The organism is Rhizobium sp. LC145 (assembly GCF_001005825.1).
Classification (GTDB): Bacteria; Pseudomonadota; Alphaproteobacteria; order Rhizobiales; family Rhizobiaceae; genus Neorhizobium.
The window spans coordinates 112775-158683 of record NZ_LBHV01000011.1; the positions used below are offsets into that span (position 1 = coordinate 112775).

The following is a 45909-nucleotide window of genomic DNA, read 5'->3' on the forward strand; positions in this document are numbered from 1 at the left end:
CGTGACCAAGGTGATCACCGGCGCCCTCAACGAAGGCCTTGCCGGCGACTGGCTGAGCCTTTCGGCCGAACTCCACGGCCTCATTGAACAGTTTCCGCGCGTTGCGAAGCTAGACGCCTTGTTGCCAATCCTCACCCGAATGGAGGAACTGCGCGAGAGAACGTTCAAGCTTTTGAACGCACAGCTAAAAACGGAAAAAATGAGCGGCAATGAGTCTCAAATTGAGCGCCACAAACAGGATTCAGAATCCTATTTCCCTTCTGAATCTGAACCCGGCCATATCAGCAACCGAACTACATCCGTCAAGGAACTTACCGCGTCACCTTATGAAGAACCGGAAGTGATCAACCGCCACTCTCCCCATGACCACCCGTCCTCGTCGGAGAGCGCCCCAGCCTTCAAATTCTCCCTCGAGACCGTCCATCGGGCCTGCCCGGAAATACAGGCCTATGGTCCGGGCGGAGAAATCCGCAACTGGCGGGATCTGATCACGGCAGCAGCGGTCGTTCGCTCGACGCTGGCGGTGAGCACCTCGGCTTACGAGGAAGCGAGTTCCGTCATGGGACCGCAGGCAACCGCAATGGTGATGGCCTGCATTCTCGAAAGAGGAGAACGCATTGGTTCGGCCGGGGGATATCTGAGACACCTCACACGCCGCGCAGCCAAGGGAGAATTCGCAGTGGGGCCGATGCTGATGGCATTGCTGCGCACGCAGACTTCACAGAAGAGGTCATCATCAGCATCACCCGGTATCAACCGGCAATCGCTGCCGAAAATGGGTACCATCCGGTAACGAAACAGAACGTCTCACTAGGTTTCGAATGCTTCGTACTCACCAATGACATCAATGGAATATGATTTTCGCACGGCTGCTCAATTTCCGCGTCCCCAAGGCACGCGTTCTATGATGCATCTCAATTGGGGAAGGATAGGCTTTTCAAAACCAAAGGCGGCTGCGGCCGTTTGCGGCTTGCCTCTTCTGTACATGCCTTCGCGCAATGCAGATGCTCTCCTTTCCGGTATAGGCATATCGCCGGCCGATTTAGTCCGGCAAAGCAATCCGTTCTATCTTGCTTTTTCCCTGCTCTTCAAAAAGGCCAAAGTTCGAGACCTTCGGCGTGAGGTCTGATTTCCCGCTACGTGGACACGTCCTGCGCAACCAGGCGAAGCATCATGATTGCCAAGTCCTGTCTTCGCCCTACCTCGATGAGATCAGTTGACGAGCTCCAGTTTGGCGGCTTCGAGCCTGGGGTCAGGAGGCGATTTTGCAAAATGAGCTCGGCGGCCCTCGCCGCCTCTATTCCATTTCGCCGTCGGGACCCTCGCGCATGCCTGCCTTTGCGTCGGTGCTCGCGGTCGTGGCCATCCTCTATTTTGCGAAGGAGGTGCTCCTTCCGCTGGCGATCGCGGTCCTCTTGACGTTCGCCCTGGCACCCATCTCATCCCGTCTTCGCAAACTCGGACTTCCGCGGATCCTGGCGGTAATCACCACCGTCGTGCTTGCCTTCCTTGGCCTCACCCTATTCGCTCTTGTGGTGGCCGGACAGGTCGCCGAGGTGGCACAAAACCTACCCGCCTATCAGGGCAACATCATCGGAAAGATACGTTCTCTCCAGGAGAGCGGAACTGACAACGGCATCGTGCGACGTCTGACCTCGGTCATCGAAAGCGTCGGGCGCGAAATCAACAATGCCGGGCAGAACCAGGCTACTCCAGGTTCAGCTTCCCCCTCGAGAGAACCGATGCTCGTCGAGATATTCGCGCCCAGCCGGCCGATCGAAACGCTCACAAGTCTTATCAGCCCGCTGCTTGGACCGATTGCCTCGTTAGGTCTCATCATCGTCGTCGTCATCTTCATGCTTCTGGAGCGAGAGGAACTCCGTGATCGCTTTATCCGGCTTGTTGGCTATGGAGACCTGCATCGCACGACGGAGGCGCTCCAGGAGGCCGGCAGCCGCGTTGCGCTCTATCTTCTGATGCAGTTGGTCGTGAACTGCGCCTATGGAATCCCGCTGGCGCTCGGCCTGTGGGCGGTCGGCATCCCCAACGCCGTGCTGTGGGGGATGCTGGCCATCGTGCTTCGGTTCGTTCCTTACATCGGCCCTGTCATAGCGACGGTGCTCCCGCTCTTCTTGGCCTTCGCCGTCGATCCGGGCTGGAGCCTCGTTCTTTGGGTCGCGGCGATATTCCTGGTGCTGGAATTGACCAGCAACAACATCGTCGAACCATGGCTCTATGGTTCCCGCACCGGGCTTTCTCCGCTGGCCATCATCGTCGCGGCGATCTTTTGGGCATGGCTGTGGGGGCCGGTAGGCCTCATCCTGTCGACGCCGCTGACCGTTTGCCTGGCCGTCCTCGGTCGTTACGTGCCCCAGTTCGAGTTCCTCGAGGTCCTGTTTGGCAGCGAGCCGGTGCTTGATCCCAAGGAACGCCTTTACCAGAGGCTGTTGGCAGGTGATCCCGACGAGGCTACTGACCAGGCTGAGGAGATGCTCGAAGAAGATTACCTCGAAGACTACTACGGCAAGGTCGCCATTCCCGCTCTTCTGCTCGCGGAGCGGGACCGTCGTCGAGGCGTCCTGACAGCAGGGCAGATGGAGCAGGTATACGAAACGGCGACAACGCTGGTCTCGAACCTTGAAGACATCGCGCAGGAGGAAGAGCAGGAGGCGGAAGAGGAGGAGAAAAGCAAGGCGACGGGCGAGATCCCCAAGGCTCCTTCTGAGGAGCAAAATAGCAGTGAAGAAGAGGAGCTGCCGGACGGGACTGGGAAGACCGTCATCTGCATTGGCGGCAGAGGCCCTCTTGATGACGCCTCGGCGGCGATGCTGGCTCAGGTGCTTCAGGTGCAAGGAGCCGAAGTCGTGACGGCAAGGCACTCCGATATCACCAACCGCCGAAGCCGCGATCTCATTCCAAAAGAAGCCAACGCCGTTGTTGTTTGTTTCCTGAACGAGGACTCTGCCAAGCATGCGGGCATTCTTATGCGCCGCTTCAAGCGCATCTACCCCACCTCACGTGTGGGGGCGGTGCTGTGGTCCGATAGCGAGGACGCGCGACCATTGTCGGCGCAAAAGGACGCTGACTTTACAGCCTCCAGGTTGACCGATGCTGCCCGTGAGGCGCTCTCAGAGGCTCCATTGATCCCCGTGACAACTCCTCGAAAGCTCCAGATCCGGACTCGCCGGTCTGCAACACGGCCGCCAATTGCGTCCGCCGACGCAGAGACATAGGTGTAGATGCATCCGGAAAGGTGCTTGGCCATTCACTCAGGAGAGAAGGCCCGCTTGCGCGGGCCCTTGCTTCCTTACAATGTCTTCAAGCCATCAAGCAGCGCCTGATGGAACCTTTCCGGATCCTGGATTTGCGGTGAGTGGCCAAGATCATCGAACTCGACGAGCTTGGCGTCTGGGATCGCTTCGGCTGCCTGCTTGCCGAGTTGCGTGTAGTCGCCAAGCTTGGATGCGAGCTCTTGCGACGCGCGGTTGGCTCCTGGTGCGGTCTTGTCGGTCATGCCAATCAAAAGCAGCGTCGGCACCTTTATTTGTGGAAACTCATAAACCACAGGCTGGGTAAACACCATGTCGGAGGTCAAGGCCTGGTTCCATGCGACTTGTTCTTCGCCATCGCCTTCATACATGCCCGCACTCATCGCCACCCATCTGTCGTATTCCGGTTCCCAATTGCCCGAATAGTAGATCTTCTGCTGGTAAGCCTTGATGCTGGCGAAGGTCGTCTTCTTCTCGCCCTCAAATGCTGCATCAATCGTCTGATAGGGCACGCCCTTAGCCTTCCAATCCTCCAGGCCAAGCGGATTGACCATTATAAGCTGTTCGGTCGCATCCGGGTACATTAAGGCAAAGCGAGACGCGAGCATGCCGCCCATGGAGTGGCCGACGATCGTCGCCTTCTTGATACCGCGCTGATCGAGGAGCGCCTTGGTATTTTCCGCCAGCTGATGAAAACTGAACTGATATACCTGCGGCTTGCTCGACTTGCAAAAACCAACCTGATCCGGGGCGATCACACGATAACCGGCTCGCGTCAGGCGATTTATGGTATCTTCCCAGGTGGCCCCGCAGAAATTCTTCCCGTGCAGCAGCACGACAGTCCGACCATTCGGATTTTCCGCTGCGATGTCCATGAACGACATTTCGAGTGGCTGGCCCTGACTGGTCACATGAAAGATCTCGGTCCTGAATGGATAATCAAAGCCCTCGAGGCGGGAGCCGTAGGTTGGGTGCTCTACCTGCGACTTACCGGTGTCTTCTTGTGCAGTCGCCGGAAAGACAACGCCGCTCATAAAGAACGGCACCGCTACGGCTAGGGAAAATAGCTGTCGTGAGGGCATGAAAACTCCTTTTTGCGGTCACCCGACGCAGACTGTGCGCCGGATCGCGCGTTCAGGTAGGAGAGATCCAGCACTAAGATAAGGGAGGATAACGGCCCCGTGAAAAGGATTGCTCTGTAAAAGATCGTAGTCCGGCTTCGCTGATTTCCCCGGAATGTAGGTCCCGAATTTGGCTAGAGTCGATTTCCAAGACCAGTTCTCGGCGCCGTGTTGCACAAGAGAGAAAGAGAGACGCTCTCAAGACCATTCCGGAGGCACTCGGTGGTGACGGTCATCACTCGCTGGCCATTAGCGCTGGAACTTTTCAGCCAAATTTAAGTTGAACTGCGCTACTTACAATCAGGAGGACCCAACTGTGGCAGCGACCAAAACTCTCGATGACCTGTTCGTTGATACTCTCAAGGACATCTACTTTGCGGAAAAGCAGATCTTGAAGGCGCTCCCAAAGATGGCACGAGCGGCGCAGTCCGAGGAAGGCAAAGCCGGCTTCCTGCAGCATCGTGATGAAACGCAAGGTCAGATCGAGCGTCTCGAACAGGTGTTCGAGCTTGTCGGGAAGGCCGCACGCGGGAAAACTTGCGAAGCGATCCAGGGCCTCATTGCCGAGGGCGAAGAAATCATGGAAGAATTCAAAGGCTCTCCAGCTCTCGATGCGGGGCTGATCTCATCGGCCCAGGCCGTCGAGCACTATGAGATTGCGCGGTACGGCACCTTGATTGAATGGGCAAAGCAGCTTGGCCTAAAAGAGGCTGTGCCGCTGCTGCAGGCGAACCTTGCCGAAGAGGAAGCGACCGACAAGAAGTTGACGCAACTTGCGAAAGCTTCCGCAAACGTCAAAGGCACAAAAGCGGCCTAACGATGCTGCAGCGATCAGGAAAATCGTGTGATCGGCGATGCGCGGCAGAATCGATATTCCAACAGCATGGTGGGATACGTCCCCGGGGGCAGATAATGGACCCGTGGTTTCACCGACGGAATAGTGGCCGCGGTGGCTCTTAAAGACTGGCGGGCCGGCAAGAGACATAAGGTTGCTTCTTGTCCGTGCCGCGCTAGGTATGATTTTTCCAATGCCTCCTTTGGTTATTTCCAAAGGAGGGAGCCTCGGGACGCGCCAATGCAATTTAGCTGACCTGCATTCACGCTGCCCAATCAGACGAGGAACTTCTGCAATGGGGATAATCTGGACCATCATCATTGGCTTTGCCGCCGGTATCGTGGCTAAGCTCATCGTGCCTGGTGAAAACGAGCCGAAGGGTTTTGTCCTGACGACAATCCTTGGCATTGTTGGGGCTTTCGTGGCCTCCTATCTGGGGCAGGCATTGGGGTGGTATAACGCCAACCAGGGCGCCGGGTTCATCGGCGCCATCGTCGGCGCCGTGATCGTTTTGCTCGTATGGGGTGCCGTCGCCCGGCGCGCTTGAGAGTTCAACAAGCAGAAAGGAACCGACAATGGCTTCATCTCGCAACACCATGCCCTCGCTTGCGGCGCTATTGGGTCTATTGGCAGTCGCCGGTTATCAGAATCGCGATAAGCTGGGCCAGATCTTTCAGGGCTCGAAAGCCGGTGCCCAGAACGGTGGCGGCATATTCGGCGAAATCGGCAAAATGTTCGGCGGCTCCGAAGAAGGTTCGCTCAGCAAAGGCCTGGGGGAACTTGTGGATGCATTCAAAAGCGGCGGAAACCATGAGGAGGCAGACTCCTGGGTCAGCGCCCAAAAGCCGTCTAAAGGCATTTCCCCAGAGCAGGTCGAATCGTCAATCGGCAGAGATACCCTACAGGAATTGGCCGCAAAGACCGGCCTGGACTACCATGAGCTGCTGGAGCGTCTTTCGACCTCTATTCCGGACGCCGTCGACAAGATGACCCCCAACGGTCAGTTGCCGCAGACCGACGAGGAAGTCTTTGGGCGACCTGCTGGCCCCGCCTCCGCATAGCGGCGCCGCATATGAAATAATACCCGGAAGCTCCGGACATGCTCCCTGCTTTGCTAGGTGTGAGGAGTAATGTTGGCAAAATGGCTCTAGTAGCAGTTTTAAGATAGGCGCCCTGTCCGGCCCGAGCGCGGCCGTCGTTCCATGGGCGCTGATCGTGACGGCCGCTGAGGAAGCTGTCCCCCCTTCGGAATGCCGGGTGCTTCAGAGCTAGGCGATGGATTTGCAGCGCCTGCTGGGCAAGAAGACAGTGGAGAGTGAAATCCTTAAGGAGGCCGCCAATTGATTGGATGATCTCGACATCCTAGGTGGCTTCCGGCTCTTCGTTTACAGCATCGGCAAACTTGCGCATGAGGCGTACAAGTTCGTCGACGTCGTGCTGGTTCCAAGATTTGAAGACCGAGCGAGCAAGCTTCTCTCGCGCTGCATCGATCTTGTCCGTCATCGCCTTGCCCTTCATCGTGACGACAACCTCATTGACCCGCTTGTCGGTGGCGCTCTGCCTGCGCTCGACTAAATCGAGACTTTCCAGTTTCGTCACCTGCCGGCTGACCGTGCTGTAATCGCGGCCAGTTCCGTCGGCAAGTTCCACTATACCAATTGGGCCCCGTCGCTCGATTCCCACCAGCAGTGGAAATAGCGCCCGGTCAAGCGCGATTCCGGCCTCCCTTACCATCTGCTCATCGCGCTGGGGACGGTTCATCAGAGTAACGATATCGATCAACGCATCATGGAGTTGGCGTATCTGATGGCGCTCGATATGTGTATTTTTCACATTCTTCATTGACGGTTTCCGGTTTGTACATTATGTGCATATTACACATAAGGAGATCGACATGACAAATGATTTTGCGGCAGATGTGCTCATCTGCGGCGCGGGAGCGGCTGGCCTGACGCTAGGGATCGAGCTTGCACGGCGAGGGATATCTTTCCGGCTGATCGAGAAGATGATCCAACCCTTTCCTGGTTCGCGTGGGAAGGGGATACAGCCTAGGACGCAGGAAATTTTCGAGGACATTGGAATCCTGGACAAGGTGGTTGCCGCCGGGGGCATCTATCCGCCTTTGCACGAGTATCAGGACGATGGCACCTATGTGGAAAAGAACCCGATTGAGAATGTGGACCCGGCACCCGCTGAGCCCTACCACATTCCGCTGATGATCCCGCAGTTTCTCACGGAAAGGATCATGCGAGAACGGTTGAGGGAGTTCGGACGTCAGGTCGAGTTCGGTTTTCAGCTGTGCAGTTTTGAACAAAACCAGGATGGGGTCGTTGCGCGGATCGCTGGACCGGACGGCGAGAAGGCAATTCGTACTCGCTATCTTATCGGAGCGGACGGAGGCCGAAGCTTCGTGCGTGGCGCGCTGGACATCAATTTTCCGGGCAAGACGTTAGGCGCGCGTGCGGTGGTGGCAGATGTTGCGCTGACGGGACTTAGTCGCGACGCCTGGCATCAGTTCAATCAAGGGGACATGGAAAGAATGGTTCATGTTTGCCCGCTTGCCGGAACCGATCTTTTCCAGATTCAGGCACCCATTCCGCTGGAGGGAGAATTCGACCTCTCGGCGGACGGGCTCGGAAGGATGATCAGCGAGCGGACAGGCCGCGACGACGTTCAGGTGCATTCGGTGACGTGGGTATCTGCCTATATGATGAACGCCCGGCTTGCAGACCGGTACCGGGTTGGCCGGGTGTTCCTTGTTGGCGATGCCGCGCATATCCATCCGCCGACGGGTGGCCAGGGACTGAATACCAGCGTTCAGGATGCTTATAATCTAGGGTGGAAGCTGGCCGCGGTGCTCGATGGCGCGCCGGATCGCCTGCTCGACAGCTACGAAGATGAGCGGCGCCCCGTCGCAGAAGCGGTACTTGGTCTATCCAGCCGTCTGCTCGATGCGCAGAAGCGAGGTGAGATGCGGCGTGGCCGCGAGGTGCACCAGCTCGATATTGGCTATACAGGATCCCTTCTCTCGGGCGAGATCAGTGCACGCAGCGGGAGCCTCCGTGCGGGAGACCGCGCGCCGGACGCCCCGTTCAAGGGTGCGGCGGGCCAGCCGGCGCGGCTGTTTCAGCTTTTTCAGGGGCCTCATTGGACACTGCTCGTGCACGGACCACGACCTGAGGGCCTCACGCCACGTCCGGGGCTTCGCATTCACAGCGTCGGTCCTCGAGGCGACATCGTCGACCAGTGGGGACACATACGCGGCGCCTATGAGATGGAACCAGGGGAATGCGTACTGATCCGTCCGGACGGCTATGTCGGCGCAACCTTTTGTGCCAACCATGCTGCGAAGCTGGAGATCTATCTGGATCGCGTCGGTCTGAGCAGTATCGAGGAAGCAGTCTGATGAGCGTCGAAAGGAGCTCTGGGAGCAACTTCACGACGCGGGATAGGCTGGACTTGCGGTTGATGTTGCCGTTGTCTGCTATTGTGGCACTCTATGCTGCTGGGGTGGGGGCAGTTCTGCCAGTCCTGCCATTCTATCTACGTGAGATGGGAGCGAGCCCCTTCGTCTTCGGGCTTGTCCTTTCCACCGAAGCGCTCAGCCAGTCCGCGGCATCGCCTTTGCTGGGCCAGCTCTCCGACCGATTTGGTCGCAAGCGGGTCCTAATGGCGAGCCAGGCGGTGGCGATGGTCAGCCTTTTGCTGCTTGCTCTTGCGCAAAGCATCTTCATTGTCGTTCTGGCTCGCTTCCTGTTCGGTCTGACAGCTGGAAACTTCTCGGCAGCGGCCGCTTACGCAGCAGACAATAGTACGGTGGCGACACGACGACAGGCGATCGGCGTCGTAAGCGCCAGTCTCGGTCTCGGGGCAATTGTCGGTGCAGGCATCTCGAGCGTTTTGTCTGAAACCTCGTTGACCGCCCCGATTTATATGGCTTTGGCTCTGGCTGCTTCCGGCCTCCTCGTGACAATCGTTTGCCTGAAAGAACGCAAGGCCATAGGGCGGAATCCCGCAAAGGTCGGTAGAGAGAAAATCTCGTTGCGCGCTGTCACAAGCTCACCTGTGATGCGTGTCCTTTTCGTTATTATGCTGTGCCACTTCTTCGCTTACGGAATGTATGTCTCGCAGCTTCCGAATTTTCTTGCCGATAGGTTCGTTTGGGATGGGCACCCTCTTGGTCCACGGGAGTTCAGCTATCTCATAGCCGCTGACGGTGCGATTAACATTCTCGTCCAGCTTTTTCTCCTCGGGTGGCTCGGTCGGTCTGTATCCGAGCGCCAATTGATCATCCTGATTTTTGGTCTCATCGCTACCGGCGTCGTGACCGCTGGGCTGGCGAACACGATTTTCCTTCTGGCCTTTGCCGTGATGTGCGTCAGCATAGGCGATGCTCTTGCAAAGCCTACCTACCTCGGGGCTCTGTCTGTCCACGTCCCTTCTGAACGGCAAGGAGTTGTCATGGGTACGGGGCAAGCGCTGGTAGCAGTAACAGATATCGTCTCGCCGGCATTCGCTGGTTTGATTCTTGGTTGGGGCTTCTATGGGGCGTGGATCGGAACTGTGGTGGCAATCGCCATAATCGGAGCTGTGATCGCCGCCACCCGCCTTCCCCGCCAGATGGAGCGAGAAAGAGTTCTCTCTGGACCGCCTCTATAACCAAGCTCGGGGTGGGAGGGCGACATTCATGAGGCGTCAATGGTTGTTCGCTCGTCCTTCGACAGGTGACGCAAAGACCGGTCAGGAACCGCTCGCTTATCAGCTTCTTCTCGAAACCCACGGTGTCGTCGCCCGGATAGCCGATCGGATGGCTTAGCGCGCGGGATCACATATATGTATGATTTTTATCGGCTCATCTTGACCTTTCAGCGAGTTCGGAGGCCCTTCGCGCCCGCCGCAGGGCATCCGTCATCTCGCTCCGGGCAACGCCGATGAGCTGCTCCATCGCGTGGCGGGCAGCTTCGGGCCGCCGCATCCGAATGGCTTCGAGCACGTCCTGATGCGTGAGGATCGCCTGCTCGTGCGATTGGCTGGCGCGGTTGGTCAGCCGGAAGCTTGCGAGCAGGGCCGCGCGGATGGCGCTGGCGAACTGGCGATAGACCCAGTTGCCGCTGGCGTTGATGATTGCCGTATGGAACTCGAGGTCGGCGCGGCTCCAGGCTTCGTTGTCGCGCGAGTTTGCCTCCACCATGTCCTCGAAGGCCTTTGAGATCTGGTAGAGTTGCCTTGCATTGGCGTTTGCGGCCGCCTGCGCAGCGGCGGCGGGCTCCAGCAACTGCCTTGCATCGATCAGCGAGGAATAGAAGGCGTCATCGGCCCCGACCGCCAGCATCACGTCGAGGACGATCGGATCGAGATAATTCCAGTTCTCGCGCGGCAGCACGATCGTTCCCGCCCGGGTGCGGGACCGCACCATGCCGAGTGCCGAAAGATACTGCATGGCCTCGCGCAGGCTGGTGCGGCTGACGCCAAACCTCTCCGTTAGCTCCGCCTCGTTCGGAAGCGTGGAGCTTTCCGGGAAAGTGCCGGAGACGATCATCTCGACAAGCTGCTGGAGAAGTGCCTCCCTCACGCTGCGTTTGCCGCGCTGGGCGATCGGTGCACCGTGCTCCGTCAATATCCGCGTCATGGTCTGCTCTGATCCCCTTGCTTGTTCCCGCAGCCAGCACGCGTGATCCGGAAAGTCCTCGACCCGGGATCGGCCTTCTGCGCCGAATTGCAATCGGTAATATGAATGATCCGGCATTTGCGATCAAATCTTAAAATAAATCGTATTTATATTGACATTTGTCGGACGGCTTCTAATCTGGCCCGCATCGAGACCGATAAACGAGGGAGGAAGGGATGAAACTTTCGAAACACGCCGCATTGCTGGTGGCGGCCGTACTGACCGGCGCCACGACCGTCGCGGCGCAGGAGGACCTGAAGGTCGGCGCCATCTACATGGATGCGCAGGGCTTTTATGCCGGCGTGCGCAAAGGCATTCAGACCGGCGCTGCCGAGGCCGGCCGCAAGCTCGATATCGTCGAGACCAATGCTCAGGGCGATGTCAGCAAGGAATCGTCCTTCATCGATTCACTGATCTCCGCCGGCGTGCAGGCAATCATCGTCTCGCCGGTTTCCGCTGATGGCTCCTATCGCGCCATCCGCCGAGCACATGACGCCGGGATTCCGGTGGTCTGCTACAATACCTGCCTCAATGACGAGGACATGAAGGAATACATCTCGGCCTATGCGGTCGGCGACCCCTTCGAGTTCGGCTATAAGCTCGGCGATGTCGCGGCGGACTATTTCATTGCCGAAAAGAACGAAGCGCCGAAGATCGCTGTCTTGAACTGCGAATTCGTCGAGGTTTGCGTGACAAGACGCAAGGGCTTCGAGGAGGCGCTGAAGGCCCAGGTGCCGGGTGCGCAGATCGTCGCCAACCAGGAAGGCGCGGTTCTCGACAAGGCGGTTTCCGTCGCGAGCACCATGCTGTCCTCCAATCCGGATATCGACGCCTTCTTCGGTGAGGCGGGCGGTGCCACACTCGGGGCGGCACGTGCCGTGAAAAGCCAGGGCAAGACCGGCGAGGTCGTCGTCTTCGGCGGCGACATGACGACCGAGATCGCCCAGGAGCTTGCCGATTTCTCGATCATCAAGGCAGTCGTTGACATTTCCGGCCAGGGCCTCGGCAAGCTTGCGCTGGCGCAGGCGATCAAGTCGATCGACGGCGAGCCGCCGGAAGGCATCAAGGTTCCCTACGACATCGACGTCTACAAGTCTTCCGAGGACGGCAAGGCCTGGCTCGAGGCGCATGCCGACGGCATCCCCTGATCGTTCGTCCTGATTGCCGGCTCCGACTGCCGGCATGTATCGCCGAGGCCTCTCACGCGCCGCCCCGAGAGCCAACATGGGAAGAGGCCGCCGGAGGTCCGGCGGCATCGCTCGCAACGGAAAGACCGATGACTACTGTTTCTGAGATAGGACAGGCTGCCGTTCCCGCCGTCGCGTCGCTAAAAGGATGCACGCGCCGCTATCCCGGTGTGCTTGCACTCGACAGCGCCACTTTCGACGTCGCGCCGGGCGAGGTGAGGGCGCTGCTCGGCAAGAACGGCGCCGGAAAATCGACACTGATCCGAATGCTGACGGGTGCGGAAATTCCCGACAGCGGAACGGTGCTGATCGATGGCGCCGAGCTTACTCACACCGGCTCAGGGCGGGCGCAAGAATCCTTCGAGAAGGGCGTGCGCGTCGTCTATCAGGAGCTCAGCCTGGTGCCCGGTATGACATTGGCCGAGAACCTTTTCCTCGGGCGCTGGCCGCGCAAGGGTGGCGTCATTCAATATGCGGCCATGGAAGCGGAAGCCTCCGAGGCGATGGCCAGGCTCGGTCTCGACCTGCCGCCCGACCGGCTGGTGGCGGGCCTGAGCCCTGCCGAACGGCAGTTGCTGGAGATCGCCCGCGCCATGCTCGGCAAACCGAAGCTCGTCATTCTCGACGAGCCGACGAGTTCGCTCGCTGCGGCCGAGGCGGAAAAGGTGATGGCTGCCGTGACCCGGGTGGCCGCGCAGGGCATTGCGGTCATCTATGTCAGCCACCGGATGAACGAGATCCGCCAGATTGCCCATTCGGCGACGATCATGCGGGATGGCCGGATCATCGACACGGTCGACGTGAAGGGCGCCGATACGCGCGAGATCGTCCGGCTGATGCTGGGCTCGGAGGCCTCTCAGGCCCCCGTGCTGGAAGACAGGAGCCTTTCAGAAACCGTGCTCGAAGTGAAGGATCTGGCGGTTTGGCCGAAACTCGCCTCGATTTCGTTTTCGCTGAAAAAGGGAGAGGTGCTCGGCATCGCCGGCCTGCTCGGTTCTGGCCGCACGGAACTCCTGCAAGCGATCATGGGCGTGCGCCGCTTCGATGCCGGCGACATCCGGGCTGATGGAAAGTCGGTCAAATCCGCCGGCTACAAGGAGATGGTGCGCCGCGGCTTCGGCTACACACCGGAAAGCCGCAAGGAAGAGGGTATCGTGCCGTTGCTCGGCGTCGACGAAAACACGCTCTCGACGAACTTTGCCGGCGTCAGCACGAACGGCGTTCTTTCCGCCAGCCGCATGGCGGAAGCGACGCGCAAGATCATCGAGCGGCTTCACATCAAGACGGCGCGAACCGATACGCCGATCGGCACGCTTTCGGGCGGCAACCAGCAGAAGGTCGTGATCGGCCGCTGGGTCTATGCCGGAAGCCGCGTCATGCTGCTCGACGAGCCGACCCGCGGCGTCGATATCGAGGCGAAGGCGCAGATCTACGCGATCATTCGCCAGCTCGCCGCCGAAGGGCGCAGCGTCATCTTCGTCTCCAGCGAGATTGAGGAACTTCCGCTTGTCTGCGACCGGGTGCTCGTCTTGAGGGACGGCGCGCTGCAGGAAGAATTCAAATCACCCAATATCGATCAGGACAGCCTGATGGCGGCCTGCATTACCGGACATTGAGGGAGACAGACGATGTCACTCGATCATGCTGCCAAACAGGCGGCTTCTGAGAAGGCCAAGAAATCGGGCTTCACCTTTTCCCAGCACATGAACGAACTCAGCCTGTTCTTCGCGATCGCCGTGCTTTACGTGATCTTCGCGTCGACCGCGCCGGGCTTCATGTCGTTCAACAATCAGGTCAACATCCTGCGCGATGCGGCCACGATCGGCATTGCCGCCTGGGCGGTGACGCTGATCATCATCGCTGGCGAGATCGATGTTAGCGTCGGGCCGATGGTCGCCTTCATCTCCGTCGAGCTCGCCTTCCTTCTGCAATGGGGCGTTCCCACGCCTGCGGCCTTTGTGCTGGCGATTGCGCTGGGTGCCTTGCTCGGCGCCGTTTCCGGCGTGTTGCGGGCCTATTTCGATGTGCCTTCATTCGTGGCGACGCTCGGCATGTGGAGCGCGCTGCGCGGCACAGCGCTGTTCGTGACGGACGCGCTGCCGGTCTCGATAGGCCGCAACGACATGCTGGACGCGCTGGACCGGTCGGTGCTCGGCATTCCACCGGCGGCGATCATCATGCTCGTGCTGTTTGCGGTCTTTGCCTTCGTCAGCCGCAAGACCGCGTTCGGGCGCTCTGTCTTCGCCATCGGCGGCAATGCGCATGCGGCGTTTCTCAGCGGCATCAGGGTATCGCGTATCCGCGTCGCGCTGTTTGCTATCGGTGGCGCCATGGCGGCGATCTCCGGTATCCTGTTGGTCTCGCGCCTCGGCTCCGGCAACGCAACGGCCGCCAATGGCCTGGAATTCGACGTCATCGCCGCGGTGGTGGTCGGCGGCACGGCGCTTTCGGGCGGACGCGGCTCCATGCTCGGCACGCTGCTTGGCGTTCTCGTCATCACGCTCATCGGCAACGGCCTCGTGCTCCTCGGCATCAATCCGTTCTTCCAGCAGGTCGTGCGCGGCATGATCATCGTCATCGCCGTGCTCGCCAATATCCAGGCGATCAAGCGCAGCCTGTCGCGCAACAAGGGGTGATGGGGCGATGCCGGTCTTGGAATTGAAATCCGGCGCGCTTTCGGCGCGCCTTTCGACCGCCGGCGGGCTGATCCTCGGCTTCCGGAAGGAAGGCGAGGGGGGCAAGAGCGTGCCGTTGCTGCGGGATGCCCCTGACAATGCCGATGCGCTTTCGTCTTCCTGCTATCCGCTCGTGCCGTTCGGAAACCGCCTGAAGGAAAATCGTTTCACGTTCGACGGGGAGGAATACCGTTTCAGCCCGAACACGGACTGGGACCCGCACTATCTTCACGGCGAGGGCTGGCAATCGGAGTGGATCGTCGAAGAGCGCGACGATTATCGGGTGACGATGAGTTTTGCCCATCGCGGCGGTCACACGCCCTATGCCTATTTCACGAGGCAAAGTTTTTTGCTGACGGGCGATGAACTGCTGCTCACCCTGTCAGTCGAGAACATGGGTGAGAAGCTCCTTCCCTTCGGCCTCGGCTGGCACCCGTATTTTCCGATGACACCGCAAACGACGCTGTTCGCTCCGGCCCGCAAATTCTGGACCGAGGTCGAAGGCTGGCTGCCTGGTGAGGTGACGGCGATTCCCGAGGATCTCGACTTTAGCGAGCCGGCGCCGCTGCCGCATCGGTGGGTCAACAATGGCTTCGAGGACTGGTCCGGCGAGGCGGTCATCGCCTGGCCGGAGCACCAGATGCAGCTTCACCTGACGGCCGATCCGCTGTTTGCGCACGCCTTCGTCTTCGTCTCGGACACGGTTTTCGATCCGCAGTTCAAACGCGATTATTTCTGTTTCGAGCCGATGTCGCATCTGGCGAACGGCCATAACCTGCCGGATCTAGGCGGGCTCCGGATTCTTGAACCAGGCCAGCAATTATCGGGCAGCATACGGCTTCGGCCGCAGGACCTGTGAGCATGCGCATATTCCCTAGGAGCAGAAATGTCTGACGACAGTCGGTTCGACTACATCATCGTCGGGGGCGGCAGCTCGGCCTGCGTGGTCGCGGCCCGGCTTGTCTCCGATGGCGGCGCGCGCGTGCTGCTTCTGGAGCGCGGTCCGGCCAAGGCCAATCCGATCATGCATTTTCCGGCCGGCTACATGAAATTCCTGGCGAAGGACACCTATCTCGCCATGCACCAGACCAAGCCGCAGCCGCAGCTTGACGGGCGTGGACCGATCGTACCCCAGGGCAAGGTTCTGGGCGGCGGCAGCACGGTCAATGCCATGGTCTATATGCGCGGGCAGGCCGCCGATTTCGATCTGTGGAACGAACACATCACCGCGCCGGGCGCCAATAATGACGGCGCGTGGTCCTATCGCGACCTCCTCCCTTACTTCAAGGCGCAGGAAGACAACGACCATCTGGCCGGCGAATATCATGGTGTGGGCGGTCCGCTGAAGATCTCCCATCTCGGCCATACGAGCCCGATGACCCGAACCTATGTGAAGACGCTGCAGGGGATGGGCATTCCCTACAATCCGGATTTCAACGGTGCCGAGCAATTCGGCGTCGGCTTCATGCAGCACACGATCGACTGGCGGACCCGCAAGCGTTCGAGCGCCGTCGACGCGTTTCTCGCGCCGATGATGAGTAACCCGAAGCTGACGATTGAGGTCGGCGCAACGGTGACGGGCATCCGGATGGAGGGAGACCGCGCCGTCGGCGTCGATTACGTGCAGAACGGCACGCCCAAGGCGGCTCTGGCCGGCGCCGAGGTGATCCTGGCGGCCGGCGCCTACCAGACGCCGAAGCTGATGATGCTCTCTGGAATCGGTCCGGAGGACGAGCTTGTGCGGCACGGCATCAAGACAAAGGTGGCGCTGCCCGGCGTCGGCAGGAACCTGCAGGATCACTACGAATGCCCGGTCGTCGCCACAACCAAGGGCTCCTTCGGCTATTACAAGCAGGATCGCGGCTGGCCGATGATCAAGGCCGGGCTGCAATATCTGATGTTCAAGTCCGGTCCGGCTTCGACGACGGGCGTCGAGACCTGCGCCTTCTATGATCCGGACGGCCATAACGAACGGCCGACGATCCAGATGTTCTGTGTTCCGACCGTCTATCTGGACCGCGACGTGATGGGCACCGAGCCGGGCGACGGGGTGACGATCAACTCGCTGCTTCTGCGGCCGAAGGCGCGGGGTTCGGTGACGCTCGCCTCCAGCGATCCCTTTGCCGATCCTATCATCGATACACAGATATTCGGCCATCCCGACGATTTGCGCCTTACCATGGCAGGCTTCCGGTTCGCCCGTACCGTGCTTATGGCTTCCCCGATGCGCGATCTGATCGACAAGGAGATTTTCCCGGGCGCGGACGTGGTGAGCGACGAGGCGATCGCCGCCCATTGCAAGCGCACGGTCAAGACCGGCTATCACCCCGTCGGCACCTGCAGGATGGGCCATGACGGCGATCCCGAGGCGGTGCTGGATTCCACATTGAAGGTCAGGGGAACGCGCGGCCTTCGGGTTATCGACGCGTCTCTCATGCCGACTATCGTCAGCGGCAACACCAATGCCGCCGTTCTTGCCGCCGCCGGAAAGGCGGCCGCCCTCATTCTCGCCTGACGGAATCCCTGATGAAGATCACCAAGCTGACCACCTATATCGTGCCGCCGCGCTGGCTGTTCCTGAAGATCGAAACCGACGAAGGCGTCGTCGGCTGGGGCGAGCCTGTGGTCGAAGGCCGGGCGCTGACCGTGGAAGCGGCCGTCCGGGAAATGGCGGACTATCTGATCGGCAAGGACCCCTTCCTGATCGAGGATCACTGGACGGTTCTTTACCGTGGCGGCTTCTACAGGGGCGGCGCCATCCACATGTCGGCGCTTGCCGGCATCGACCAGGCGCTGTGGGACATCAAGGGCAAGGCGCTCGGCCAGCCGGTCCATTCGCTACTCGGCGGAAAGCTCAGGGACCGGATCAAGGTCTATTCCTGGATCGGCGGTGACCGGCCCTCCGATGTGGCCCGCAATGCGGAGGAGATGGTGGCCCAAGGGTTCCAAGCGATCAAGCTCAACGGCTGCGAAGAGATGCAGATCGTCGACACCAACGAAAAGGTGGAAAAGGCGATCGAGACGATCGCCCTCATCCGCGAGGCGGTGGGACCACATATCGGCATCGGCGTCGATTTCCATGGCCGCGTCCACAGGCCGATGGCCAAGGTGCTGGCGAAGGAACTCGAGCCCTACAAGCTGATGTTCATCGAAGAGCCCGTGCTTTCGGAAAACAAGGAAGCGCTGAGGGAGATCGCCAACCACTCCTCGACACCGATCGCGCTGGGCGAACGGCTCTATTCGCGCTGGGATTTCAAGTCGGTCTTCGAGGGCGGTTACGTCGATATCATCCAGCCCGACCTGTCACATGCCGGCGGCATTACCGAGTGCCGCAAGATCGCGGCCATGGCCGAGGCCTATGACGTGGCGCTGGCACCCCATTGCCCGCTCGGTCCGATCGCGCTTGCCGCGTGCCTGCAGGTGGATGCCGTTTCCTACAATGCCTTCATCCAGGAACAGAGCCTCGGCATCCATTACAATCAGTCCAACGACATTCTGGATTACATCGTGAACAAGGACGTCTTCCAATATGCGGACGGCTTCGTCGGCATTCCGCAGGGACCGGGCCTGGGCGTCGAGGTGGACGAGGTCTATGTGATCGAGCGGGCGAAGGAAGGGCATCGCTGGCGCAATCCCATCTGGCGTCATGCGGATGGCAGTTTCGCCGAGTGGTAGGGAGACGCGTGATGACGGGACGGCTTTCGGGCAAGCGGATATTCGTGACGGGCGCGGCCCAGGGCATCGGCCTTGCGATCGCGAAGGCGTTCCTGCGCGAGGGAGCGGCGCTGTTTCTGGCCGATCGCGACGCCGGCCTTCTTGAACGGGAGGCGAAGGCGCTCGGCGAAAGCGGCGAGAAGGTCGGCTGGCTTGCCGTCGATATTGCCGGTGCGGCGGCGATTACCGAAGCCGTCCGTCAAGCCGCCGGAAAGATCGGTCCGATCAACGCGCTCGTCAACAATGCCGGCGTCAACGTCTTCGCAGAACCACTGGAAACCAGCGACGAGGAATGGAACCGCTGCTTCGACATCAATCTCAAGGGTGCCTGGAATTGCTGCAAGGCAGTGCTTCCCGGCATGATCGAAGCGGGCGGCGGCGTCATTCTCAATATCGCCTCGACTCATGCCTTCACCATCATTCCACATACCTTCCCCTATCCGCTGGCCAAACACGCGCTGCTCGGCATGACGAAGTCACTCGGGTTGGAATTTGCACCGAAGAATATCCGTGTGAATGCGCTGGCGCCCGGCTACGTCTCGACCCAGAAGGTCATCGACTATTGGAACAGCTTCCCCGATCCAGAAGCCGCCAAGGCGGATACGATGAGGTTGCATCCGGGCGGGCGCATTGCTTCACCGGAGGAGATCGCTATGGCTGCGGTGTTCATGATCTCCGACGAATGCCCGTTCATGAACGCGACATGCCTGACGATCGATGGCGGACTGAGCGTGCAGCAGCATCCCGCCTGAGCGCTCTGGATCGACAAAAGGACGTGCGCAGGTCAATCTGACAAAGTCGGCGTGACGAGGTTCCTTCGTTCTGTGGGCCAAAGAAAGCCCGACGTCCTCCACCTCGCGGTAAGCTCAAGCTTCATTCAGTCGGGCTCAGCGCGTAGCATCTCGTCCGTTCGTCGGGGCGCCCTAATCCAAGAGACGATGATCGACAGCCACAGCAAGCAGAAGATCGCGAATATGGCGAAGGCGATAGGACGGTTGATGAAGTCAAGGAGATTGCCCTGCGACTTGATCAGCGTAGTGATAAGGTTTTTTTCGAGTATGGGCCCGATGACAATTCCCAAGACGCACGGCGCAATTGGGAAATCGTTCTCCTCCATCAGATATCCGACCACACCAAAAATGAGCATGATCGTGACGCCGTAGACCGCATTGTTGGAAGCGAAAGCGCCGACGATGCAGAAGATCAGGATCAGCGGCATGAGAACCGCTTTGGAAACCCGCAAGATATTCTTGGAGAACTTGATCAGGGCCCATCCGAGCGGAATCATGATCAGGTTGGCCAGGATGAAGATGAGAAAGACAGCGTAGATTGTCTGAGGATTGAAAATGAACAGGGTTGGTCCCGGATTCATCCCCTTCACATAAAGCACACCGATGACGATGGCCGTCATTGTATCGCCTGGAATACCGAACACCAGTGCCGGTACCCATGCGCTGGAAAGGGAGGCATTATTAGCTGCTCCGGCTTCAACGACGCCTTCGACATGACCTGTCCCATATTTCTCTGGTGTCTTCGAGAACCGGCGGCTGATCGCATAGCTGACATAAGCCGCGACGTCCGAGCCGGCGCCGGGAAGAATGCCGACCGCAGTTCCGGTGATATTGCCACGAAGAAGCTGCTTCCAATAAGTCCTCAGCATGCCCCCCCAGTCTCGAAAGATGTTGCCAACGGCCTCGGGCGCCTGCTGCCAGCCCTCGCCACCGCTCAAGACCGTCCGCAGAACTTCGGATATGGCAAAGATGCCGATCATCACCGGAATGAAATCAATGCCGGCCATCATCTCGGTTGAGCCAAAAGTCAGCCGTGGAACCCCTGCGGGATTGTTCAAACCGACGGATGCGATTGTGAGGCCGATGAAAAGGCTGAGAAGACCCTTGGCCGGACTGGATGCTCCCATGAAAACGGCGCATGTCAACCCGAGGAGCGCAATCCAGAAATATTCCGGAGAGGAGAATTTAACGGCAAATTCGGCAAGCGAGGGTGCCGCAAAGATCAGTACGATCGTACCAAAAAGCCCGCCGAGGGCGGAAAAGAGGACGCAGGCCCCTAAACCGAGCTCTGCCTGGCCTTTTTGAGTTAATTTATAGGTGTCCTCGACATAGGCCGCCGAGGCGGGCGTTCCGGGTATGCGGAGCAAGGCACCTGGAATATCGCCTGCGAAGATAGCCATTGCCGAACAAGCGACTATGGCGCCAACGGCAGCTACAGGTTCCATGAAGAATGTCAGGGGAACCAGCAGGGCCGTGGCCATTGTGGCGGTCAAGCCAGGCACCGCTCCTACAAAGAGCCCGAACATGGATGCGGCGATGATTGTGACGATAACATTGCCCGTTGCCACCAGCGCGAAGGCTTGAAGGATGACGTCCATCTCTATCTCCTACCAGGGAAGCCGCGGGACAATGCCGAACGGCAAGGGCACGAGCAGCATGGTCCTGAAAATGAAGTCGCACAAAATGGCTGCCAAGACTGCCAGAATGACTGCCTTGACGGGACGGACCTTCAAGATAAGGAACATCGCCAGGGTAATGATGATCGCGGTGGGGATGAACCCAATAACCTGTACGAAGACGATGTAGGAAAGAACGAGAAGCAGGGTTGCTGCGACACCGGCGAGCTTGCGCGGACTTCTGACCTGGTCTGAAAGAAACACCCAAGGCTCGCTGCCCTGCCTGATCCCGGTGTAAAGGAGACGCGCGGAGCAGCCGATAAGCCCCATCGCGATGAGGAGGGGGAAGGTAGCTGCCCCGTAATTTTGCCCCGGAATTGCCGGCAGGTTGAAGGAGTACCAGGCAAGTGAAATGCCTGCGAGCAGGAAGACCGTTCCGAGCATGGTATCGCTAAATCGCATTGAGAGCACCTGATTGATGATTTTGTCAGGCAGGCCCGGATTCACCCGGGCCTGCGAGATTGCCCGAAGCGGCTACTTGGTCAGACCGATCGCCTTCATCGTTTTGCCGAAGTTCACATCGTTGGTCGCCATGAAGTTTCCGAATTCCTCCCCTGAGAGGAAATTCGCCCCAAAGCCCTGTGCGCTCATGAACTGGTTGTATTCCTCGCTGTCGAAGACGTTCTTCAACGCCGCGATCAGGCGGTCACGGATGTCGTCCGGTAGCCCCTTGGGCGCGACGATGCCACGCCAAGCGCCGAACTCCCAGTCGGAGCCCGTCTCCTCCTTAAGTATCGGCACGTCCGGGAAGAGCTTGGAGCGCTCCTTGCTCATATAAGCAAGCGACTTCACCCGACCCGCGTCGATCAACGCGCGAGCTTCTACAAGTGAGGATGGAACGATTTCCGTCCCGCCCGAAAGCAGCTCCTGAAGGCCGCTCGCGGCGCCATCGCTCGGCACCCAAGTCACCGTCGAAGCGTCGATTCCTTCAGCATTGAGCAGGCCGGCGATGGCGACATGCCAGCTTGACCCTTGGCCACTTCCGGTCGCCCGGAAGGTGCCGGGCGGGGAAGTCTTGATCGCCTCAAGCAGTTCGCCGAGGTTCTGATATTTGGAGTCAGCCGATACCTGCACGCCGGCGGGATCTTGGTTCATCAGGGCGAGCGGTGTGTAGACCTTGTAGTCGAGCTTGGTTAGCCCGAGCCAGTGCATCAGGTTGACTTCGGTGGTGGCAAGGCCAAGCGTGTAGCCATCGGGCTCAGCGTCTGCCATGGCCGAGTGGCCGACGACGCCGGAACCGCCAGTGCGGTTGACCACGTTGACGGACTGCCCGAGTTCCTTTTCCAGGCTAACAGCGACAACGCGCGCAACGGCGTCCGTGCCACCGCCCGCACCCCAGGCGACAAGCAGAGTGATCGGTCGATCGGGGTAGTCTGCCCATGCGGGCATTGCTGTTGCGGACAGCAAGAGAGCTGCAATGATACCTTTTGCGAATTTCATGTTCTTCCTCCCAAGTTTCGCAAGTGATGGTGTGTGCGAAGCAAGCGTTGTCATCAGTCCGTTCGTTCCTCCTCCGAACTTCTCTGGCAATCTAAAGCTTCCGGCCCGCAGTCATAGTCCTCCCGCCACGGTAATGACGGTACCGGTGACGAAGCCGGAACCTGGTGATGCGAGCCATAGTGCCGCCCGCGCGATGTCCTCCGGCTCGGCAATGCGTCCCATAGGGGTCACGGCTGCGATTTTCGCGGGGCGCTCGGGATTCCCCCCCTTGAGGTGGATCCGGGTGTTGGTCGTTCCGACGCGGATGGCATTCACCCGGATGCCCTCCGGTGCCAGCTCCTTGCCTGTGCCCGCTGTGATAGTCTCGACGGCACCCTTCGAGGCTGCGTAATGGATGTACTCGTTCGGGCTGCCCAGCTCTGCCGCAAGCGAGGACATGTTGACGATTGTGCCGCCATTTCCACCGTGCCGTAACGACATTCGTCGGGCCGCCTCCTGAGTGCAATACACGACGCCATAGGTATTGACCGCAAATGTCCTCGCGAGCTCTTCGGGACGAAGCTCCTCGAGCCGGCAAGCACGCCCGATAATGCCGGCATTGTTCACCAGGCAGGAAAGCCGACCGAGTGCTTCATCGCAGGCGGTAAACAATTGTTTGACCTCTTCCCGATCGCCGACATTGCCGCGCACGGCCACGGCTTGTGCCCCCGCGGCTTGGCAATCGGCAACCACGTCAGCGGCGGCATCTGCATCGTTAAGGTAGTTAACGCAGACATCAAACCCTTCCACTGCCAGGAGTCTTGCGGTCGCAGCGCCAATGCCGTGGCTTGCACCGGTGACGAGCGCAACGGGTCTCTTCTGTTGTTTGTCTGCGGGATCTTTCACCACCTCCATCACATCACACTCTCGAGGATCTCGGCGTATTCCGCGCCTGTGAGCTCACGCGGGTTTGTTTGATGGCTGTGATCCGCCAGCGCGCGCTCGCATGTCCAGGCAAACACGTCGCGCGTGACACCAAGATCCGACAGCTTGCTCAGCACACCGAGCCTGCGGTTCAAATCGTCAAGTGCATCGGCCAGCGAGGTCCCTTCGATCCTCGCAGCCGCCTCGAGCCGGCTGATCTTGGCGGCTGTAGCGGCAAGCGAAGCATTGGCCCGCAGCACCGGTGGCATCAGAATGGCATTGAGGGTTCCATGGTGAAGTTTGAGGTCCTTCAATCCGCCCAGCGCGTGGCTGAGCGCGTGAACGGCGCCCAGTCCCTTTTGGAAGGTCAATCCGCCCTGCAGCGCTCCCATCATCACTTCTGTGCGGGCGGCTAGATCAGCTCCATTGGTATAGGCCTTGGGTAGAGCCTCCCAGATGCGGACAAAGCCGTCCAGAGCGATCGCTTCGGCTGGCGGATTGTAGCGCGGCGACAGATAGGTTTCGATGCAATGAGACAAGGCATCGAGACCTGTTGCTGCGGTGAGAGCAGGAGGAAGCCCAAGCGTCAATTCAGGATCGCAGATCGCACGCCGGGGAATGAGAAACGGGCTGATAAAGCCCAGCTTGCGGCCGTCGTCCAAAGTGATGAGCGCTGCTCGCCCGACTTCCGACCCCGTGCCAGCGGTGGTGGGAACAGCAACCAAGGGGGCAACCGCACTGGTGATCTTCGGGATGCCGCCGAGAATTGCGGCATATTGCTCCAGTTCGCCCTCATGTGTCGCAAGGAGTGCAACGCCCTTGGCAAGATCGATCGGCGAGCCACCGCCTATTGCGACCACGCCATTGCAGCCGTGCTGCCGGTAGGCCACCAAAGCCGCCTTCACGGCGGTTTCGGTGGGATTGGTGGGCACATCAAGGAAGGCCGGGGCTGATGAGAGCAGCTGCATTGCATCACGATCCAACAGACCCGCAGCCTTCACGCCGTGATCACTAATGACCAGAGGTTTTGAGATGCCAAGCTCGCTCAAGGTGTCGTGAAGAGAAGAAACCGCACCCGCACCGAAATGGATGGTCGTCAGGTATTGGATAATGTTCATGTCTGCTCCCGGGAAGAATGCTGGTGCTCTAGGTAGCGAGTAAGGCTGACTGCTGATATGGCCGCGACAGCGCTCGGATTTAAAAGGTGATTTGACGTAGGCGAGAGGGAAGGCCCGTATGATGCATGGCGCCGAGAAACGTCAGATAAGCCGCAGTCATGCTACCCTCCCCACGGTCAAAAGGTTGCGAACCGCTTCCTCCAAGCAAGCTCGCTTGTCGCCCACAATGTGGACAGTCTGTCCACTTAATGGTTGCTGAGCCGGGTATTTTTGTCAACCGCAAGCTAGGGGCAGGCGGAAGTTTTTCATGCGGAGGGGGACGGAGCTGCACGACCGAGTCTGCGCCTCGCCATTCCGGTGAATGCGAGCGTCCTTGCGCGGGCTAAATTTCGCGCGCATCATGGCTAGGTATGAGATGAATCCGCCTAGCAATCACTTTCGAGTCCGAACGATTACACAATGAACGAGCACACGACTATATCTCAAGGAGACGCGATTGCCCGCCCGGTACAAGGGACCGCATCCTTCTCGAAGTTTATGGCGGTGCTTCAGGCGATTGCTGACAACCCGGGGAAGCTAGATATTTCACAGCTTACCGCATCCGTTCGCTTTCCTCGTGCAACCACTTATCGCATCGTCGCAGGCCTCGTCGCCGAAGGGCTGGCGATCCAGAACGACAATGGTAGCTATTCGCTGGGAAATAGGCTGATCCAGTTCGCCTCGAAGAGCTGGGAAGGCTCCGATCTTCGCACCGCAGCACGCCCTTTTATCGAGGCACTGCGCAATGCCACGAAAGAAACTGTTCACCTTGCCGTGCCAAGTGGCAATGGTATGGCCTATATCGATAAGCTCGAAAGCCCGAATGCGGTGCGCATGATGACCAGGATTGGTGCGCGCGTCGAATTCCATTCAACCTCCGTCGGCAAGGCTTACCTGGCGGCGCTTCCAGAAGAGCGAGCCCGTCAGATCATCGCGGGACTTGAGTTGCGGCCCTTCACCGAGTTCACCTTCACCGATCGCGAACTCTTCCTTGACGAGATCAGGAAGACGCGGGATTGCGGCTATTCCTATGATCATGAGGAGAATGAACGGGATATCCGCTGCTTCGGCAGCACCATATATGACAGGTCCGGCGAGCCGGTGGCGGGGGTGAGCATCAGCATTCCTCTTTACCGCTACGATGAAAGCAAGCATGCGGAATATGCCCGCATGATCCGGGAGACTGCGGGCTTGATCTCAGGATCCCTGGCAGCGGTGGTGAAATAGAAAAAGGCCGTGATTAGACTTGCTTATGCGGACGAGTGAGGCCTAGGAAAGCTGCCGCGCCAGCGGTCACCAAGAGCCGTGTCGTGATGCGTTCACTCTCCGGCCCAAGCGCGTGGCAATCCCGCTTGCCTCATGCGCTGAATAAGATTTCGTTCTGCCGCGCGAGCGTGCTTCTCCACAATCTCCTGTGTTGCCTTCACGTCATGACGTGCAACTGCATCCATGATGGCTCGGTGCTCTTCAATCATGGCCAGGCGTCGCGCAGGACTGACGGGATATCGGCGTGCCAGTCCCCGTACAACTTCGCTATGACGTTGCCTGATCGCCAGCGCCTCCTGATTGAAGTGTCGATCATACATAATGCCGTGGAAAGCGTCATCCAGCCGATCCAGCTTGATCTGATCCTCTGGTCGTTCTTCTATGCGCAACTGGACCTTCTCCATGGCTGCCAAGTCTTCATCCGTCGCCTGTTCCACGAAAAGGCTGGCAAGATAGGGCTCGATGAGGGCGCGAATATCGAAGATATTGCGAACGAAGGCCTCGTCCAGAGTCCTCACCCTGGCGCCGCGATTGCGGTGAATAATGACGAAGCCCTCCCCGCTGAGCTGATGCAGCGCCTCACGGATGGGGTTGGTACTGACTTGGTATCGGCGGGCAAGATCGTGAGTCTTCAACCACGATCCTTCGGCAAGAACGCCGTTGATGATGTCCTCGCGCATCCGCTCATGTAGAGGCTGAAACGACTTCTCTGGCAGCGCATGTGAGGCGCCGCCGGCAGGTTTAGAATTCCCTTTCAACATCGACGATCACCTTTTTCCCAGAGACATAACTCATCTAACGTAGCCATAATCATACATCAATATGCATTTGACTTTGTACAATTTTGACAGTTTTATAGGTGAAACAAACGCAAATGGTTGGAGGAGTGATTGCGGATGTTCAAACCAAAATCTCACATTTTCGGTGCCCTGGTACTGGGCGCTGCCATGGTGTTCGGCGCTACCGCAGCTTCGGCAGCAGAGATCAAGTTCGCCTTCGAGATGTTCGAGGGGGATAATCCGGAATACAATGCGGCCAAGGCCTTCAAGGACTACGTGGAAAACAAGAGCAGCGGTGAACTCACCGTGCGTCTCTTTCCAGGTAATCAAATGGGGTCCGTAAGGGACACCACTGAAATGGTTCAAGCCGGTACGCTTGAGATGACGCTGCCATCGGATGGCGCATTCGCTGGCTTTTACCAGCCGATTCAGGCCTGGTCGCTGCCTTATTTGTTCCGCTCGGCCCCCGTGGCTTGGGAAGTGATGAACGGTGAGTTCGGCGAATGGATGCTGAACGACATCGAAGAGAAGACAGGCGTCAAGGCCCTTGCATTCTCGCAGAACGGCTTCCGATCGTTTGTCAATAACGTTCGGCCGATCAAGACGCCGGCAGACATGCGGGGCCTGAAGATCCGGACTATGGAAAGTCCCGTCTACATGGAGATGGTAAAAGCGCTTGGGGCCAATCCCACTCCGATTGCCGGCTCCGAGGCCGTCATGGCGCTGCAGCAGGGTGTTGTCGATGGCCTCGAGAACCCCCCGCCCGTGCTATATGCTGGCGGAGCGGCCGATGTTGCAAAGCACTTGACGCTGAATGAACATGTTCTCGGCCTGCATATCATCGTTGCCAACAAAGCGTGGTTCGAGTCGCTGAGCCCTGCACATCAAGCGATCGTGCGCGAAGGCGCTCGTGTGATGGCGACTATAGAGAATGTGGAGAAGACAAAGGGCGACTGGATTTACGCGAAGATGATTGCCGACGAGAAGGGCGTCATCGTTCACACCTCCACCCCGGAAGAAAAGCAGGCCTTCAAGGAGGCGGTTTATCAGCCCGTTCGCAAGTACATTGCCGAGCAGGTGGGTGAGGATCTGCTCGCCAAGATGGAAGCCTCTGTCGCTGAGGCGGAAAATAAGATGTACGGCCGGGCCGACTGATTGTCACCCATAGGTGTGCCGATCTTCTTTCGGCACGCTTCTTTGTCTCTTTGGATATTTGATTATGAAAACCCGCGACATATCCCGCGGCCTCGCCAGGGGCTGTGAACTCATCGCTGCGGCTATCTTGCTCGTAGTTTGTCTTATCAACTTCACGCAAGTTGGCGGCCGTTACCTTCTGGGAACATCGCTGAGTTGGGGTGAGGAAACGATGCGCTACATCATGATGTGGCTGATGATGTTGGGTGGTGTAGCGGCTGTCTATCGCCTCGAACACATGGCAGTGGAAGGGGTTCAGGACCTTGTCTTGGCAAAATACCGCCACTTCATGAGAGGTGCACTCTATGCCTTGGGAGGCATCCTGTTCGTCCTACTCGCCTATTATGGCTGGTCGGCTGCGATGCGGAATGCCGCACAGAACGCTGCCGCATCAGGCATGCCTATGATCGTTCCCTATATGGCGATCCCCGTCGGCTCCGTCCTGATCCTCGTTCAGATCGTCCTCTGCTGGATCTCAGGCTTCGGCATCGAAGAGAATGACTGAGCCCGTCCCTTTCACTTCCTTTGAGGGCTGAAAATGCTTTGGATTGCAATCCTTTCAATGGTGCTGTTGCTGGGCGGAGTTCCCATCGCAATGGCTCTTGGGCTTGGGGGAACTTTGGGTGTCTGGTTGGCTGGCATTCCTTTGCAGGTCATCATCACCCGATTTTTCGCCGGGGTAGACAGTTTTGTTTTTCTCGCCATGCCTTTTTATATTTTGGCGGCAGAGATCATGAACCGAAGCGGAATCACGACCCGCCTTATTCATCTGTCTTCGATCTTCACCGGTCGCTTCCCCGGTGGCACCGCCTACACGAATGTAGGTACATCGGTATTGTTTGCTGGCGTATCCGGCTCTGCAGTGGCAGATGCAAGCGCGCTTGGCCGCTTCTTCATGAAGGTCATGCCGAAGGAAGGCTATACAAAGGAGTATTCCGCAGCGGTTACCGCCGCTTCCTCGATCATCGGCCCGATCATTCCGCCTTCCGGCCTAGCGATTATCATGGCGGCCGTAACTGGTTTGTCAGTGGTGGATCTCTTCGTGGCTGGAGTCGTGCCAGGAGTGCTCTTCGGCTTGGCCTGTGCGCTGGTAATCTTCATCAAGTCTGTGAGGAGCGGGCTGCCCAAGTCCATCGTGACGGTAAATCGACAGGACCTCCCAAAGCTCCTGCTCGAAGGTACAGCCGTTATGCTTCTGCCCTTCATCATCGTCGGCGGAATGGTCACTGGAGCGTTCACGGCCACCGAAGGTGGAGGTATCGCCGTGTTCGTTGCAGCTTTGCTAGGCCTGTTCCTGTTCCGATCGATCACCTGGGCTGATCTGTGGGATGCGCTGGTCGTCTCGGCGCGAGGAAGTGCGACGATCTATCTTCTGGTCGCTGCCACATCTATTCTGTCCTACTCATTGAACCTGCTAGGGATCGGCGGTGTGGTGACTGCCGCTGCCCCCTATTTTGAAGGCAGCCCCTTGCTGTTTTTGGTCGGGGTCATGGCGCTGATGCTGTTCCTTGGGCTGTTCTTAGATATCGGGGCAGCGTTGCTGATCTTCGTACCTCTGGTTATGCCGACCATCCTTCAGCTCGGCATAGACCCAATCCAGGCCTCGATGGTGATCATCCTGTCGCTGGCCATTGGCCTGATCACGCCCCCTGTTGGTGTTGTTCTTTTTATCCTGATGAAGATTGGCAACATTAGGCTGACACCGCTGATGCGCGAATTGATGCCATTCATCTACGCAGAGATTGGCATCATCCTGCTTCTTATCCTCTTTCCATCTCTCTCGACTTGGCTGCCCAACCAGCTTCGCTAGTCTCGTTCAACTTCCGGATATCTAAATGAAAATCACTGCAATAAAACCCTATATCGCTCGTGTGGGGGCAAGAAACCAGCTTGTCGTCAAGGTCGAGACAGACAGCGGCATCCACGGTTGGGGCGAGTCCGGTCTTTCCTACCGCGAAAAGGCGGTTGCCGGTGCGTTGGATCATTACGGGCAGTTCTTGCTGGGCCAGGATCCTCTTCGTTGCGGCGCCCTGTGGCAGGAAATGTATCGCAGCCAGTACTTCGAAGGCGGGCGCGTGCTTGCGGCGGCGATCGCAGCGTTGGACATCGCCTTCCACGACATCAAGGGTAAGGCACTTGGTGTGCCGGTTTACCAGTTGCTCGGCGGCAAACAACGCGACCTGGTGCCAGCTTTCGCGACGACCTCCGCGGAGCCTGGCGAGGAAATGGTTAATCAGACGGTACTGTTGAAGGAAGCAGGCTGGAACTGCATGCGCTTCATTGCGGCGGGACAGGAAAACACCGACCATTTTGAGCCTCGGGAGTCCATTGCCGTGACGGCCGAATGGGTACCACGGGCTCGCGCAGAGGTTGGACAGGCGATGACCCTGGGTGTCGAATACCACCATCGTTTGAGTGTCGCGGAGGCTGCATCCTTTTGTCAGAAGATGCCCAAAGGCACGATCGACTTCCTGGAGGAGGGGATCCGTGACGAGACTCCCTCAGCTTATGAGGCCCTGCGTCGGATGACGGATGTTCCCTTTGCCATCGGCGAAGAATTCTCATCCAAGTGGCAGTTTCTTCCTTATGTGGAGCGCGACATTATGCAGTTTTGTCGGATCGACATCTGCAATGTGGGGGGATTCACCGAGGCGATGAAAGTCGCTGGCTGGTGCGAAGCTCATTATATCGACCTCATGCCGCATAACCCACTCGGTCCTATCTGCACGGCGGCCTCTGTTCATCTGGGTGCGGCAGTTGCGAACTTCGGCTGGTTAGAGTGCCGCCAGAGCCCCGCCGAACAACATTGGGGCTTCGACAATCCTAAGTTGTTCCCGCGACAAATCGAGATGGACGGCGCCTTCTACGTTGTCTCTGATGCTCCGGGCTTGGGGATCGAAGTGAACGAGGAAGAGCTTCAAGAACTGCCCTTCGAGTATTCCGAACCTCCGCACCTACGCCGGACCGACGGGTCGTTCACCAATTGGTAGAGGTCCTTCGTGAGCGTCGTATGGTTGCGGTCATGGCGGCCCCGCGGCGATCTACAAGGTTTGCTTTCAAGGTCGTCATCTCCTTCGAATGACTGAAAGGAAGTAGAATTGTGACTTATGTGATGTCGAGGATCAATGTCTCGAAAAAGTCGTGCCGAAACTCACTGCTTTACTGCTGTCAAATCGCGCCGGATTCTGATTCCGGGCTCACCATGAGCCGATATGACCGCGTGTTGTGATCGGCGCGTGCTGAACGGTATCTTTTGGTGTCGTGATCTGGTGCGCCTTAGCGCGACCTGCCCGAGCGCTATAGCCCACGCACTACTTGCTACAACCGGCTTCGTGCGATGGCGGAAGGCACGCGTGTGGGGCCGACCGATGGAGAGTATCACGGCTGCGCACGACGCTGAGATCCAGATGATCGACAGCATCTTCGTCGCGTCCACCGCAGGCTGCGACGGCAAAAAGGGGGTCAGTTCACCAGAAAGCACGCTGGGTTACTAGAGGCATCCTATCGCAGCACTTCTCTCTGGTAGGCGAGCGGGTGCTTTCGCGCGCTATACCGTGCCGATACTAACCTGGTTAGTTTATCTGGTTACCCTATGATAGAGAAAACGAAGAGACTACAAAGGGTGGAGAGACATGGGAAGAGCACAATCGGCAAGACACGGTGAGCGACGAGACTCAATCCTGGATGCCGCTGGGCGGGTTTTCATGCGCGATGGCCTTCAGGGTGCTTCAATCTCGGCGATCTGCGCGGAGGCCGGAATTAGTCCAGGCCATCTCTATCACTATTTCAACAGCAAGGACGAGATTGTCGAGGCGATGGCCGAGGGCTATCTGGAGTATGTCCGGGAACATTTCGCGAAAATGGCTGCCTGCGGGAGTGTCGTATCGGCCATTGATGCAGAGTTTCAGCGAGCGATGGAGCGTTCGAACAGCGGCAGCCATGGGCTGCTGTTCGATATGATCGCTGAAGCTGGACGCAGCGAAAAGGTCGCCGCCACTCTTGAAAGAAACACCCGTGCAATATGTCAGCTGCTTGTCGAGCTGATCCGGAAAGGGCAGCGAAACGGCGAGATCAGGGCTGATCTGGATCCGGCTATCGTAGCAACCGCGATCATAGGCGTGATCGATGCCATCAAGATGGTCGCTAGACGGGATAGGAAAGTAGATCTTCGGGCGGTGATCGCTATGATCGGCGCCATGATAAAGCGCTTTATTGTTGCCGAGTGACCTCATTGCTGACGCTCTTCGCGTCAAGTCCTGTAAACCGGATGCCGATTTCGATGAAACCGTCCCTTTGTTCCGAGATGATTGCGTGCCCGGTTTCCGGGATGATCTCGCTCCCTGTCTAGTGGGGTTCCTCAGGCGATAATTGTTGTCAGGCCATTCAAGCGGGGTGCAAGCTTTCCGCAGCAGGTTTCGGCTTGACTATCGCTCGACGCGGTGGAAGGCAGGGCAGATGGGAGCGTTGGCAATGCCGTTGTTGCCAACAAAAGACCCCACCGTTTGCCGGTGGGGCAGGTCGGGGAGGACCTTCTCTTGAAAAGCAGGTCCTGTTTTCTATCGCACGTAATAAATATCCTGACGAGGTCAGGTTCCCGCATTTCGGTACTGTAGGGACTTTGACGATTTTAGGCGCGTGTCTGAGGAGATCTCCCTTGATCTGTTTCAGGTCGTTTTCAATGGCATCGGGGATTACGAGCTTGCGAACCGTGTCAGCGACGCCTCGCCGAACCAATCCAGTTCACGGGGATCATATCGTTCGGTTCGGATGATATAAGAGAGAGAGTTCAGGCCATAACAGGCTGTGTAGATTTCGCCCGGCGTAATGGTCTTATCGCTTCGATGGTAAGACCTGTAAATGACCGAACTGTGCCCGCGCTGTCTGGCGATGAGGCTGAAGGATATTTCCTCCAAAGTTGTGTCTGCGTGGTTTGTGAAGGTAACCGCGAGCGGAGCGTTCGGGTCTGTGCATAGCTGTGGATTCGAGCTGGCCGCGATAGACACGGATCGGGTCGATGGCAGCTGATTGTCGCTCCGTTCCGCAGTGAATAAAAGCCCGACATATACAGCTGCGAGTGTTCCGAGTACTATGATACCGGCCTTATGGGAAAACCAAAAGGTCACGATGACGACCACGGCGCCTATCACCCACGCCATCGCAATTCCGTATTTCTCCCGTAGGGCTCCACCATTACCTATAGGTATGGCGTTCGCGGGCCGATCGCAATGCTGGAAAGTTTAAGCCCGCAGAAGCGGTCTGTCGCTAACAGGTGATTTGGGATTAAATCCAGCCAAAGCCTTTCACCATCAGGGCTCCCAGTTCGAATGCCACGGAAATCATTGCACGGAATAGGATACGAAGATCCGTTGTTCGGATTGATGAGATATCGCCCCGCATCTCTTTGAGATCGGTTTTCAACTCCGCTATGTCGCGCTGGATGAATTCGACAGCGGATTCAAGATTGGCTATGGCCTCAGATCGTGTTCGCGCATGAGGCAACGATCTTTTTATGGTTCACGACCGACAGCGTGCGCATCTTAGTCGAATGCGGCTTGCTCGTGCTTCTGAACCAAGATGCGGATAAGGTTGCGTGATACGTCGTGGCGTTTTGCCAAACCATGCAGCGTTTCGCCGGCGAGGAATTCCTGCGCGACTTGATGTTAGAATTCGACGCTGTGATTTTCGGTGCTTTGCATGGGTCTTCTTTCCGAAACCTGGTAAGCCGGTCAATTTCTCATCCCAACCTGTTCACCCCAAGGGGCGCACTCCAGCCCCTCGACAGGATCGAGCGTCGGCGGGCTGTCCGTTCGGCAGCGTTCTGAAGTTCTCCTCGACTTTGTATCTGTTGTTATCCCGTGTAACGCGGATCTAACAAGTAGTCTTGGCGGTCGAGCAGTCTTGTGCCCGCCCGCTTGGTCAGTCCGGTATTCCCGAAACACTTCCAAAATTACACGCGCAATCAAATTAGAGTTATCGCTCTAATTTACGGTAGCTGTGTTTGCTGCACCGCGGTAAGGTCGCCAATGCAAGGACCACGCCACCTTCAGGCAACCTTTGCAGGCGTGCTCGCTATGGAAGCGCGAGTTCGAGCTTCCAGGTTTCGGCGGTGGCATCCACCCCGCCGCCGGAGCCATGCAGTCGGTTTGAACACTTCGAACGGCAGGGGTGTGCCCCATTGGGCGGCGCTGATGCCTAGCTGAACTTGTGCGTTACGGCTTGATTGGCTGAGCGCGGCGCCGCAGCGAAGGATCGAGATCCGGCGTCGCGGCTACACCGGAGTATCAATGACTAACGATAATTCCCTGATCAAACCTGTTTCCTTCGCGCGCCGGCAAAAACTGCTTGGCGCGCTTGCTGTATCGGCCTTCCTGGCCGCCCCGCCAGGTGCTGTTCCCACAGCCTACGCCCAGCAAGCGGCGCAAACGCCGCCTGCCGTCACCGTCCTTACAATCCGTCAGCAGGCCGTACCGGTCTATTCGGAAATGCCGGGTCGGACCACCGCCTATGAGACCGCCGAGGTTCGCCCCCAAATCGGCGGGCTGATCCAGGAGCGGATGTTCGTCGAGGGAGAGGAGGTCAAGGCGGGCCAGCAGCTCTATCAGATCGATCCCGCACCTTATCAAACCTCTCTCAACAGTGCCGAGGCCGCGCTCGCCCGTGCAAGGGCGGCCGTCACCCTGGCGCAGGCCAATGCCGATCGCGCCCGCGCTCTGGTGCGCACCAGTGCCGTCAGTCAGCGTGATCTCGATACCGCCGAAGCGGCGTTGCGCCAAGCCCAGGCAGACGTGACTTCCGCGGAGTCTTCCGTTGAAGCGGCGCGCATCAATCTCAACTATACCCGCGTGCTGTCTCCAATCGATGGTCGCACCGGTCGCTCGTCGGTGACCGCCGGAGCTCTCGTCACCGCCAACCAGACAGCGGCATTGCTGACGATCACACGCCTAGACCCCATCTATGTCGACCTCACCCAACCGAGCGCACGACTGCTGCAACGGCAGCGGGCAATCGATACCGGCCTCTTGAGACGGGACGTCGGCGGGCAGGCCTCAGCCCGGATCATCCTTGAGGACGGTTCCGAATACCCCCACGCCGGGCGACTTCAGTTCTCTGAAGTCATCGTCGATCAGAACACCGGCTCGGTTACGCTTCGCGCGCTCTTTCCCAACCCGGACGGAACGCTGATGCCCGGAATGTTCGTCCGGGCCCGCGTCGAGGAAGGGATTGCCGACCGGGGGCTGCTCGTACCGCAGCAGGCCGTTTCGCGCACGCCACGCGGCGAACCCTCTGCCTTCGTTGTCAATGCCGAAGGTGTGGCAGAAGCGCGTATCCTGCGCACCGAACGCGCCATGGGCACCGATTGGCTCGTCACGGACGGGATCCGCGCCGGCGAGCGGGTGATCGTCGAAGGCGGGCAGCGGGTGCGTTCAGGCGCACGCGTAAGTGCCACTGAAGCGACGGCAGCCGCGCCGGAACCACAAACGGATGCGGCTCAGGCTGCTTCTCAGCGTACTGGGGGTTGAGGAAGATTTCTATGGCACACTTCTTTATCAACCGTCCTGTCTTTGCGTGGGTGATCGCGATCACGATCATGCTTTTCGGCCTGCTTTCTCTGCGCACATTGCCGGTTTCGCAATATCCGGCGATCGCACCTCCGGCCATCTCAATCACCGTCAGCTATCCTGGCGCCTCGGCAGAAACCGTCCAGAATACCGTCGTGCAGGTGATCGAGCAGCAGCTCAACGGTATCGACAACCTGATGTATTTCAGCGCGACGAGCAGCAAGGATGGGAGCGCCACGATCACCCTGACGTTCGCGCAGGGGACCGACCCGGACACGGCGCAGGTGCAGGTTCAGAACAAGCTCTCGCTCGCTACCCCGCGTCTGCCCCAAACCGTACAGCAGCAGGGCATCCGCGTCGCCAAATCGACCGGCAACTTCCTTATGGTGGTCGGGCTTGTTTCTTCCAGTGGGGCTCTCGACCGCACCGATATCGCCGACTTCATTGTCTCCTCCCTGCAGGATCCACTGAGCCGCACGGCCGGCGTCGGTGACTTCCAGGTCTTCGGTTCACAATATTCGATGCGAATCTGGCTCGATCCCGCAAAGCTCCTGAATTTCGGCATGACGCCGGGAGACGTTTCGGCTGCGACCCGCGCCCAGAACGTCCAGATTGCCAGCGGCGAGATGGGGGCTCTGCCCGCGGTCCGGGGTCAGCGCCTCAACGCGACCGTCATAGGACCCTCGTATCTTCAGACGCCCGAGGAATTCGGTGCGATCCTGTTGCGTGTGCAACCCGACGGCTCGCAAGTCCGGCTGCGTGATGTCGCTCGCGTAGAGATCGGCAGTGAGAGCTACGCCACTTCCGGATTCTACAACGGTCAACCGGCCGCCGGTATCGGCATCAGACTGGCGAGCGGTGCCAATGCGCTGAACACAGTGGCCGCCGTGCGCGAGACGATAGAGCGCTTGCAACCGTCCTTCCCGCAAGGACTAGAAGTCGTCTATCCCATGGATACGACGCCGTTCGTGCGCCTGTCGATCGAAAACGTTGTCCGCACGCTTATCGAGGCCGTGATTCTCGTGTTCGTCGTGATGTTCGTGTTCCTGCAAAACTTCCGGGCAACGCTGATTCCGACGATCACTGTGCCTGTCGTGCTGCTCGGTACTTTCGCTGTTCTCCAGATGGCCGGCTTCAGCATCAACACGCTAACGATGTTCGGGATGGTGCTGGCGATCGGTCTCCTGGTCGACGACGCCATCGTCGTAGTCGAAAATGTCGAACGCGTCATGGCGGAGGAGCATCTGTCACCGCTTGAGGCAACCCGCAAATCGATGAATCAGATTACCGGCGCACTTGTCGGCATCGGTCTCGTGCTGTCGGCCGTGTTCCTGCCGATGGCCTTTTTCGGGGGATCGACAGGGGTCATCTATCGGCAGTTCTCGATTACCGTGGCGACCGCAATGGCGTTGTCGGTCATCGTGGCGATCGTATTCACGCCGGCGCTCTGCGCCACCATGCTCAAACCGCACATACCCGGCCAGGGAACACGCGGGTTCTTCGGCTGGTTCAACCGCAACTTCGATCGGGCCAATCGCCGCTACGTGAGCGGTGTTCGATACACATCAAGCCGGCCGATCCGGATGATGGTCATATACGCCGCTCTGCTCGTCGGTTTAGCGTTCATGTTCATCCGCTTGCCCGGCGCCTTTCTTCCCGACGAAGATCAGGGCACCGCCTTCGTGCAGGTGATTTCGCCACCGGGAGCGACAAGCGAACGCACCCAGCGCACGCTTGATGAGATAACCCGCTACATGCGGGAAGAGGAAAGCGGCGTCGTCGCATCGACGTTTGCAATCAACGGCTTCAATTTCAGCGGCCGTGGGCAGAGTGCAGGCATGGCCTTCCTGCGTCTACGAGACTGGTCCGAACGCCCAGGAGTGGAAAACAGTGCCCAGGCGCTGACGCGACGTGTAACGGCGAGGTTCGCCAACTACCCCGACGCGATGATCTTCGCCTTCGCCCCGCCCGCCATCACCGAGCTCGGAAACGCGACGGGTTTCACATTCCAGCTTCTCGATCGGGGCGGTCTCGGACACGAGGCGCTCATGGACGCTCGCGGCCAGCTTCTCGGTATGGCCGCGCAAAGTTCGGTTCTCGCAGGCGTGCGGCCCAACGGTCAGAATGACGAAGCGCAGTTCCGCCTGGTCATCGACTGGGAACGTGCGAGTGCGCTTGGTCTTTCGGTATCAGACATCAATACGACGCTCTCCACCGCTTGGGGAGCGTCGTATGTGAACGACTTCATGGACCGCGGTCGTGTCAAGCGCGTCTATATGCAGGGAGACGCAACCAGCCGCATGCTGCCGGAAGATCTCGATCGCTGGCATGTCCGCAACGCCACCGGCCAGATGGTTGCCTTCTCCGCTTTCGGTCGGGCGGAATGGGGGTATGGTTCGCCGAGGCTTGAAAGATTCAACGGGATTGCCTCGGCCGAGATCGCCGGAGGTCCCGCACCCGGCTACACGAGTGGCCAGGCGATGGCCGAAATGGAACGACTGGCCGCACAGCTACCTGCGGGCTTCGGCTTCGAGTGGAGTGGCCTCTCGTATGAAGAGCGCCTCTCAGGATCCCAGGCGCCGATGCTCTACGCATTGTCGCTGCTCATCGTGTTTCTCTGCCTGGCGGCGCTTTACGAAAGCTGGTCAATCCCGGTTTCCGTATTGCTCCTCGTCCCGCTCGGCATCCTCGGAGCGGTTGCGGCGATGCTCGCACGTGGCCTGTCGAATGACGTCTTCTTCCAGGTAGGCCTTCTCACGACCGTTGGATTGGCAGCCAAGAACGCCATCCTGATCGTGGAATTCGCCAAGGAGGGGTTCGATCGCGGGTTGGGCCTCGCGGAGGCGGCCCTCGATGCGGCACGACAGCGGCTCCGGCCCATTATCATGACCTCTCTTGCTTTTGGGCTAGGTGTCGTGCCTTTGGCGATCGCCTCAGGGGCGGGGTCAGGGGCCCAGCGGGCGATCGGCACCGGCGTGCTCGGCGGCGTCGTGAGCGGCACGCTGTTCGCCATCCTCTTCGTTCCGATCTTTTTCGTCATCGTGCTGAAGCTGTTCCGCACGAGACGCAAGGGAGAGGTGGAGCCGGAAAGCGGAGCGAAGCCGGTCCCGGCGGAATGACCAAACATTGCGACCGGTCTTGCCGAAGGCCGTTCGCAGTCTTATCGCGACACTGAATCAAGGTCGGCCTGTAAACAATATGGGCGACGTCGAGAGCCACTCGCGCGAGGCACAGGACTCCTGAACAGAGAAAGTATTGATGAGGCTTATGAGAGGAGCTCTTGCTTTGCTTGCGGTCGTGGCGACCGGACAGTTGCGGCGGGAGCGGAACAGTTCGGCGAGCACGATGTGGAACTTGCCGGACAGCACTGTCTTGGCGACCACAACAGGTCCAACATCTCGTTGCACAATTACGAGCGGATGGATGAAGGCATGGTCTTCGTGCTGCATACGCAATGGCTGGAGCTCTCGGCCGGCTGGAGTGCTCCCCGTATAGCACCCGCCGGCCAGCCGGTGGTCGGTCTCGAAGCTGCCCGGGGCTGAAGTCGGTCATCTTCATCACCGTCCGCCTTTCTCCGTCGGCGTGAAAGTCTTCGTTTCTCCGCCAGATAGCCGCAAACAAGTCGCTGATGCATCTGGCTTCCGGCCATCTGCGCCCTTTGGACTGCCGGGTCATGGAACGGCATCCCTGTAGCTGCAACCGCGGCATCGCGCATCGCATTAAATCTCAACGCCGACGTGATCGAGTTCATCGCCTCGGAGCCAACTTTCGACGTCTTGCTTGATCTCAAGCTCAGGCGTTCTCGTGCATCATACTGCCCCGTGGCGAATAGTGATGCTATTGCCCGGGAGTATGCGACAGAAGACGGCCAGGGGCGTCTCGTCATGCTCGACGGGACTCGTCGTTGCTTGGAGAGTAAGGAACGCTCCCAATGAACCTATACGGGTCAGAGAAGCAGGCGATATAAGTCTCCTGGCAGACAGGCCGACGAGGCATCATCGATCGGCCTGTCTATTGGAGGAGACATGCAGTTCAGCTTTCGAGAGCCGCCTTCACGCGTTCGGGGAGGAATGGATAGTGTCGCAGCCGAATTCCGCCTGTGAGCCGGGCGAAGGCATTAGCGATCGCCGGGCCGGTAGGGGGAAGGCCTGCCTGGCCGATGCCGCCAAAAGGACTGCCGGGCGTTGGCACCACGGCTACCTCGATCTCCGGCGCCTCGGACATGCGGATGACTCGGTAGGTGTCGAAATTCGACTCCTGTACTTCGCCGTCGACGACATTGATCTGTTCGAACAGCGCATGACCAGTCCCATTGGTAATGCCGGTAATCATCATGGCCTCGATATGGAGCGGTTGGATGGCCACACCGGGATCGATGGCGCACCAAACCTTATGCACCCGGATCTCGTCCGTGTCCCGGTTAAGCGAGATCTCAGCGACCTGTGCACAATGTGAGCCAAAGGCATCGGAGTAAGCAATACCAAGCCCGCGTCCGTCCCGCATCCGATCCCACTCAGCCATCCGGGCAACGGTCTCGATCACCCTCCGCGCGCGCGGTTGGTCCTCGAGAAGTTCCAGTCGCAACGCGACGGGATCGATGCCTCTGGCGGCGGCGATCTCGTCGACAACGCATTCGATTGCGAACCTCGTATAGCCGACCCCCACTGCGAACCAGAACCCGATTGCAAGCCCGTTATCCTGACGCAGATATTCAATTTGGTGGGAGGGGATGGCGTAGTTGAACTTGGCACCCTCGGTCACCACGTCGTCGTGCCCGCCTGCCTCTGCGAACACCGGCGGCAATGTTCGCGCAAAAATGGAGTCCGCCACGATCCTGTGCCGCCAGCCGACAATATTACCTTCGGTATCTAGCCCCACCTTGACATGCTGTGCCTCGAGCGGCCGGAACTTGTCGTGGCGGACGTCATCCTCGCGGCTCCAGATGACCTTGACGGGCCGCCCCTCCACGGCCTTGGCCAGTGATACCGCATCGATGATGAAGTCGGCCTCGGCCTTGCGTCCGAAGCCGCCGCCAAGCAGTGTGGTGTTGACCTTCACCTTGTCGGGCGTGGTGCCTGCGACTTCCGCGGCAAAGCCCTGGGTGCCCGTTGGCCCCTGAGTCGGCGCCCAAATTTCGACCCTGTCGCCGGTCACCAGCGCCGTGGCGTTCATCGGCTCCATGGTCGCGTGGGCGACATGGTCGCTCATATAGTCGACTTCTATCACCGTCTTGGCACCGGCAATCGCAGCCTCGGCGTCACCAGTTATGTGCGCCGGAACGCCTTGCTTCTCGAGGTCGCGGCCGACGGCGCGGTATTCGTCTAGCAGCCGTTGGCTCGTATAGTTGCGAACCCGTGATGTCGTGCTCCAGGTCACGTTGAGTAGGTCTTTCGCACGCCTGGTCGCTTCAACCGTCTCGCCGATAATGCCGACGCCGTAAGGCAGTGGGACGATATGCGTGACGCCCGGCACCCCCCGCGCTTCGGCGCCGTCGATGGCTTCGGGCCGCTCGTCCTGAACCGGTGCCCGCAAGACCGCGCCATAGAGCATGCCCGGAAGCTGGACGTCGATTCCGAAGACTGCAGTTCCATTGACCTTTGAGGGCACGTCGATCCGCGGTATCGTGCGGCTTCCTATGTAACGCCACCTGTCGCTCGGCTTGAGATCAGCCTCCGTTGTCTGGGGCAGCGGATTCGGAAGCACGCCGTTGGCGGCGATCTCACCGTAATCCAGTGCCCGGCCCGAGGTGGGGTGCAATACTCTGTTTGGCTCGGTCGTAAGCTCCCTCACTGGCACGTTCAGCATGCCGGCAGCGGCCGCCATCAGGACCATGCGGGTCTGGGCACCGGTCAGGCGAAGCAGCGCATGATAGCCACGCGTCGACTCGCTGCCGCCGGTGAGCTGAATGCCGTAGAAGCCGGGATTGCCGTAGGTCTCAGCGTCAGAGGGCGCTTGCACGACCCGCACACGGTCCCAATCGGCATCCAATTCCTCGGCGATGAGCAGCGGCAGCGCCGTCGTGATGCCCTGACCCATCTCGACGGCAGGCGCGATGATGCTGACCGTGCCGTCTGCAGCAATCGTGACCCAGGCATTGGGGCGGAAATCACCCTCGGCGGTGGTAGCCGGGGTCGCGCCGTACGCAAGGTCGGGCAGGCTTGCGAACGCAACGACGATGCCGAGGCTGCCGGCTGAGACGAGGAAACTACGCCGCGACAGCGCGCGACTTTGAGGCTGTTGAGTCGGGGTCATGGTTCAGCCCTCCTGTGCTGCGCGTTGGATCGCGCTGATGATGCGGACATAAGTCCCGCAGCGGCAGATATTCCCGTCCATGTGGTCGATGATCTGATCGCGGGTGGGATTGGGTGTGGCCGCAAGAAGGGCGGCGGCCTGCATGATCTGTCCGGACTGGCAATAACCGCATTGCGGCACCTGCTCGGCAATCCAGGCCCTCTGCAAGGGATGGTTGGCGTCCGGTGACAGACCTTCGATCGTTGTCACCTCGCGGCCGGCGACATCCTCCAGGAAGGTCTGACAGGAGCGGGTCGGCTCCCCGTCGACGTGGACAGTGCAGGCCCCGCATTGTGCGATCCCGCAGCCGAATTTGGTGCCGGTCAACTTTAGATGTTCCCGGATCACCCAAAGAAGCGGTGTATCAGGTTCGGCGGCCATATCGACCACGCGCCCGTTGATGGTGAAGGTTGTCATGAGTGCTTCTCCTTGATCTTTAATCAGCCGGTTGGCTTTCGAGGTACTGAATGATCGCTGCTCGCTGGGTGGCGTTGGGAATGGCAACGGTCATCCGTGTGCCGCCGACCATGCGGCCCGGTGCCGTGAGAAAGGTGTCTAAGGTTTGGCTATCCCAGGTGATGCCGGAGGACCGCATCGCATTTGAGTAGGTGGCACCTTCGACCGTGCCGGCAGGCCGGCCGATCAGGCCTGACAAGTGTGGACCCGCCTTGTTTTGACCAGCTTCCACGCTGTGACAGGTCGCACAGCGTTGCTGAAACAGACGCGCTCCATCAACATCCTGGGCGGTGGCTGGAGAGTGACACAGTTGGCCCGATATTAGTAAAAGGGTAGCCAGAGGGACACGTCCAGTTCGTTTAGCCAGGTCGGCGGGCAGACCAGACATTGCACGAATTTGGGTAGACATCATTGCATTGCCTCCATCGCTACGGGGCACGATAAACAACCCCAGCGATACGAGCTATTCGGCTACGTCCCGAATATCGTCGCGATCGTCCAGAATCGCCGGGGCGTCACGTTGGTGCTCGAATCATGAGCCGGGCACCAACGAGCCACCCGCTTCACCGAGAGGTGCAATTCGTCCAGTTGGTTCGATGACAGGAACGCGCTGAGCAGATGTTGCCTAAAAGGCACCGTCGATGCTGGCCATCGTTGTCAGATGGTCTCCGATGCAGAGCCTCAGATCGGCATCTCGACCGCGTGACGGCGCCTATCCAGACATCAAGCGGTCGTTCAGCATTTCCGACGAGGAAGGAGACCGGAGACATCAGTCCTCGGTTAAACCTAAACGAGGCGCTCATCAGATCGTGCTATAAAACCATCGACTATCGCAAATAGTTGCCACCGAAGCTGCTGGATATGTGAGCATGCCGTCACTGCGCTGCGCCTTGGCCTGGAGATCGCCAGCCAGTGGGGGCATCCAGCGATCTCCTTTTCGGATCTTTGGGAACGGGGGCGGCGGTTCCCTGATCAGATTTCGATTCTTCAGTCGATGCCGATGGCAACGGCGCTTAGCGGCGATTTCGGTGGCACGGGCAAGCCGGCTGCTCTCTCTTAACCGAGGCCGCCGTTTGCGAACACATTCTGGCCGTCGATCCAGGCACCGTCCTGAGAGCAAAGAAGAGCGATCACGCCGGCGATGTCTTCCGGCAGACCCAAACGACCGAGCGGTGTCTGTTCGGGAATTCCTCGGAGCGCGTCTTCTCCGTGCTGACGGAGGAGTTGCGTGTCGACTGCACCGGGTGCTACGGAGTTGACCGAGATGTTGCGGCCCGCCAGTTCCTTCGCGAGGACGCTGGAAAAGAGAACCTGGGCGTATTTTGTGGCCGCATATGCGCCCGTAGCCGGGGGAGGGGTCTTTATGATGCTCGAACTGAGGCTGATAATCCGACCGCCATCACGCGTGCGCCGCGCCGCTTCCCGCAATACGTTGAAACTCCCCTTCACATTGGTGGCCATCATTCGATCGAACGCCGCGTCGGTCATTTGAGCAAAGGGGCCGACATTCATGATCCCGGCATTGTTCACCACCACATCAACCGCGCCGAAAGCCTCGTCATTGGCGTCGAAGAGGGCCTTGACCGCTACGGGATCAGCCACGTCCGCTTGGCAAACGATGGCGCGACCGCCAGCCGCCTCGATGTCGGCCACGACCTGAACGGCCAGATCGCGATTGGTGAGGTAGTTCACAGTTACGGCGTAGCCGCCCCGCGCCAGACGCTTGGCGGTAGCGGCGCCGATACCCCGCGACGAGCCGGTAACGACGGCGACCCGACCGGCGCCAATCAGGGTGCTGGCGCCGGCGGTGGATGTCTGGGCCGAAGCCGCGCTCGTCAGGGCTAGAGCCGCGGGCGCCGCAGCGGCGAGGGTCATGAACGTGCGGCGGGAGCTATCAGTATCGGACATTTCAAGGGTTTCCTTTCTTGAGGCTGTTGCAAAACTTGCTCGGCAGGGGTGCGCAGGCGGCTAGCGCAAGGCGCGCCACGCCCGGTTGTCTGAATGAACAGAAATATCGTTATTGCTGTGAGGGGAGGGCGGCGATGCGATGTTTTGCGATCAGCACGGCAGTTGAGTCTGGCCTGCTTCCCTAGACGCAGGTGATACCTATTTGAACATCTATTGACCGCAGGGCAGTTTCTGTCATGTTCGGCGAACTCCTCGCTTGTTTGGCACCTTCAAGCTAGATGGAGTGCACCGTGAACCGAATGCCTGAACTCTCAAGAAACTTGCCTATTCCTGCAAAGGGCGATGTGCCGCCGGATATGAATTGCGAGTTGGGTTGGCCTCGCAGCCAGCCGGAGGTTTACGTGTCGTCACCGCTTCTTGCGACGGTTACCGCCTATATCGAGGGTCAGGGTGGCGGTGAGGGTTTGTTTCCCACGCCGATTGACGGGTTCAACATCGTCCGTTCTTGTCAGGCAATGATGATGCCGATGCGGGCGATTTACAGGCCATCGCTCTGCGTCGTGATCCAGGGAGGAAAAGAGATCCTCTTTGGTGACGACATGATGTCCTACGGCGCGATGGAGTGTCTTGTCGTAAGTGTGGAACTGCCGGCCAGCGGACGGATCGCCAAGGCGAGCCCCGACGCACCCTATATCGGCGTTACCATAGATCTCGACGTGACGGTGATGCGCGAGGTGGTTGAACAATTGGATGAACCGCCCGTTCCACCTACCAGCCCCGGTCCCTGCATGTTCGTGAGTCGGGTCGATGCACCTCTGGCAGATTGCATCCAGCGTCTTATCAGGATGTCCGAGGCGCCGAAGACGATCCCGATCCTCTACCCCTCCATCATGCGCGAGATCTGCTTCTGGCTTTTGAACAGCCCTCATGGCGGCGAGCTCTATAGGCTAGCGTTACCCGAATCGAATATCGAGCGGGTGGTGAAAGCCATCTCCGTGCTGCATACGAACTTTGCCCACACGCTGCATGTGGAGCATCTGGCCGAGATCGCGCGAATGAGCCCGTCGTCGTTCCATCAGCATTTCAAGGCGCTCACCTCGATGACGCCGCTCCAGTTCCAAAAGCAACTGCGCCTTTTAGAGGCGAGACGGCTGATGGTTGTTGAGGCTGCAAGCGTAGCGGAGGCTGCCTATCAGGTCGGCTACGAGAGTGCTTCGCAATTCAGCCGCGAATACTGCCGGATGTTTGGTGCTGCTCCGAAGCGTGACGCGATGAACCAGCAGCGCTTGTATAACGAATACGCCAGCCGCACAGTCCGCACTGCGTAGGTCGCGCCGGGGGAAGGCGGCACTTTACAGTCTTTGATAAGAGCCGGCCTCCTCGAAAAGAAATAGTGTTTCGATGAACCTTCAGAGACTCCTGTTAAGCAACGCCCCTTCGGCTTGATGAAGCCTATAGACGCGCGAAGCGGCGGAACCAGTTGCCGGCCAGGATGGTAGAGGTAAGGACTGAGAGCTATTGCTACCGCGCGGCTATAGCTGCGGGTCTTGAGCAGCCAGAACTTCAGGGATTCCTGACAGTTTCCGGACGATTGCGAGGATAATGCGGACTCTAGAGCTGAGGCGTGGCGACCGCGTCACGCTCGTGGCTCTCAGAAACTGCGTGTTCGCCGCATCAGTTGCGCAGCACCTGAATAAGGCTTAGCAACGGCGAGACCTTTCCTATCATCGCATTGGGCGTCGGGGGCAGATCGAAGCGCTTGGCGTCGTTCGGTCGACCGTTGCGGTGCGGTGACCGTACCCCGCGCTTTCGGCATGGCGCATCACCTCTGATTGCGGATGTATTCGAGGAAAACCCGCATGGCCGCGCTCGTATGCCGCCGGCTCGGATAATAGAGATACCAGCTCGGCAGCTTCTGCTTCCAGTCGGTGAGCAATTCGATAAGTCTGCCTTGTTCGACATCGTCGCGGACATAATCCTCGAACAGGTGAGCTATCCCCGATCCCGCAAGTGCGGCCTG

38 protein-coding genes and 3 pseudogenes (1 of these 41 running past the window's edge) are annotated in these 45909 nt (G+C 59.1%); 26 read left to right on the forward strand and 15 right to left on the reverse strand.

Annotation, left to right across the window (positions count from 1 at the left end; translation table 11 throughout):
* Both repC and YH62_RS24545 read left to right on the forward strand, forming a co-directional pair.
* Positions 1 to 793: the 3' portion of a plasmid replication protein RepC gene (gene repC / locus YH62_RS24540; RefSeq protein WP_046796933.1), read on the forward strand. 533 nt of this gene lie to the left of the window's left edge; only the last 793 of its 1326 coding nucleotides appear in the window; the start codon falls outside the window, past its left edge; the stop codon is at positions 791 to 793.
* Between the two features lie 535 nt (positions 794 to 1328).
* Complete coding sequence (locus YH62_RS24545; RefSeq protein WP_245282179.1) at positions 1329 to 3233, forward strand: AI-2E family transporter; 1905 nt, start codon at positions 1329 to 1331, stop codon at positions 3231 to 3233.
* A gap of 74 nt (positions 3234 to 3307) precedes the next feature.
* On the opposite strand, the gene YH62_RS24550 is transcribed toward YH62_RS24545, so the two are convergent.
* Positions 3308 to 4351: an alpha/beta hydrolase gene (locus YH62_RS24550; protein WP_046796935.1), complete on the reverse strand. Its 1044-nt coding sequence runs from the start codon at positions 4349 to 4351 to the stop codon at positions 3308 to 3310.
* Positions 4352 to 4706: 355 nt separating this feature from the next.
* On the opposite strand from YH62_RS24550, the gene YH62_RS24555 reads away from it, so the two are divergent.
* The 4 genes and pseudogenes from YH62_RS24555 to YH62_RS30315 all read left to right on the forward strand — a co-directional run.
* Entirely contained in the window at positions 4707 to 5207 is a 501-nt protein-coding gene (locus tag YH62_RS24555; RefSeq protein WP_046796936.1) for a ferritin-like domain-containing protein, read from the forward strand.
* 313 nt (positions 5208 to 5520) lie between these two features.
* Positions 5521 to 5772, forward strand: coding sequence for a GlsB/YeaQ/YmgE family stress response membrane protein (locus YH62_RS24560; RefSeq protein ID WP_046796937.1), 252 nt, complete (start codon positions 5521 to 5523; stop codon positions 5770 to 5772).
* A 28-nt stretch (positions 5773 to 5800) separates the two neighbouring features.
* Positions 5801 to 6286 carry a YidB family protein gene (locus tag YH62_RS24565; RefSeq protein WP_046796938.1) on the forward strand — a complete coding sequence of 162 codons (486 nt, stop codon included), beginning with the start codon at positions 5801 to 5803 and terminating at the stop codon, positions 6284 to 6286.
* Positions 6287 to 6431: 145 nt separating this feature from the next.
* A pseudogene (locus YH62_RS30315) lies at positions 6432 to 6560 on the forward strand (IS3 family transposase); the annotation flags it as partial.
* A gap of 27 nt (positions 6561 to 6587) precedes the next feature.
* Here the strand turns inward: YH62_RS30315 and YH62_RS24570 are convergent.
* Positions 6588 to 7067, reverse strand: a complete 480-nt coding sequence (locus YH62_RS24570) for a MarR family winged helix-turn-helix transcriptional regulator (RefSeq protein WP_046796939.1) — start codon at positions 7065 to 7067, stop codon at positions 6588 to 6590.
* 52 nt (positions 7068 to 7119) lie between these two features.
* Between YH62_RS24570 and YH62_RS24575 the strand changes: the two genes are divergently transcribed.
* Together YH62_RS24575 and YH62_RS24580 are read left to right on the forward strand one after the other, a co-directional pair.
* Positions 7120 to 8631, forward strand: coding sequence for an FAD-dependent oxidoreductase (locus YH62_RS24575; RefSeq protein ID WP_046796940.1), 1512 nt, complete (start codon positions 7120 to 7122; stop codon positions 8629 to 8631).
* Complete coding sequence (locus YH62_RS24580) at positions 8631 to 9884, forward strand: MFS transporter (RefSeq protein WP_046796941.1); 1254 nt, start codon at positions 8631 to 8633, stop codon at positions 9882 to 9884. The genes YH62_RS24575 and YH62_RS24580 overlap by 1 nt, the downstream gene beginning before the upstream one ends.
* 193 nt (positions 9885 to 10077) lie before the next feature.
* Here YH62_RS24580 and YH62_RS24585 read toward each other — a convergent pair whose 3' ends face one another.
* Positions 10078 to 10854: a FadR/GntR family transcriptional regulator gene (locus YH62_RS24585; protein ID WP_046796942.1), complete on the reverse strand. Its 777-nt coding sequence runs from the start codon at positions 10852 to 10854 to the stop codon at positions 10078 to 10080.
* Positions 10855 to 11069: 215 nt separating this feature from the next.
* Between YH62_RS24585 and YH62_RS24590 the strand changes: the two genes are divergently transcribed.
* The 7 genes from YH62_RS24590 to YH62_RS24620 all read left to right on the forward strand — a co-directional run bounded on the left by YH62_RS24590 (position 11070) and on the right by YH62_RS24620 (position 19221).
* Complete coding sequence (locus YH62_RS24590) at positions 11070 to 12041, forward strand: substrate-binding domain-containing protein (RefSeq protein WP_046796943.1); 972 nt, start codon at positions 11070 to 11072, stop codon at positions 12039 to 12041.
* A 128-nt stretch (positions 12042 to 12169) separates the two neighbouring features.
* A complete protein-coding gene (locus YH62_RS24595; RefSeq protein WP_046796944.1) occupies positions 12170 to 13696 on the forward strand; it encodes a sugar ABC transporter ATP-binding protein in 1527 nt (508 codons plus the stop codon).
* 12 nt (positions 13697 to 13708) lie between these two features.
* The gene (locus YH62_RS24600) at positions 13709 to 14716 is read left to right on the forward strand and encodes an ABC transporter permease (protein ID WP_046796945.1); all 1008 of its coding nucleotides are present in this window, start codon (positions 13709 to 13711) and stop codon (positions 14714 to 14716) included.
* A gap of 7 nt (positions 14717 to 14723) precedes the next feature.
* Positions 14724 to 15614 carry an aldose 1-epimerase gene (locus YH62_RS24605; RefSeq protein WP_046796946.1) on the forward strand — a complete coding sequence of 297 codons (891 nt, stop codon included), beginning with the start codon at positions 14724 to 14726 and terminating at the stop codon, positions 15612 to 15614.
* Positions 15615 to 15641: 27 nt separating this feature from the next.
* A complete protein-coding gene (locus YH62_RS24610) occupies positions 15642 to 17270 on the forward strand; it encodes a GMC family oxidoreductase N-terminal domain-containing protein (RefSeq protein ID WP_046796947.1) in 1629 nt (542 codons plus the stop codon).
* An 11-nt stretch (positions 17271 to 17281) separates the two neighbouring features.
* Positions 17282 to 18430 (forward strand): galactonate dehydratase, encoded by a 1149-nt coding sequence (gene dgoD / locus YH62_RS24615; RefSeq protein WP_046796948.1) that lies wholly within the window; start codon positions 17282 to 17284, stop codon positions 18428 to 18430.
* 11 nt (positions 18431 to 18441) lie between these two features.
* On the forward strand, positions 18442 to 19221 hold the full coding sequence (locus YH62_RS24620) for an SDR family oxidoreductase (protein ID WP_046796949.1): 780 nt from the start codon (positions 18442 to 18444) through the stop codon (positions 19219 to 19221).
* A gap of 125 nt (positions 19222 to 19346) precedes the next feature.
* On the opposite strand, the gene YH62_RS24625 is transcribed toward YH62_RS24620, so the two are convergent.
* The 5 genes from YH62_RS24625 to YH62_RS24645 all read right to left on the reverse strand — a co-directional run bounded on the left by YH62_RS24625 (position 19347) and on the right by YH62_RS24645 (position 24397).
* Positions 19347 to 20858 carry a tripartite tricarboxylate transporter permease gene (locus tag YH62_RS24625; protein WP_046796950.1) on the reverse strand — a complete coding sequence of 504 codons (1512 nt, stop codon included), beginning with the start codon at positions 20856 to 20858 and terminating at the stop codon, positions 19347 to 19349.
* 9 nt (positions 20859 to 20867) lie between these two features.
* Positions 20868 to 21383 (reverse strand): tripartite tricarboxylate transporter TctB family protein, encoded by a 516-nt coding sequence (locus YH62_RS24630; RefSeq protein ID WP_046796951.1) that lies wholly within the window; start codon positions 21381 to 21383, stop codon positions 20868 to 20870.
* Between the two features lie 27 nt (positions 21384 to 21410).
* A complete protein-coding gene (locus YH62_RS24635) occupies positions 21411 to 22376 on the reverse strand; it encodes a tripartite tricarboxylate transporter substrate binding protein (RefSeq protein WP_082118491.1) in 966 nt (321 codons plus the stop codon).
* Between the two features lie 111 nt (positions 22377 to 22487).
* Positions 22488 to 23270, reverse strand: coding sequence for an SDR family oxidoreductase (locus YH62_RS24640; RefSeq protein ID WP_046796953.1), 783 nt, complete (start codon positions 23268 to 23270; stop codon positions 22488 to 22490).
* Complete coding sequence (locus YH62_RS24645; RefSeq protein ID WP_046796954.1) at positions 23270 to 24397, reverse strand: iron-containing alcohol dehydrogenase; 1128 nt, start codon at positions 24395 to 24397, stop codon at positions 23270 to 23272. The genes YH62_RS24640 and YH62_RS24645 overlap by 1 nt, the downstream gene beginning before the upstream one ends.
* A gap of 459 nt (positions 24398 to 24856) precedes the next feature.
* On the opposite strand from YH62_RS24645, the gene YH62_RS24650 reads away from it, so the two are divergent.
* Positions 24857 to 25663, forward strand: coding sequence for an IclR family transcriptional regulator (locus YH62_RS24650; protein WP_046796955.1), 807 nt, complete (start codon positions 24857 to 24859; stop codon positions 25661 to 25663).
* Between the two features lie 92 nt (positions 25664 to 25755).
* Here the strand turns inward: YH62_RS24650 and YH62_RS24655 are convergent, their stop codons facing one another.
* Entirely contained in the window at positions 25756 to 26463 is a 708-nt protein-coding gene (locus YH62_RS24655; protein WP_082118492.1) for a GntR family transcriptional regulator, read from the reverse strand.
* A 135-nt stretch (positions 26464 to 26598) separates the two neighbouring features.
* On the opposite strand from YH62_RS24655, the gene YH62_RS24660 reads away from it, so the two are divergent.
* The 6 genes and pseudogenes from YH62_RS24660 (at position 26599) to YH62_RS24680 (ending at position 31901) form a co-directional block, all read left to right on the forward strand.
* Positions 26599 to 27636, forward strand: a complete 1038-nt coding sequence (locus tag YH62_RS24660; RefSeq protein ID WP_046796956.1) for a TRAP transporter substrate-binding protein — start codon at positions 26599 to 26601, stop codon at positions 27634 to 27636.
* Positions 27637 to 27700: 64 nt separating this feature from the next.
* Positions 27701 to 28180, forward strand: a complete 480-nt coding sequence (locus YH62_RS24665) for a TRAP transporter small permease (protein WP_046796957.1) — start codon at positions 27701 to 27703, stop codon at positions 28178 to 28180.
* A 33-nt stretch (positions 28181 to 28213) separates the two neighbouring features.
* Complete coding sequence (locus YH62_RS24670) at positions 28214 to 29485, forward strand: TRAP transporter large permease (protein WP_046796958.1); 1272 nt, start codon at positions 28214 to 28216, stop codon at positions 29483 to 29485.
* A 25-nt stretch (positions 29486 to 29510) separates the two neighbouring features.
* Complete coding sequence (locus YH62_RS24675) at positions 29511 to 30665, forward strand: mandelate racemase/muconate lactonizing enzyme family protein (protein WP_046796959.1); 1155 nt, start codon at positions 29511 to 29513, stop codon at positions 30663 to 30665.
* Positions 30666 to 30902: 237 nt separating this feature from the next.
* Positions 30903 to 31094 (forward strand): annotated as a pseudogene (locus YH62_RS30580) (transposase); the annotation flags it as partial.
* Positions 31095 to 31307: 213 nt separating this feature from the next.
* Positions 31308 to 31901, forward strand: coding sequence for a TetR/AcrR family transcriptional regulator (locus YH62_RS24680; protein ID WP_082118493.1), 594 nt, complete (start codon positions 31308 to 31310; stop codon positions 31899 to 31901).
* 1314 nt (positions 31902 to 33215) lie between these two features.
* Here the strand turns inward: YH62_RS24680 and YH62_RS30880 are convergent.
* Positions 33216 to 33371 (reverse strand): annotated as a pseudogene (locus YH62_RS30880) (helix-turn-helix domain-containing protein); the annotation flags it as partial.
* A gap of 588 nt (positions 33372 to 33959) precedes the next feature.
* On the opposite strand from YH62_RS30880, the gene YH62_RS24700 reads away from it, so the two are divergent.
* The 3 genes from YH62_RS24700 to YH62_RS29705 all read left to right on the forward strand — a co-directional run bounded on the left by YH62_RS24700 (position 33960) and on the right by YH62_RS29705 (position 38776).
* On the forward strand, positions 33960 to 35195 hold the full coding sequence (locus YH62_RS24700; protein WP_156176998.1) for an efflux RND transporter periplasmic adaptor subunit: 1236 nt from the start codon (positions 33960 to 33962) through the stop codon (positions 35193 to 35195).
* Between the two features lie 11 nt (positions 35196 to 35206).
* The gene (locus tag YH62_RS24705; protein WP_046796962.1) at positions 35207 to 38353 is read left to right on the forward strand and encodes an efflux RND transporter permease subunit; all 3147 of its coding nucleotides are present in this window, start codon (positions 35207 to 35209) and stop codon (positions 38351 to 38353) included.
* 228 nt (positions 38354 to 38581) lie between these two features.
* Positions 38582 to 38776, forward strand: coding sequence for a hypothetical protein (locus tag YH62_RS29705; protein WP_082118494.1), 195 nt, complete (start codon positions 38582 to 38584; stop codon positions 38774 to 38776).
* A gap of 490 nt (positions 38777 to 39266) precedes the next feature.
* Here the strand turns inward: YH62_RS29705 and YH62_RS24710 are convergent, their stop codons facing one another.
* The 4 genes from YH62_RS24710 to YH62_RS24725 all read right to left on the reverse strand — a co-directional run bounded on the left by YH62_RS24710 (position 39267) and on the right by YH62_RS24725 (position 43889).
* Positions 39267 to 41486 carry a molybdopterin cofactor-binding domain-containing protein gene (locus YH62_RS24710; protein ID WP_046796963.1) on the reverse strand — a complete coding sequence of 740 codons (2220 nt, stop codon included), beginning with the start codon at positions 41484 to 41486 and terminating at the stop codon, positions 39267 to 39269.
* Positions 41487 to 41489: 3 nt separating this feature from the next.
* Positions 41490 to 41942 carry a (2Fe-2S)-binding protein gene (locus YH62_RS24715; protein ID WP_046796964.1) on the reverse strand — a complete coding sequence of 151 codons (453 nt, stop codon included), beginning with the start codon at positions 41940 to 41942 and terminating at the stop codon, positions 41490 to 41492.
* 19 nt (positions 41943 to 41961) lie between these two features.
* On the reverse strand, positions 41962 to 42393 hold the full coding sequence (locus tag YH62_RS24720; RefSeq protein ID WP_052760503.1) for a c-type cytochrome: 432 nt from the start codon (positions 42391 to 42393) through the stop codon (positions 41962 to 41964).
* 644 nt (positions 42394 to 43037) lie between these two features.
* Positions 43038 to 43889, reverse strand: a complete 852-nt coding sequence (locus tag YH62_RS24725) for an SDR family oxidoreductase (RefSeq protein ID WP_046796965.1) — start codon at positions 43887 to 43889, stop codon at positions 43038 to 43040.
* A gap of 401 nt (positions 43890 to 44290) precedes the next feature.
* Here YH62_RS24725 and YH62_RS24730 point away from each other — a divergent pair, with 401 nt between their 5' ends.
* Positions 44291 to 45217: an AraC family transcriptional regulator gene (locus tag YH62_RS24730; RefSeq protein WP_170986281.1), complete on the forward strand. Its 927-nt coding sequence runs from the start codon at positions 44291 to 44293 to the stop codon at positions 45215 to 45217.
* 494 nt (positions 45218 to 45711) lie between these two features.
* Here the strand turns inward: YH62_RS24730 and YH62_RS24735 are convergent.
* A partial coding sequence (locus tag YH62_RS24735) for a LysR substrate-binding domain-containing protein (RefSeq protein WP_046796967.1) occupies positions 45712 to 45909 on the reverse strand: 198 nt, incomplete at its 5' end.

Bases quoted from the DNA above. Each gene is read 5' to 3' on its own strand.
- YH62_RS24545 (WP_245282179.1), top strand. From the start codon at position 1,329: ATGCCTGCCTTTGCGTCGGTGCTCGCGGTCGTGGCCATCCTCTATTTT.
- YH62_RS24550 (WP_046796935.1), bottom strand. From the start codon at position 4,351: ATGCCCTCACGACAGCTATTTTCCCTAGCCGTAGCGGTGCCGTTCTTT.
- YH62_RS24560 (WP_046796937.1), top strand. From the start codon at position 5,521: ATGGGGATAATCTGGACCATCATCATTGGCTTTGCCGCCGGTATCGTG.
- YH62_RS24565 (WP_046796938.1), top strand. From the start codon at position 5,801: ATGGCTTCATCTCGCAACACCATGCCCTCGCTTGCGGCGCTATTGGGT.
- YH62_RS24570 (WP_046796939.1), bottom strand. From the start codon at position 7,067: ATGAAGAATGTGAAAAATACACATATCGAGCGCCATCAGATACGCCAA.
- YH62_RS24575 (WP_046796940.1), top strand. From the start codon at position 7,120: ATGACAAATGATTTTGCGGCAGATGTGCTCATCTGCGGCGCGGGAGCG.
- YH62_RS24580 (WP_046796941.1), top strand. From the start codon at position 8,631: ATGAGCGTCGAAAGGAGCTCTGGGAGCAACTTCACGACGCGGGATAGG.
- YH62_RS24585 (WP_046796942.1), bottom strand. From the start codon at position 10,854: ATGACGCGGATATTGACGGAGCACGGTGCACCGATCGCCCAGCGCGGC.
- YH62_RS24590 (WP_046796943.1), top strand. From the start codon at position 11,070: ATGAAACTTTCGAAACACGCCGCATTGCTGGTGGCGGCCGTACTGACC.
- YH62_RS24595 (WP_046796944.1), top strand. From the start codon at position 12,170: ATGACTACTGTTTCTGAGATAGGACAGGCTGCCGTTCCCGCCGTCGCG.
- YH62_RS24600 (WP_046796945.1), top strand. From the start codon at position 13,709: ATGTCACTCGATCATGCTGCCAAACAGGCGGCTTCTGAGAAGGCCAAG.
- YH62_RS24605 (WP_046796946.1), top strand. From the start codon at position 14,724: ATGCCGGTCTTGGAATTGAAATCCGGCGCGCTTTCGGCGCGCCTTTCG.
- YH62_RS24610 (WP_046796947.1), top strand. From the start codon at position 15,642: ATGTCTGACGACAGTCGGTTCGACTACATCATCGTCGGGGGCGGCAGC.
- dgoD (WP_046796948.1), top strand. From the start codon at position 17,282: ATGAAGATCACCAAGCTGACCACCTATATCGTGCCGCCGCGCTGGCTG.
- YH62_RS24620 (WP_046796949.1), top strand. From the start codon at position 18,442: ATGACGGGACGGCTTTCGGGCAAGCGGATATTCGTGACGGGCGCGGCC.
- YH62_RS24625 (WP_046796950.1), bottom strand. From the start codon at position 20,858: ATGGACGTCATCCTTCAAGCCTTCGCGCTGGTGGCAACGGGCAATGTT.
- YH62_RS24635 (WP_082118491.1), bottom strand. From the start codon at position 22,376: ATGAAATTCGCAAAAGGTATCATTGCAGCTCTCTTGCTGTCCGCAACA.
- YH62_RS24640 (WP_046796953.1), bottom strand. From the start codon at position 23,270: ATGGAGGTGGTGAAAGATCCCGCAGACAAACAACAGAAGAGACCCGTT.
- YH62_RS24645 (WP_046796954.1), bottom strand. From the start codon at position 24,397: ATGAACATTATCCAATACCTGACGACCATCCATTTCGGTGCGGGTGCG.
- YH62_RS24650 (WP_046796955.1), top strand. From the start codon at position 24,857: ATGAACGAGCACACGACTATATCTCAAGGAGACGCGATTGCCCGCCCG.
- YH62_RS24655 (WP_082118492.1), bottom strand. From the start codon at position 26,463: ATGTTGAAAGGGAATTCTAAACCTGCCGGCGGCGCCTCACATGCGCTG.
- YH62_RS24660 (WP_046796956.1), top strand. From the start codon at position 26,599: ATGTTCAAACCAAAATCTCACATTTTCGGTGCCCTGGTACTGGGCGCT.
- YH62_RS24665 (WP_046796957.1), top strand. From the start codon at position 27,701: ATGAAAACCCGCGACATATCCCGCGGCCTCGCCAGGGGCTGTGAACTC.
- YH62_RS24670 (WP_046796958.1), top strand. From the start codon at position 28,214: ATGCTTTGGATTGCAATCCTTTCAATGGTGCTGTTGCTGGGCGGAGTT.
- YH62_RS24675 (WP_046796959.1), top strand. From the start codon at position 29,511: ATGAAAATCACTGCAATAAAACCCTATATCGCTCGTGTGGGGGCAAGA.
- YH62_RS24680 (WP_082118493.1), top strand. From the start codon at position 31,308: ATGGGAAGAGCACAATCGGCAAGACACGGTGAGCGACGAGACTCAATC.
- YH62_RS24700 (WP_156176998.1), top strand. From the start codon at position 33,960: ATGACTAACGATAATTCCCTGATCAAACCTGTTTCCTTCGCGCGCCGG.
- YH62_RS24705 (WP_046796962.1), top strand. From the start codon at position 35,207: ATGGCACACTTCTTTATCAACCGTCCTGTCTTTGCGTGGGTGATCGCG.
- YH62_RS24710 (WP_046796963.1), bottom strand. From the start codon at position 41,486: ATGACCCCGACTCAACAGCCTCAAAGTCGCGCGCTGTCGCGGCGTAGT.
- YH62_RS24715 (WP_046796964.1), bottom strand. From the start codon at position 41,942: ATGACAACCTTCACCATCAACGGGCGCGTGGTCGATATGGCCGCCGAA.
- YH62_RS24720 (WP_052760503.1), bottom strand. From the start codon at position 42,393: ATGATGTCTACCCAAATTCGTGCAATGTCTGGTCTGCCCGCCGACCTG.
- YH62_RS24725 (WP_046796965.1), bottom strand. From the start codon at position 43,889: ATGTCCGATACTGATAGCTCCCGCCGCACGTTCATGACCCTCGCCGCT.